This window comes from Streptomyces azureus, from assembly GCF_001270025.1.
Classification (GTDB): domain Bacteria; phylum Actinomycetota; class Actinomycetes; order Streptomycetales; family Streptomycetaceae; genus Streptomyces; species Streptomyces azureus.
Map to the genome: position 1 here is coordinate 1 of NZ_DF968202.1, position 57,406 is coordinate 57,406.

The following is a 57,406-nucleotide window of genomic DNA, read 5'->3' on the forward strand; positions in this document are numbered from 1 at the left end:
GCGCAGCGACGATCTGGATCAGCGGCCTCTTACGAAGCCCATTGATCACAACTAAAGACAGCCCCTAGATGAGCCCGTGCTCCTCCAGGTAGTCCAACTGCGCCCGCACCGACAGTTCCGCCGCCGGCCACAGGGAGCGGTCGACGTCGGCGTAGACGTGGGCGACGACTTGCCCAGGGGTTCGGTAGCCGTCCTCGACGGCCGTTTCCACCTGGGCGAGGCGATGGGCGCGGTGGGCGAGGTAGTACTCGACGGCGCCCTGGGCGTCCTCCAGGACCGGGCCGTGGCCCGGGAGCACCGTGTGGACGCCGTCGTCGACCGTGAGGGACCTGAGGCGCCGCAGGGAGTCCAGGTAGTCGCCGAGACGGCCGTCGGGGTGGGCCACGACCGTCGTACCGCGGCCCAGGATCGTGTCGCCGGTCAGGACCGCCCGGTCGGCGGGGAGATGGAAGCAGAGGGAGTCGGCGGTGTGGCCGGGGGTCGGGACGATCCTCAGTTCGAGGCCGCCGGTGGTGATCACGTCCCCGGCGGCCAGGCCCTCGTCGCCCAACCGCAGTGCCGGATCGAGCGCACGCACGCGCGTGCCGGTCAGTTCGGCGAACCGGGCGGCGCCCGCCGCGTGGTCGGGGTGACCGTGGGTCAGCAGGGTCAGGGCGACGCGCTTGCCGGCCCGCTCGGCCGTGGCGACGACATGGCGCAGGTGTCCCTCGTCGAGCGGGCCCGGGTCGACCACCACCGCCAGGTCCGAGTCGGGCTCGGAGAGGATCCAGGTGTTCGTGCCGTCCAGGGTCATCACCGACGGGTTCGGGGCCAGGACGTTGACGGCCCGCGCGGTGGCGGGACCCGAGAGGTCCCCGCCGCGAGGCCGGCCGGGAAGGGCTGCTGCGTCCGTCATGCGGTGGCTCCACCGGTCGGGGCGGTCGGGATGTGCTTGGTGAACTCGTCGTGGCCCGGCCAGGAGAGCACGATCTCGCCGTCCACCAGGCGGGCGGTGGCCAGGACGGGCGTGAGGTCCCGCCCCGGGGCGGCCGCGAGTGCCTGGGCGGCGCTCTCGTACGCTGTCAGCTGGCGCAGGGTCGCGATGGTCGGCGGCATCATCAGCAGCTCGCCCTTGTCGTACCCGGCCGCCGCCTCGCCCGCGGCGATCCACACCGTACGGTCGGCCTCCGAGGAGGCGTTGCGGGTGCGCTGCCCCTCGGGGAGGGCGGCCACGAAGAACCAGGTGTCGTAACGGCGGGCCTCGAACTCCGGGGTGATCCAGCGGGTCCAGGCGCCGAGCAGGTCGGAGCGCAGGACCAGGCCGCGGCGGTCCAGGAACTCCGCGAAGGACAGGTCCCGGGCGACCAGGGCGGCACGGTCGGCCTCCCAGTCGGCGCCGGTGGTGTCGCCGACGACCGAGTCGGGCGTCGGGCCGGCGAGCAGCACACCGGCCTCCTCGTACGTCTCCCGTACGGCCGCGCAGACGATCGCCTGGGCCGCCGTCTCGTCGACGCCGAGCCGGTCCGCCCACCACGCGCGTGTGGGGCCCGCCCAGCGGACCTGGTGGTCGTCGTCCCGGGGGTCGACGCCGCCGCCCGGATACGCGTACGCGCCTCCGGCGAAGGCCATGGAGGCGCGTCTGCGCAGCATGTGGACGGCGGGGCCGGTGCCGGTGTCCTTCAGGAGCATGACGGTGGCCGCGCGCTTCGGGGTGACCGGAGTGAGGGTGCCGGCCGCGAGTGCGCGGATGCGGTCCGGCCACTCCGGGGGGTACCACTGACCGTTCGCCATGGGCGCGAGGCTATCCCGTGACAGGCGGATGTTCGAGTGGCCCCGGGGACGGATTCCGCAGCTAGTGCCCCGGCAGGCAACGTTTGCCCGTCAAGGAGCGGCGTCCGGTGCGTGCTCTGGGGGTACCGCCTGCTCGAAGAGCTTGGGGGAGTGCCGGCCGGAAGCCCTCGTACTGGATGTACTCGGGCTTTCGGCCGGTGCGGCGAGAGGGCGTACCGGGCGTCGCGACGGGGCGAACGTTGCCTGCCGGGGCACTAGGACCACCGAAAGGGTGTTATGCGAGCTCCACCTGGATCTCGACCTCCACGGGTGCGTCCAGCGGCAGCACCGCCACGCCCACCGCGCTGCGCGCGTGCACGCCCTTGTCGCCGAGGACCTGGCCGAGCAGCTCGCTCGCGCCGTTCAGCACCGCGGGCTGGCCCGTGAAGTCCGAGGCCGAGGCCACGAAGCCCACGACCTTCACCACGCGCGCGATGCGGTCCAGGTCACCGGCGACGGACTTGACGGCGGCCAGGGCGTTCAGCGCACACGTGCGTGCCAGCTCCTTGGCCTCCTCCGGGGTGACCTCCGCACCGACCTTGCCGGTGACCGGAAGCTTGCCGTCCACCATCGGGAGCTGCCCGGCGGTGTAGACATACGGCCCGGACTGCACGGCGGGCTGGTAGGCGGCGAGCGGCGGGACGACGTCGGGCAGGGTCAGGCCGAGCTCGGCCAGCTTCGCCTCGACGGCGCTCATTACTGCTTCTCCCGCTTCAGGTAGGCCACGAGCTGCTCGGGGTTGTTCGGCCCGGGCACGACCTGGACGAGCTCCCAGCCGTCCTCGCCCCAGGTGTCCAGAATCTGCTTCGTGGCGTGGACGAGCAGCGGCACGGTTGCGTATTCCCACTTGGTCATGCGGCCGACTCTAGCCGCTGCCGAAGAGGGGTCACACGGCCGACCACGCCCCGGGCGTCCGCCCTCCTCGGCGATGGTTATCCACAGTCTCCCGCGTAGCTCGGGCACAGACTGGTTAGGCTCGAATACGTGAGCAGGCTCCAGGTCGTCAGCGGCAAGGGCGGTACCGGCAAGACCACGGTGGCCGCGGCCCTAGCGCTGGCCCTGGCCACGGAGGGGAAGCGGACGCTTCTCGTCGAGGTCGAGGGCCGTCAGGGCATCGCGCAGCTCTTCGAAACGGAAGCGCTGCCTTATGAGGAGCGGAAGATCGCCGTCGCTCCCGGGGGCGGGGAGGTGTACGCGCTGGCCATCGACCCCGAACTGGCCCTTCTGGACTACCTCCAGATGTTCTACAAACTGGGGAGCGCCGGACGGGCCCTGAAGAAGCTCGGGGCGATCGACTTCGCCACCACCATCGCGCCCGGCCTGAGGGACGTACTCCTCACCGGCAAGGCGTGCGAGGCGGTGCGGCGCAAGGACCGCAGCGGGCGGTTCGCCTACGACTACGTCGTCATGGACGCACCGCCCACCGGGCGCATCACGCGCTTCCTGAACGTCAACGACGAGGTGGCCGGTCTCGCCAAGATCGGCCCGATACACAATCAGGCCCAGGCCGTGATGCGGGTGCTGAAGTCGCCGGAGACGGCCGTGCACCTGGTGACGCTGCTGGAGGAGATGCCCGTCCAGGAGACCGTGGACGGCATCGCCGAGCTGCGGTCGGCCCGGCTGCCGGTGGGGCGGATCATCGTGAACATGGTGCGGCCGGAGGTGTTGGACGCGGCCGACCTGGAACTCGTACGGACGGCCCCGCGTTCCACGGTTGCGCGGTCGCTGTCGTCCGCCGGGCTCGGCGGGGCGAGGCGCGGCGGGCGCGCGGAGCGGCTGGTGGATCCGCTGCTCACCCAGGCCGAGGAGTACGCCGAGCGGTACACGCTGGAGCACGAGCAGCGTGCGGTGCTCACCGAGCTGGGCCTGCCGCTGCACGAACTGCCGCTGTTCGCCGAGGGCATGGACCTGGCGGGGCTGTACGAGCTGGCCCGCGAGCTGCGCGAGCAGGGCGTGTCATGAGCCGGGCAGGCCGCGGCCCCCGGAACAGCTCACAGGCAAGGCCCGTCTTGAGTCGGAAGCAGGGGATGTCATGAGTCGTCCGGACCCGGCCCACACCCACGACCCGGCCCGCCACCACCTGCCCCCCGCTCGCGTGCTCGACATCGACCCGCTGCTGGAGGACCCGAAGACCCGCATCGTGGTGTGCTGCGGCTCGGGCGGGGTCGGGAAGACCACGACCGCGGCGGCCCTGGGGCTGCGCGCGGCCGAGCGGGGCCGCAAGGTGGTCGTCCTCACCATCGACCCGGCCCGCCGGCTCGCCCAGTCCATGGGCATCGACTCCCTCGACAACACCCCGCGCCGGGTGAAGGGCATCGACGACTCCGCGGGCGGCGAGCTCCACGCGATGATGCTCGACATGAAGCGCACCTTCGACGAGATCGTCGAAGCGCACGCGGACCCCGAGCGGGCCGCCGCGATCCTGGGCAATCCCTTCTACCAGTCGCTCTCGGCGGGCTTCGCGGGCACGCAGGAGTACATGGCGATGGAGAAGCTCGGGCAGCTGCGGGCCAGGGACGAGTGGGACCTGATCATCGTCGACACGCCGCCGTCCCGCTCGGCGCTGGACTTCCTGGACGCGCCCAAGCGGCTCGGGTCGTTCCTGGACGGGCGGCTGATCCGACTGCTGACGGCGCCGGCGAAGCTGGGCGGCCGGGCCGGGATGAAGTTCCTGAACGTCGGGATGTCGATGATGACCGGCACTCTCGGCAAGCTGCTCGGCGGCCAGCTCCTCAAGGACGTCCAGACGTTCGTGTCCGCGATGGACACGACCTTCGGCGGGTTCCGCACCCGCGCCGACGCGACGTACAAGCTGCTCCAGGCGCCCGGAACGGCGTTCCTCGTGGTCGCGGCCCCGGAGCGGGACGCGCTGCGCGAGGCCGCGTACTTCGTGGAGCGGCTGGCCGCGGAGGACATGCCGCTCGCCGGGCTGGTGCTCAACCGGGTCCACGGCAGCGGCGCCGACCGGCTGTCGGCCGAGCGGGCGCTCGCCGCTGCGGAAAATCTTGAAGAGCCCCGCATTGTGGATCAGGAGGGCGGGAAAGCAGTACTTCGTAACTCCCCCGACACGTACGACAGTTCAGGCTCTCCCACATCCGAAACGCCAGCTCCGGCTGCTGCTCCGGCTTCTGACGGTGGCTCCCCCGCCGAGGACGCCGAGAACACCGAGCGCTCCGTCGACCAGCTCACGGCAGGCCTGCTGAGGCTGCACGCCGAACGTATGCAGTTGCTCTCCCGTGAGCAGCGCACGCGTGACCGCTTCACCGCGCTCCACCCGGAGGTGGCCGTGACAGAAGTGGGCGCGCTGCCCGGCGACGTGCACGACCTCACGGGACTGCGCGACATCGGCGACCGGCTCGCGGCGAACGAGCGCGAACTGCCCGAGACCGAGCTGCCCGAGGCGGGCACCCGGCCCGAGGCGAGTGCGTGAGCGTCCAGGCGGATGCGTGAGCGTCCAGGCGGATGCGTGAGCGTCCAGGCGGATGCGTCTGGGCACAACGCAAGTGCGCCTGAGCACAACGCGAGTGCCTGAGGGCGACCCTGCGCTGCCCACGAACCTGTCTCCGTGCGGGGCCTGAGCCCCGACCTGGGCCCGAGAAGCCCCCGAAGGGAACCCCTCAGCTCACCGCCGCGTAGTTCTCGTAGATCTCGTCGTCATCGAGCGGTACGACACCGCACCCACGCTCGTACTCCGAGCGCGCGGTCTCCAGCAGCCGACGCCAGGAGGTCACTGTGGGCCGCCTGCGCAGCAGTGCGCGGCGTTCCCGCTCCGTCATGCCTCCCCACACGCCGAACTCGACGCGGTTGTCCAGCGCGTCGGCCAGGCACTCCGTGCGCACCGGGCATCCGGTGCACACCGCCTTGGCCCTGTTCTGCGCTGCTCCTTGAACGAACAGTTCATCCGGATCGGTAGTGCGGCAGGCCGCCTGCGCACTCCAGTCGGTTACCCAGCCCATACCGGCGCCGTCCTCTCCCGAATCGAGGCTCCCCCACGGCGGCAGCGGCATATTCACCGCCGCCAGTTGAGGACGTTACGGAAGGTGGGCACAGCGCAACACCCCCAGCGGGCCCAATCTTGAATGGTCCGAACGGACTATGGGTAAGCGGCAGATCACCCGGGGGAGTGAGCTGGCGACATATGTAACCTTCCCGGCAAACCAGGACAGTTCAGTTGCGTCACAACGGACGCCGTATGACACACAAGGCGGATTCGGACACGACCCCATCAAAAAAGTCGGGGAACACCCGGAACGATTCGGGGTCGCCGGACGTATTGATACGTGGCCTCACTGCTGTGACAGTTGAGAGCAGCTTAGGCCAAGGCCTATACGCCTGTCCGGCGAATGAGAACGTAGGCTGCCCTCATGCCAAAGAAGCGCTCGGGCGGTGGTCTGTCACCCACGCAACAGGCCGCCAAGTTCCTCGGAGTCAGTGTTCTCGCGGGAGCCGTGCTGGCCGGTATCGCGCTGCCCGCGGTGGGCGCGCTGGGGCTGGCGGCGAAGGGATCGGTCGAGAGCTTCGACGAGCTCCCGGCCAACATGAAGACCCCGCCCCTGAGCCAGCGCACCACGATCCTCGACGCCGGCGGCGGCAAGATCGCCACGGTCTACTCGCGCGACCGCACGGTGGTCCCCCTCAAGGACGTCTCGCCGTACATGCAGAAGGCGATCGTCGCGATCGAGGACTCGCGCTTCTACCAGCACGGCGCGGTCGACCTGAAGGGCGTCCTGCGCGCCCTCAACAAGAACGCGCGCAGCGGTGAGGTCGCCCAGGGCGCCTCCACCCTGACGCAGCAGTATGTGAAGAACGTCTTCGTCGAGGAGGCCGGCGACGACCCGACGAAGGTCGCGCAGGCCACCCAGCAGACCATCGGCCGCAAGATCCGCGAACTGAAGTACGCGATCCAGGTCGAGGAGGAGCTCGGGAAGAAGAAGATCCTCGAGAACTACCTGAACATCACGTTCTTCGGCCAGCAGGCCTACGGCATCGAGGCCGCGGCCCAGCGCTACTTCTCCAAGTCCGCCAAGGACCTGAACGTCCAGGAGGCCGCCCTCCTCGCCGGCATCGTCCAGTCGCCCAGCCGGTACGACCCGGTCAACGACGAGGCGGAGGCCACCAAGCGCCGCAACATCGTGCTCCAGCGCATGGCCGACGTCGGCGACATCTCGCGGGCGCAGGCCACCGAGGCGATGAAGGCGCCGCTGGGCCTGAAGGTCAGCAAGCCCAAGAACGGCTGCATCACGGCGACCAAGGGCGCGGGCTTCTTCTGCGACTACGTGCGCGAGGTCTTCCTGAACGACCCGGTCTTCGGCAAGACCAAGGAGAAGCGGGCGACGGTCTGGAACCAGGGCGGCCTGACGATCCGCACCACCCTCGACCCGCAGGCCCAGGAGTCGGTGCAGCAGTCGATCAAGGACCACGTCTACACGAGCGACGACGTGGCGACCGCGGCCACCATCGTCGAACCCGGCACCGGGAAGATCGTCGCGATGGGCCAGTCACGTCCGTACGGCGTCGACATCAAGAAGGGCGAGACGACCCTCAACCTGTCCGTCAACGGCGACATGGGCGGCGGCATGGGCTACCAGCCCGGTTCGACGTTCAAGCCGATCGTGGCCGCCGCGGCCCTCGAGGACGGCATGCCGGCGAACAAGGTGTACTCCTCGCCCTACCAGATGGCGTACCCAAGCCCGGTCTCGGCGTGCGACGGCAAGAGGTGGGTGAACGACCGCGACGACCCGGCCAAGCTCGAGAACGAGAACGAGTCCGAGGTCGGCCCGTACGACATGAAGGAAGCGACCGCCAAGTCGGTCAACACCTACTACGTGCAGATGATCAGCGACATCGGCATCTGCCCGGTCACGACGATGGCGAAGAAGATGGGCGTCGAGCGGGCCGACGGTGACAAGATGCCCCAGGTGCCCTCCATCGCCCTCGGCACCCAGGAGATGTCGCCGCTGACCATGGCGAATGCGTACGCGACCTTCGCCTCGCGCGGGATGCACTGCACGCCGGTCGCCATCGAGTCGGTCACCCAGCGCGTCGGAGACCAGAAGAAGTCGCTCCAGGTCCCGAAGTCGACGTGCTCGCGTGCGATGTCGGAGAAGACCGCCGACACCATCAACGAGCTGCTGAAGGGCGTCGTCGAGGACGGTACGGGCAAGAAGGCCGGCCTCGGCAGCCGCCCCAGCGCCGGCAAGACCGGTACGACCGACGAGCGTTACGCGGCCTGGTTCGTGGGCTACACGCCGAACTTGGCCGGTGCCGTGTGGGTCGGCGACCCGGCACACAAGCGGAAGATGATCAACATCACCATCGGCGGCCGGCCGCACGACAAGGTCTTCGGCGGTGAGGTCCCCGGCCCGATCTGGGGCGACATGATGAACGGCGCGCTGGAGGGCAAGCCCGTCGAGCAGTTCAACACCGTCCACATCCCCGACGGCATCGACCGGGACCGCGGCGACGGGAACGGCGACGACGAGGGCCGCGGCGACGGGAACGACGGCAACGGCTTCATCGGCGGCCTGGTCGGCGGCAACAACGGAGGCGGAGGCGATCCCCTCCCGACACCCTCCTTCTCCATTCCCGAGGGCTTCTTCCGGGGCCAGGACAACGGGGGCGGGAACGGGAACGGGAACGGCGGACGGCGCGACTGAGCCGGCAGGACACCGCACGGAGCGGGCGCAGCTCGACTCCGGTGCCTACAGCCATTACGCGGGACCAGTCACCGTGACGCAGACCAACGGGCACCGCATCGACCTCGGCGGTGGCGAGGACATCGGGGGCCTGTGGGCCGGCAGGAGTGTCAAGGGCGTCCAACTGCGGGTGAACGTGCGTCGCTGAAGCCTGCGAACCGCTTTCCTCTCGACCCTCCCGAGGAGACTCGAGAGGAAAGCGGCATACCCCGACGGCGCATCCGGCCCGTGATGCCCCTTACCCGGTACGGCCGACCTCCCTGCAACCATGTGCAGGCAGGTCGACGGCGTTCGCCGCGGTTCAGCCGGCCAGCAGCTTCTTCACCGCGGCGGCGACCCGGCCGCCCTCCGCCTGCCCGGCCACCTTCGGGTTCACGATCTTCATGACGGCACCCATGGCCCGGGGCCCCTCGGCACCCGCAGCCTTCGCCTCCTCGACGGCCTGCGCGACGATCGCGTTCAGCTCGTCGTCGGAGAGCTGCTTGGGCAGGTAGGCGGCGAGCACCTCGCCCTCCGCCTTCTCCCGCTCGGCGCTCTCGACACGACCGCCCTGGGCGAAAGCCTCGGCGGCCTCGCGACGCTTCTTCGCCTCGCGGGTGATCACCTTCTGCACCTCGTCGTCGGAGAGCTCGCGCTTCTCCTTGCCCGCGACCTCCTCCTTGGTGATCGCGGCGAGCGTCAGCCGGAGCGTCGAGGAGCGGAGCTCGTCGCGCTCCTTGATCGCGGCGTTGAGGTCATCCTGAAGCTTCGACTTGAGCGTGGTCATGGGGTTGATTGTCGCAGGTGCGGCGTGAAAGGCGCCCCTTGATTTAGGGGGGCGGTGAGGCAAGGGCAGGCACCGCCGGGGCATTTCGCGCGCCGCCGGACGCAGGCGACCGGCGCGGTCTGACACGATGGTCGTATGCACGCGCGATACGGAGTCCCCCTGGGAATCACGGCGGCTGGTGCCGCCGGTCTGTTGTACGCGGCGGGCTTCGAGGCCCGCTCCTTCCGCCTCCGCCGGGTCACGGTCCCGGTCCTGCCCCCGGGAATGCGCCCCCTGCGTGTGCTCCAGGTCTCCGACATCCACATGGTCAGCGGTCAGCGCAAGAAGCAACGCTGGCTGCGGTCCCTGGCGGGTCTGCGCCCCGACTTCGTGATCAACACGGGCGACAACCTCTCCGACCCGGAGGGTGTCCCGGAGGTCCTCGACTCGCTCGGCCCCCTGATGGAGTTCCCGGGCGCATACGTCTTCGGCTCCAACGACTACTACGGCCCCGTGCTCCGCAACCCCGCCCGCTACCTGCTCGAAAAGGTGCAGGGCCGCCACGGCCTGAACGGCAACCCGCCGGCCGTCGGCGTGGTGCACAACCCGTGGGAGGACATGCGGGACGCCTTCGACGCGGCGGGCTGGCTGAACCTGACGAACACGCGCGGCACGCTCAAGATCGAGGGTGTCTCGCTGGAGCTGACGGGCCTGGACGACCCGCACATCAAGCGGGACCGCTACGAGCAGGTGGCCGGCGGCCCGTCGGACTCGGCCGACTTCTCCATGGGCGTGGTCCACGCGCCGTACCTGCGCACCCTGGACGCCTTCACGGCCGACGCCTACCCCTTGATCCTGGCCGGCCACACCCACGGCGGCCAGCTGTGCATCCCCTTCTACGGCGCCCTGGTCACCAACTGCGATCTGGACACGGACCGCGTGAAGGGCCTGTCCACGCACACGGCGGAGGGCCGTACGTCGTACCTGCACGTCTCGGCGGGCTGCGGCACGAACCGCTACACACCGGTACGGTTCGCGTGCCCGCCGGAGGCGACGTTGCTGACGTTGGTGGGGCGGGAGTAGCGGGAGTCACTGCCCACGGTAGGGCTCGAGGAGCCCGAGAGGGCGGAGAGGGCCGAGAGGGCGGAGGGAGACGATGAGAGACGGTGGTGAGGCCCGTTAACCCACATAGCCCGCCTAAATCGCCCCCTATGTCCGCTTCTGTCAGCGTGGGGGCATGCCCGCCCCGATACCCAGGGACATACCGGATCTCCCCGCGATTCCGGGCAAGCCCGCGCTGAAGCCCTCGCCCGTCCCCGCCACGGCCGTCGTCACCCCGGTCCGCCGCCCGGCGGCTGCGGCCTTCCGGCTGCTGGTCGCCCTGGCGGCAGCAGCCGGCGTGACGCTCGAAGTACTCCTGGGCGACACTTCCCGAACCCTGGGTTACTTCGCGATCCAGAGCAACATCCTGCTCGCCCTGGTCATGGCCTTCTCGGCCCGCCGCGCGTGGACGGCCAGCCGCCCGCTACCAGGAGCCGTGCTGGGCGCGACCCTGCTCTACGTCGTCATCGCGGCCCTGGTGCACCACCTGCTCCTGGCGAACGAGGCGAGCCCCTTCTCCCTCACGGGCGAGGCCGCGGCCGCCCCGACGGGCTGGCAGGCCGTCGCCCACCACACCCTCCACACGCTGACCCCGATCGCGGCCGCACTGGACTGGCTCCTGCTCACGCCCCCGGGCCGCCTGCACCTGCGCCAGGCCAGCGCCTGGCTCCTCTACCCCCTGGCCTACCTGGTCTTCTCCCTCACCCGAGGCGAACTGCTCCTCCCGGGCACCCCCGACCGCTACCTCTACCCTTTCCTGGACGTCGACCAGGACGGCTACAAGAAGGCCCTAGGCAACGCCCTCCTCCTCGGCCTCTCCTTCTACGCCCTCGCGACCCTCCTCGTGGCCCTCGACCACGCCCGCCCGAACCCCCTCCGCCACCCGTGGAAAACCGGATTTCGTCTCTAGCCACCAGTGGGCTAAAGTAAACGTCGTCGCCGCGACAGCAGCGACATCGGGGTGTAGCGCAGCTTGGCAGCGCGCTTCGTTCGGGACGAAGAGGTCGTGGGTTCAAATCCCGCCACCCCGACGCTGGTCAGAGGCCCATTCGCTTGATCGCGAATGGGCCTCTTTCATGCCCGGGGGGCCAAACAGGGGGCCAAACGAATCCGGTCAGGCCACCGCGTCGTCCTCTCCTTCCTCCTCCGCGTCCTCCCCTTCCTGATCTTCGGCGAAGATGTCGTCCATCGCTTCGGCGCCCTCAGTGATGACCGGCCGGAGCTGCTTGCGGTAGACCGCCTCTGTGGTCGCCTGGCTTGTGTCGAGTACGACACGGGCGCACGGCACGCGGCTGAGTCGACACGGCAGGCGGCGCTCTCGCTCGCGACCGAGGCTGACCATGCGGAGGTCGCCGGGTGGGCGCACGAGAGGCGGGCATGGTTCGCTCTCACGACCGGCGACTACCGCGGTGTCATCGCAGCGGCGCGGGCCGGAGCTGAGACGGCGCAGCACCACGGCGTGGCCGTGCAGCTCGCAGCCCAGGAAGCCAAGGCGTGGGCCCGGATCGGGGACCGCCGGCAAGTCGAGGTGGCCTTGGACAAGGGGCGGCGGTTGCTCGAAGGGATGCCGTACCCCGAGAACCTGGACAACCACTTCGTGGTGGACCCTGCCAAGTTCGACTTCTACGCGATGGACTGCTACCGCCTGGTCGGCGAAGACAAGCTGGCGCGCACACTCGCCGACGAGGTGCTGAGGGCAGGAACAGACTTCGACGGCACCGAGCGCTCACCGATGCGCAACGCGGAAGCGCGGGTCACGCTGGGAGTCACGGCAGCGCGTGAGGGCGACTTGGAGCAGGCACTCATCATGGGTGAGCGGGCTCTCGAAGGGGACCGCCAGTCGGTGCCGTCGCTCATCATGACGAGCCGGGAACTCGCTGCCGAGATGCGACGCCGGTACAGCTCCGAACCAGCGGCTCAGGACTACCTTGCGCGGCTTCACTCGCTTGCCGAGCAGAAGCCGGGCTTCATGCCCCGCTAGGAGGTCACGAGCGCCTGACTGGAGTTTCTTGGGCGTTGGACTCCCGAAACGCACCAAGGGGGCCCGCTCATGGAGCGGCCCCCTTCTTCGGAGCGGCCTGAACTCACTAGGCCACGGGCTTGGGCAGCTCGTAGGCCGAATCGTTCTTGAACTCTGCAAGGCTCTCGCGGAGGCGGTCCTTGTCTTCATCGGTGTAGTTCGCGCTACTCCCCGCGAGCAGGTAGGCGATGAGTTCCGCCGTACGGTTGTAGTTCTCGTTTCGGGCGACGATTCGATCTCCTGCAGAGACGAGCACGTCGCGCCACAGCGGGCTGTGCATGTCCCAGTTGATCTTGTTGAGCCGCTTGATCGCCTGGACGTTCTTAAGACCGTAGCGTCGAGTGGCAATGAGGAGCCCGCGCATTACCGCAATTTGCGCTGCGGGCTTCAGCAGCAGGTTGTCAGTTTCGTTCTTGCGAAGCGTGGAGATGAGGTCCGGTGCATCGACGGCTTCCTTGAAGACGCTGAGGTGCTCAAGGAGGCTGGTCCACCACTGCGCCACATGGTCGTAAGCAGCGTCCAATTCATGGTCGCTCGGGCGGACGACGCGCTCTTTTTCCTCGAAGTGGAAGCCGTTCTCCTTGCAGATCGCCTTGACGGTCTCGTATACGGCGCTGACTGTGGTGATTTGGGAACTCCGGTCCGACAGGGTGTTGCTCCTCCAATTGACGATGAGCTCGCCCTTGGAGTCTGCAACACTGAGGGGTTCCCCGGCCGCGACGAGCTTGCGGGTAAGGATGGCGTACCCGTCATCCTCGCTGGTGATGATGTTGTCGCTGCGCCCAGTGGGCTTGGCCGACCGGTTGATTTTGTTGAAGATGCGCCGAGTGGTCTCCGATCCATAGAACGGGATGAAGATCACGGCCAGCTCGTCCTCCCTCACCGCACCGACGAACGGACCGGTAATCTCCTGTCCCTTGTCGTTCACGCGGTTGATGAGGGCACGCAACGCTGACCATCGGTGCTGCCCATCCAGGACGATAAGGTCGCCTCCATCGATGGTCAGGACGCCCAGTTGCTGGATGACCTCGTTGTACGCCGCTGGGGTCTCGCCGTTGAGCCACTTACCGAACGACTCATAGGCGAAGACCTTAGGCTCGTAAATCAGGACGATGATGGAGCCGAAGAAGCGGTCCTCCGCGTTCGCGAGGTAAGGCACGATCTCCTCGCGGACTCGCTTGTCATTGAGCGCCCGCTGAAGCCGCTCTTCGATGCTCAGGTTGGCCCAGTCGTCACCCTTGCTCGCCGCGCGGGCGATAGCGGCAAGGTCTGCGGCGCGCAGCTTGGCGTTGTAGTACTCGATGGAACCCATCTTGCTCTTGATCGCCGGAACAGTGGTCGTCATGATGACCCCTCCTTGGTGGTGGTGTATCGGATGTGGTTGCACAGAGGGTGCAGGTCGCGAATGAGGCGCTGTTCAAGAGCCTTCTGGTGCTCGCCGTGAGCGAGCACCCATGAGAAGTGAATGCACCCGGCTGGGCGTCGGAGTGCACGGCGAAGCCGTTGGTTGTGGCTGTACTCGTAGTGAGCGTGAAAGCGGTCGTACAAGCAGTCGCTTCGGCCGATGTACAGGGAGCCTCGCATGTCATGGATGACGTACACGCCACCCAGCCTCGGCACCGCCAGACACTGACTCGGCCAATAGGGGACCGAACCATCTACTGCCAGAGCGGGAGCTTCAAGGAGCGCGTTCTCCTCACGCGCCTCGGCGCCCGTACCGCCCGCTGCCATCGTCACCTCGCGACTGTTTGTACAAACTCCTGACACGTCTTCACCGTGACACTGTTTCTGCAAACTGACAAGCTCTGGCCACAAACAGACGGTCAGTCACATGCTCACCACCGCCCCACACTGGGGGGCCAAAGAGGGGGCCAAACGACGCACTCGTCCACGGATCGTCCTGGACGACGACGGACAGTCCCGAGGAATACACGTGCAGGTCAGTGACGTCGTAGCAAGGTCACGGAGGGCCCGATCGCGTTCGGGACGAAGAGGTCGTGGGTTCAAATCCCTCCACCCCGACAGCTGAACCACCAGGTCAGGCCCGGTGCTGAGAGATCAGAACCGGGCCTGATTTGCTTTGCGGCCCAGTTTTGGGAGCCGTTTGGGAGCCGACTTCGAGGACCGGCTCCCGAGCAGGTGGATCCTTCGCTCACCAGGGACTGTCAGTGCACGCGATTAGTCTCCTGCTATGCCCATCCAGACCGTCACCTTGAGCGTCCTGATCGCGTCGCCAGGCGACACTGCCGCTGATCGCGATGTGGTGGAGGACGCCGTCCGCAGCTGGAACAGCGATCACACCATGCGACGCAAGGTTCACCTGCTCCCTCTGCGCTGGGAGCTGGGTGCGGTGCCCCTGGTAGGCCAGGGAGACGCACAGCAGGTGATCAATGAGCAATTCGCTGACGAGGCGGACATCGTCATCGCGGTGTTCAACAGTCGCCTCGGGCAGGCGACGAAGCGCGCCGTCTCCGGTACGGCCGAAGAGATCCTCCGAGCCCGTGATCGCGGCGCAGCCGTGCACGTGTTCTTCTCCGATGCGCCCATCCCGCGCGACCATGATCCGGACCAGCTTGCCGCGCTGAACGCGTTTCGCATGGAACTCCAAGAGCATGGCCTGACCGGCAGCTACATGTCTGCGGACGGCCTAAAGGCGAAGGTAAGAACGTGCTTGGAACACGACGCCTATAAGGCCGGCGACCTGAGCAGCGACGAAGCAGATCGCTCACGCCCCGGCGCTGTCCTCCGCTCCAGCTTCCAATGGGAGACCGAGCCCAGGCAAGACAGCCGGGGCCGCATCAAGATGCGGCGTGCGAGGGAACGACTCCGCGTGGAGAACCTGGGAGACGTCGCCGCTGAAGATGTCGCCTTGGAGATGAAACCCGTGGGCGAGGGACACAACCCTGAAGCGGTCGGTGAACTGACTGCTGGACGCATTCCGCCCAGATCCTTCGTCAACTTTCCCCTTGCCCTGGACATGGGCACGGCTCGGCAGGGAACGATCATTCACCGCTGGACAGAGGCAGGCCAGCAGTACTCGGAGGAACAGACGATCTCGTGGTCGTAGGCGGCCGAGATACCACCCGCAGCACTGTCGAACGCCGTGCTGCCTCTCCCATGGCGGGAGCTTCCTCAGCCTCAATCGCGGCACGCCGCTTCTGCGGCGGCGGCTGCGGATTGGGGCCAAGTACGAGAGTGGTCAGGCTCGTTGCGGTCACGATCTGCAGCATTCCTGCCAGAAACGCGATAGTCAGGTTCGGCCGCAGGCTGGCAAGGGCAGTTCACACCAGGGCGCATCCCAGACCAGTACATGCTGATGCCATCAGCCCGGTACGGGATACTGCTGTCTCGAATTAACGATCATGTACTGAGCTGGGGGCAAGCGGTGGCGGGCGGGAACGATCCATACGCACGGGAACTCGCGCGGCAGGCCAGGGAACGGGAGAAGGCCCGCAAGGCCGCCGAGGCCGCTGCTAAGCGGAAGGCTCGCGAGGAGAAGCTGGCGTATGAAGCGGCTCGCGCCCAAGAGGCGGTCGACCGCACCAGCGTGGCTGAGCACGATGCCGAGCAACTTGCAAAGCTGCTGCGCTCATCTGTACTGGACGGACAGCCGCTGACGTTCGATCGGCTGAGGCAGGAGTTCGTTCCCTCACCGTTCATCCCGCCCAAAGGCCGCATCAAAGCTGCACCGTTGCCTCGTTGGGAGGAGTACGAACCGGAGCCACCACGAGGGCTTCTCGGTGCTCTTGGGTTCGGGCGCCGCGGACACGACGCGGAGGTCGAATCCGCCCGCAAGCGGTTCGACAGAGCACTGCGGGATCACGCACGCGACGAGAAGAAGCGTGCGGAGAAGCTGGAGGAGGCCCGCGCCCAGCACAAGGAACGCAATGAGGAAGAAGCTGCTCGGGTCGAGCAGTGGAACACCGCGCTCGAGGAGCGTCGTAACGCTTACCGGGACCGAGACGTCGAGACTGTCGAGTGGTTCGTCAACCAGGTCTTGGCCGCCTCCGTGTATCCGCACGGCTTCCCGAAGGCCAATCAGGTTTCGTTTCAGGCGGACACGGGTGACCTACTGGTCGAAATCGACCTGCCTCTGGAGGACGTGGTTCCTGCGGCACGGGCATACCGGCATGTGAAGACGCGTGACGAGATCACGCCCATCCCCCGCCCGGAGAAGGAACGCAAGGAACTTTACGCGTCAGTTCTGGCACAAACCGCTTTGCGTACCGTCCATGAGCTTTTCAACTCCGACACTGAAGGCGTAGTCCAATCCATCGCCTTGAACGGGCATGTAGCCACCATCGACCGCGCCACCGGGCGGGACGTCCATCCGTGCTTGATCACGCTCCAGGCAGACCGAGCTGAGTTCAGCCAACTGGTCCTGACACAGGTCGACCCACGGGCTTGCCTGAAACGGCTGCGCTCGCTGATCTCGCCGAATCCGTACGAGCTGGAGCCAGTACGCCCGCTGGTCACGTTCGACCTGTCCAAGTTCCGCCTCATGGACAGCCTGGACGTCGTGGCGGGGCTGGACAGCCGACCTGTACTGATGGATCTGAAACCCACGGAGTTCGAGCACCTCATCAGGCAATTGTTCGAGGCTATCGGCTTGGACAGCGTGAATACCCAGCCGTCGAAGGACGAGGGCGTGGACGCGGTCGCGATGAACACCGATCCGGTCATGAAAGGTCTGTGCATCATCCAGGCCAAGCGCACCAAGAACGTGGTGCCGTTCGAGACCGTCTCTGCGCTCGCCGGCGTCGTAGAACACAAGCGAGCAGCCAAAGGCATCCTGGTGACAACCTCGTGGTTCGGTCGAGCCAGCGAGGCATTCGCCAACGAGCATGGTCGCCTCGAACTCCTCGACGGCGCCAACCTGGTGCATCTGTTCAAGGAACACATGAACCTCGACGTCATCCCCGGGCCAGTCCCTCCAAAGAAGCGCCCTCGGTAGGCGCCGCGCCCTGCCCCAGGACGCGACGCCTTTGCGGCTACTTCCGGCTTGCGGCTCCCCGCGCTTGCAGAATTTCGTCGAGCACCCGCACCGGTGAATGGGGGGACAGCGCCAGCCTGGCGTCGAGCGCGGTCTCCCACTGCTCGGTCAGCCCGACCATGAGGCGCTTGCGCATGCCGGGGGTGACGTGGGCGTAGCGGGCCGAGACTGAGCCGTCGATGTGGCTCATGCGTTCGTCCATGAGGACCTTCTCGGCGCCGAGGTCCTCCATCACGGTCCGGTGGGTGTGGCGAAGGCCGTGGGGTGTGAGGCCCTTGGCGATCGGGAGCCAGCAGGCGTCGGCTCGGTCACTTGCGCCGCGTCCTCGGGCTGGGACGCCGGGCCACGGTTCGCCGAGCAGCGGTACGGGGCGGGCCTCCTGAGGTGCCTTTTTCGGGTACCAGCCGGAGACCGCCGGAGTGAACAGCCATGTCGCAAAGCCGTTTCGGCGCCAGTGGGCTGCGTGCTGCGACACCACGCCGCCCCGCACGAACCCCAGGTCCACGATGGCCTGCTCCACCCTCACCCGCTTGGCCTCGGTGACGCGGTCGGGGTGGTTGAGGACGTTGGACACCGTGCCCGTGGAGACTTCGGCGCGGCGTGCGACGTCGACGAGCTTCGCGCCCTGGTGGCCGCCGGTGCGGGCCGCGCCCTGTCCCCGGAAGACGTAGGTCTTGCCGTGACACGGGCAGGGTTTCGGCTTCGTTCGGGCGACGTGGTTGGCGACCAGGGCCGACAACCAATCCATCGCATCGATCTTGCGGTAGCTGTCGTCCTTGGGCGGACAGCGCACCAGCTCGCCGGTGTCGAGTTCGTACAGCTGCCACTCGACTCGGATGGAGCCTGGGCGGGCGAAGTCCCGCTCCAAGCCGACGATTTCGCCCCAGCGCATGCCGGTGTACCCCTTGAGGACGACGGCGACGAACTCGTCGTCGCGGCCGGAGAGCAGGGCGGCCCGTTCGGCAGTCAGCAGGATGCCGAGCGGGTCAGTGATGACCTCTCCGGGCCGCGGTCACGGGAGCGGCCGGCGCGCTTGCCACGTCCGCGCCTCCTGGCCGCCGGGTTGGACGTAATCAACCCCTCGTCGATCGCGTCCTCGAAGATCAGGTGGAGCGTCGAGCGCCAGGTCTTGACGCTGGAGGCCGCGTACACGGCCTTCTCCTTCTTCTCCCACAGGTCGACATCCGTGCACAGGACGCCGGCGAGCGCTTTGTCCTCGAAGTCGGGGAGCAGGTGCTCCTCGATGTGGCACTTGTAGTTCTGCATGGTCGAGGCGGCCAGATCCTGGGCCGCGTACCAGCGGTTCGCGTACTCGCCGAAGGTCTCCTGGCCAAGCGACGGGTCGCGCCAGTCACCGCGCCGGTACTTGTTCTCGGCCTCGCTCGCGGCGCGCTGGGCCTCGCCCTTGGTGGCGAACCGGATCGCCTTGCCGTTCTCGTCGGCGACCGTGAGGTGCCTGCCGGGCGCGGTCTTGTATCGGCCGCGCCAGTAGTTTCCGCGCTTCTCCGCGAAACCCAACTTCCGTTTTCCTCCTTGCTCTTGCCTCGTGGCTGGGTGCGGGCGCGCTACACGACGGTCTCGTACTGGGTACGGCGCGGCGGCCGGGCCCGCAGATGCCCCGTCGTCGCGGCCGTAGTCGGCCGAGAAGACTGGGCGGCACGAGTTCGTGCAGCGGGAGGACTTGTAGATGCAGGACCCGTCGGCGTACTGCTGAAGGATCGCTTCGGGCGCTCTTCGTGGAGGCGGACGATCTCGGCGAGGTGTGCGCCAGTGAAGCGGTAGGCGTGGCCGACGCGAGTGTGCGGGATGAGGCCGCGCCGAGCACGGTCCTTGACCCACCAGGCGGAACAGCCGAGGGCTTCGGCGATTTCTTCGGGACGGTAGAGACGGGGCAAGGGGGCTCCGCCCTCGGTGACGGGAAAGCGGCGCACGAGGGCAGGGGGTATCTCGGAGTGGTGCAAGAAAAGTGGGTCCTAACTCGGTTGGGGGCCTGCTCACTCAGCAGCGCTGGGCGGCCTTCGTCACATGGCGCTCGGTCCCTGCAGCAGCACGAGGGGCGAGACGCGGAGGGCCTGGGCGAGGGCGACGAGGTCGTCGATGTCGCAGCGGCGTTGGGCACGTTCGATGCGGGACAGCATCGTGTCGGACATCGGGCGGCCGATGGCGGTGACTCGGGCGGCCAACTCTCGTTGGGCGAGACCGCGTTCGGTACGGAGGATTTCGATGGTGCGGGCGGTCCGTATTCCGGCCGGACCGATTTCCAGGGATCGTGCTGCCATAGCTCCAATTGGAACTCGTATTCGCCGGTTTGGTAAACCGGCGATCGTCGGCTATGTTGCGCCCGGCCGGGCAAGGGGAGTTGCCGCGGGTTGGGTTCCGGGCAGCCGGCGGGTGGGGGGCTACATCCGGCGGACGGGTGCTCTGACATGGGATGTTGTGTTGTAGCTTGCGCTCAGACGGAGGTCAACGGCTTCCCGATGTGATCCTTCTAGCTCGGCCCCGTGGGCAACCAATTTCGGCAACCGGCAGTCTGGGATTATCATTTAGGGAATGCCCCGGAGCATGCGTTCGCCGTCAGCTATCTGAATTCTTGGCGGAATGCTGGACTTCTGCGGCGTTGATGTGGCTGTCTTGGCTAGGCGAAGCCACCAGCCCCACGCCCCTCGGGCCGGGGCTGTACCGCCACTCCCCCCGCGCGCCGCCCGAAAAGGGCGCGCAACTCCACCTGCCCGTCCGGACCCAGGAGCCGCCGACCCATGAGCCTCGACGCCCGAGAGTGGGTGTGGGACCACAGCCGAAGCAAGGGCACCGCCCGCATGGTGCTCGCGTTGATCGCCGACCGCTGCCGCGACCGGAACTGCGTCGCGTACGCCTCCGTGCCCACCCTGATGAAGCGAGCGAACGCCTCCCGTACCGCCGTACGCGACGCCCTGGCCAAGCTGATCGCCGACGGCGAGCTCGTGGCGCTCGGTGACCGCAAGGGGCCACGGGGAGAGACGTACTACCACCTCCCGGAAGCCGCCCGGTTCCTCGCCGAACACGCCGTTGAAGGGGACCGGGAACCGGCCCTTCCGGGGGATCGGATTCCGACCCTCGGGGTGCTGGAATCCGGCCCTTCCGATCCTTTCGAAGAGGGGCCGGAATACGGCCTGGGGGAACGGAATCCGACCCCGGGAGGGTACGGATTCCGACCCGCCGGGGGCACGGATTCCGACCCCCAGAACGGTAGAGAACCAAAGGTGAACGGTAAGAGCAGCAGCTCTGCCCCACTCATCTCCGCCGACCAGTGGCAGATCGACGACGGCACCCGGGCCTGGTTGCAGCAGCACGGCCATCTCGACCGCCTCGGCGAGCAAGCCGTCCGATCGGCCGACGAGAAGTGGCGCGTCTACCGGGCCGCGTGGCCTCCCCGTACTGCAGCCGCTTGGGCTGCCGACTGGCGCGCTTGGATCGCCCGGGAGCACACCCCCACCCCAGGCCGCCCGAACCTCTACGCCCTGCCCGGCGGCACGCCCACCCGGGCCCCTGCCATGACGCGCTCCGAGCAGCACATGGCCGCCCTGCTCGCCGCCCTCGACGAACCGACCGGAACGGAGTAACCCGCCCTTGGACTCACACGAAGTCGCCGCTGTCCTCGCCTACACCGGCCGCCTCGCCCCCCGCACCATCCGCACCGGCACGGGCGAAGCCCAAGACCAGATCGCCCAGTGGCAGGAGCTGCTCGACGACGTGCCCTTCGCCACGAACCACGGCTGGGACGTCCGCGAGGCAATACGGGCCCACGTCCTCGACTCCCCGTACCCGATCCTGCCCGTGGACGTCGCCCGCAGATGGCGGGCCCATCGGCGCGACCGCCTCGACCGGCACACCGACCCCACAACGGCTGCCGACCCGGACGATCCTGCCGCTTGGCGAGCCGAGTTGCTCCGCGCCCGCCACGCCGTCGCGGCCGGCGCGGCCCCGCCTTCCACACACCGGCAGATCACCGGCGGTGACCCGCAACGCGACATCGATGAGCACCTGCGCGCGATCGGGTCATACATCCCGCCGGCCGTCCGCACCGAGCTGACCCGCTACCGTCCAACCCGCGCCGCACGCGATCAGTAGGACCCGATGGACGAGGACGTCTCGATGAGCACCTTGGGGACCGCGTCCCGGGGACCGAGCCTGCGAAGTTCGGGGACCGGATCTCGGTCCCCGACGGTCCCCGCGATCACGGTCACCTCTTGGCGGGGACCGTCACGTGCGGGAACACCGCGCGTCGGAATCGGGGACCGTGACGCCACCGAACTGGGGACCGACTCGGGACCGGTCCCCCGAAAACTGCAGCTCAGATGGGCTATCTGGTTGGTCTCCAGAGCGTCCCCGACGACGGGGACCGACCCCGCATCGGCGCACGCGGTTGGGGACCGGTCCCCGCAGTGCAGCAGAACGGGACGGTCCCCCTGACGACGTGTCACGGCGACCGTCCTCGATGAACATCTCGTCACGGTCCCGAACCGTCTGGGGACCGTGCACCGCCGCACGCACGCCGGGGAGCCGGTCACCGGCGCACTTCCTTCGACCACGACTCTCGGCCCGACGGCCCTACCTCAACAGCCCGTCCCAGATCTCGTCCCGCGACAGCCCAAGAGCTGCCCCATCTCTGGTCGATCGGCGCCTTGGCAGTTCAGCTCCCCCACCCGAACACACCCCGGAGAACCGCACGTGCACGAACGACACCATGAACGCCTCGGCACCTCTGGTATGCCTGCTTGGAGTGGCGGACAAGCACCGCGGGGAGCGGTTCCGCGCCGCCGCGTGCACCCATGCCTGGCACCAGCCAGTCCGGAATCAACCCGGCGGATTCGGGCTGAACCGCAGGCGTTGAGCCGTAGACTTCAGCAGTCAACGCCGACGAAGTCCGGCCGTTGCGCGCGCCCGCGGGGGAGGAGATCGCATGCAGGACCCTTCGGACTCGAAGGAGATCGCCGAGCCTGAGGAGAACGGCCGGAGCAATACCGCCGATTCACCTGTTGTGGACGATCCGACGTCCAACTCGGACATCGACTCGACGACGGTGTCGACGGTCCTGGTGGAGGTGCTCCCAGGGGTGGCTGTCGTCGCCGGTGAGGTCCCGCCGGAGCTGAAGCCCGATCTGATCGACTTCGGGATCGTGCCGGCTGCCGACCGCAAGCAGATCTCAGCGATCCTCGCCTCGATCGGGAACGCGGCGACCGTGGTCGGCAATCTCGGAAACGCGTTCGCCGGCGTGCAGGGGCTCTACAGGATCGACGCCACGTCACAGGCCCTGCTGAACAGCGGCGCGACGCTCGCCGTCAAGGACGGCGGGAACCTCGGAGCGGTGATGGTTCCTGGCCGCGTCCTGCGTCAGGCCCGCCTCTACTCCGTGAATGCGGTGAGCAAGGCGCAGACCGCGGCCTCGATCGGGCCGGCGCTGGCCATGGTCGCCCTTCAGATGATGCTGAGTGAGGTCTCGGGCCTCGTCAGGACCAACCTCGCGGTGACGAGTCAGGTCCTCACCGCCATCCGCAAGGATCAGTGGGCCGAACTGACGGGGCTCGTCGCCGTCATCGATCGCGCGGTCGACCAGGCGCGAGAGATCGAATCGGTCCCGACGTCCTTGTGGGAGGACGTCGCGGGCAGTGGAGCGCTGCTGCAGAAGCAGCTTGAGCTCTACCAGGGGAACGCTCGCGACCACGTCAGGCAGATCGGTCGCGTCGACGCACGCAGCCACCGTGAGTATCTACAGACGAACGCCGAGGCGATCGCCTTCGACGCCTACGCCCTCCTGTCCTCCCTCAAGGCATGGACCGGGTATCACGCGCTGCGCGCCGCGAGGGCGAGAGCCGCTGGACGCGAAGACGCCGCCGAGGCGCAGTACGCCGAGGTCATCGCGCGCGACACCCGCGCGGAGTTCGACTCCGCTCTCGCCGAGTCGACGAGCCTCGTCGACGCGCTGACGCGGGAGCTGCGGATCACCGCCGAACTCCCCGGCCCCGACACATGGCCGCTACCGGGGAAGCGGAAGGACGTGAAGGCAGCCCGCGAAACCTCCGCCCGTCTTCTGGAGGCGATCGAGCCTCTTGCCGACGCTCTCCATCCACCGGCCCCTCCGCTTGAGGCTCCGGGCGTCGTCTGCGCACCCGAATCGCTGGATCGCGAGCCGTACCTTCGCATCCTGCGGTGGCTCCTCGAGGACGGTGAGACCCTACGTGTCCTCGGCTTCCCCGACCAGGTCGATGCCCTCGGCCCCATTTCTGCGATCGTCGGCGGAGCGAAGGAGAAGTTGGCGGCAGCGAGGGACAAGGCTGCGGCAAAGACACTGGTCGCCGTCACGGATCGCCGCATCATCACGGCCAAGACGAACGCGTTCCTTGAGCAAGCCGAGATCCGGCAAGACATCCCTACTGACCAAGTGCGATACGTCCGAGCAACGACCACACAGGACAAAAGCGCGCGCTTGGCGATCGACCTCATCACGCGCGACGAGAACATCCGGTGGCTCTTCCACGCTGACATGGACAACACTCAAGTGGGCGCGCTCGCCGCCGTGCTTGCCGAGTCGATGACGATCCCGGACGTTGAACGCGATGAGCTGCAACGGCGACGCTACGCCCCCATCGAGGCGGGCAAGAAGAGCGAGAGTGCTGGCACGAGGTCTACCGAACCGGCTGGACCCGAGGCCACGACCTGCGATGCCGAGTAGGCCCCGAGCCGATTGACCAGTTCGTGGCTGGGGCCGATAGGGAAGCGGCCACCGCGCCTTGCGGAAGCTGGTGCACGCCGTGGCTCAGACGCGCCCTTGACCAAGGTCTACGAGGACTGTTCCGTTAGGGAAGTTGGGGCGTTCTACTCGGGGGTGCCTTCGTGACCAGGTCGGTTGGCAGTGCGTGGTGTCTCACCAGCGGCACCAGGCGGGAATCGGCCGCTCCCCTGGCTGCTGGGGCCTACGTATGAGACTCCGGCGCGGGATCGCGATCGCCGTCGTCGCCGGAGGCGGCGCTGTGACCACCATGCTGGTCGGGCTCGTCACGAACGCCGTGTCCGATGAGTCGCGGTGGCCCGGCTGGCTTGGGTGGTTACAGGAGCACGCCTGGTTCTCGTTCGTCGTGTTGGGTGTGACGATGGCTGGGCTGACGGCCCTGCTCGCCGGGCTTTCCGAGACGCGGCCTCCCACCCTGCCAGGACGACCGGAGGATGGAGCGGGGCCACCGGGGGCCGCCCAGGTGCTGCGTTCGTTGCCGCGCGACACCTCCGCGTTCACCGACCGTGCTGCGGAACTGGAGCGGCTGGTGGGTTCGGTGCGGGCCTCACAGGAGCGTGGTCAGGGGCTGCCCGTTCATGTGATCGACGGCATGCCAGGCGTCGGGAAGACCGCCTTCGCCGTGCACGCCGGCCACCTCCTTTCTGAGCGCTTCCCCGACGGACAACTCTTCGTGAATCTCAACGGGCACACGCCGGGGCGTACTCCGGTGCAGGCCGGCGAGGCGCTCGCCTCGCTTCTCGCGGCCGCCGGGGTGCCGACGCAGCAGATTCCCGTCGGTGATGACGTCGGAGCGATCACGGAGGCTCGGGCCGCCATGTGGCGGAGCAGGCTCGCGGACAAGAAGGCGCTGCTGATTCTCGACAACGCGGCCAGCTACCGACAGTTGGAGCCACTGCTCCCCGGCGGGAGCGGGTGCCTGGTGTTGGTGACCAGTCGCAAGCGGCTGGTGGCGAACGAGGAGGTGGTCATGTCGGTGGACGCACTGCCGCCGGATCACGCGGTCGAACTCTTCGTACGGCTCAGTGGGCGGCCGGCCGACGCTCTCGGCCGGGATGTGGTGGACGAGTTGGTGCGGCTGTGCGGGTGTCTGCCGCTGGGGGTTTCGCTTCTCGCGGCACGGCTGCGACACCATCCGTCCTGGAGTGCCGAGGACCTGCGCGGGCGGCTGGTGGCGGCACGGGACCGTCTGGGAGAGCTGCACGCCGGGGAACGAGCCGTCGCCGCGACGTTCGATCTCTCCTATCGGGATCTCGCGCCGGAGCGGCAGCGCTTCTTCCGACAGCTCGGATTCTTCCCCGGCACCGATCTCGACCCGCACGTCGGTGCGGCACTTGGTCAGGTATCCGTCGTGGTGGCCCGTCGGCACCTTGAGGCGCTCTACGACGACCACCTGATCGACGAGCAACCGGGGAGTCGATACCGGCTGCACGACCTCTTGCGCGACTACGCTCGCGGTCTCGCCGCCGAGGGAGACAGCATGGACCATGTACAGGCCGTCCAGCGCGTGTGCACCTACTACCTGGCCGCTCTCGCCGTCGCGAACGGGCACACCGTGCGCAGCGGAGCCCCGGTGCCACCGGCGCCGGACGACACCTCGCGGGTGGAGACCCCGGCCCTGGAGTCGCGGGCGGATGCCCTGAGCTGGCTGGAGACCGAGCGGGCCAACATCCTGGCCTGCGTCCGTCGGGCGAACGGCCTCGCCCTGTACGACCTCGTGGTCCGACTCGCCGCAGCCATGGCGCCCTTCCTGCGCCAGGCCGGCCCCTGGGACCAGGCCGTCGCACTCCATCGGACCGCCGCCGAGGCCGCCCGCCATACCGGTGACCAGCGGGCGCGGGGTGATGCCCTCGCCGAGCTGGGTGTCGTACGCCGTTTCATGGCCGCCTACCCACAGGCGATCGAGGCCCTCAACGACGCCGTGACGGCGTACGAAGCGGTCGACGACCGGCGCGGCAAGGCCGAGGCACTGAATCAGCTCGGCATCGTCTGGTACCTGACCGCGGACAACGAGGACGCGGCCCGCGCCCAGACCGAGGCCCTCGCCCTCTACCGAGAGCTGGGGTACCGGCTCGGGCAGGCGAACGCGCTCGCGGACCTCGGCATGACACACCGGCAGATGAGCCGGTTTGACGCCGCGGTGGAGGCCCAGAGCGAGGCCCTGGCGATCTACCGAGAACTCGGTGACCGGTACGGTGAGGCGAACTCCCTGCGGGACCTGGGCGTCGTGCACTGCCTCATGGGCGCGTACGACATCGCCGCGCGGCATCACCAGGAAGCGTTCGACATCTACCTGGAGCTGGACGACCGTGTGCATCAGGCTTACGCGCTGAACGAGTTGGGCGTCGTCCGACGGCTGACCGGAGACATCGAGGCAGCGCGGACGGCACACAGCCAGGCCCTGACGCACTTCACTGAGCTCGGTGAACGGTTCGGCCGCGCGAACAGCGTCCGTCACCTTGGCGTCGCGGAGCGTGTGACTGGGGATGCGGCAGAGGCGATCCGGCTTCTGGAGGAGGCCCTGGACGCCTACCGCGAGCTCGGCAGCCGCGGGGGTGAGGCCGCCTCGCTGAGCGAGCTGGGCGTGGCGCGCGGCATCGTCGGTGAGCGCGACGGGGCGATCGAGGCGTTTCAGCGCGGTTTGGGGATCCTGAGGGGCCTGGGCGACAGGTGCGGCGAGGCGGAGGTGCTGAACCACTGGGGGATGCTGCTGCTCACCTCCGATGAACCGACAGCCGCCCGTCGGCACTTTGGGCAGGCGCTCACGCTCGCGCGGGACATCCGCTGCCCGCTGGAGGAGGCGCGGGCGCTGGAGGGCATCGGCCGCTGCGACTGGACGGTTGACGGGCCTGGTCACGGCGTGGACTCGCTGCGAGCCGCCGTGACCGTGTACCGGCGGTTGGGAGTGAGCGCGTCCGTGGACGACATCGAACGGTTGCTGGTGTAGCGGTCCGGCTGACGCCGACCACGTGGCCGAATATCCCGTGCCAGATGGGTGGTTGAGGATGCTACGTTTCCGGCTGATCTGTCGCTTCAGCCCCGTCGCACCGTGCCACCTCCGGCACGTACCTCACGAGGAGCGTTGAATGCCGTCACCCACGTCCGTCACCGAGCCACGCACCCTCACGCCCGCCGGCCCGGCGTCCACGGAGCCGACGGCAGCCGGCACCGCCGTTCTGGACCGCGTGGCCGCCCGCGTCCGGCAACGGCTGGAGGCCGAGGAGGGCGCGACGGCCCGGGTCGGCGACGGTGCCCACGCGGCCTCGCTCATCTGGCCCTGGCCGCTGTAAGCACATCCGCTCGATGACAGAACCCGAAGACCCCGTTCCTTTCCGGACGTTCATCCTCAAGGTCGCCAACCGCTGCAACATCGACTGTGACTACTGCTTCGTCTTCAACTCCAAGGACCAGGCGGCGCGGCGCCTGCCCGCCCGAATGGACCTCGCTGTGGCCCAGGCTGCGGCCCGGCGGATCGGTGAACACGCCTCCGCACACCGCCTTCGGGCCATCCACGTCGTCCTGCATGGCGGGGAGCCGCTTCTCGTCGGCGTCGGGCACATGGCCGGTCTGTTGCAGGCCGTCCGGGACAGCGTGCCGGCCGGGACCCGGGTCCTTTTCGAGCTCCAGACCAACGGGACTCTTCTGTCCGATGCGTGGCTGGACCTCTTCGAACGGTACGAGGTTGCGGTCGGCGTCAGCCTCGACGGGCCGCCGCATGCCAATGACCGGCACCGGCTGACGCACGCCGGGCGGTCGAGCGCCGCCTCCGCCGTGCGCGGCATCGAACTCCTGCGGTCGCGGCCACACCTGTTCGCGGGGCTGCTCGCCGTCGTGGACCTGGCCAACGACCCCGTGGAGGTCCACGACTACCTGGCGGCGTTCGAACCGCCGGTGATCGACTTCGGCCTGCCGCACGCGACCCACGACGACCCGCCGCACCGCGCCGACCCGAGCGTGCCCGAGTACGGGCTGTGGATGAGCAGGGTGTACGACGCCTGGCTCGCCCGGCCCGAGTACCGGCACAGCGTCCGGATGCTGGAGGACATCGTGGCACTCAGCTCTGGCGTGCGCGGCTCGGTGGAGACTCTCGGCCTGGCCCCGCCGACGAGCGTCGTGATCGAGTCCAACGGATCCATCGAGGCCGTGGACACCCTGCGGTCGGTCGAGGAGGGTGCCACCTGGCTCGGGCTCGACGTCCTCTGCCACTCCTTCGACGAAGCGCTGTCGCACCCGAAGCTGCTGCACCGGCAGCACGGCAAGGATGCGCTCGCCGAGCAGTGCCGCGCCTGCCCACTCGTGGACGTGTGCGGCGGTGGCTACCTCCCACACCGCTTCAGCGAAGCCCAGGGCTACCGGAACCCGTCTGTCTACTGCGCGGACCTGGAGTACCTCATCCGACACGTCCAGGGCTCCCTGCGGCAGCACGGCTGGGACCCCTACGCGCAGGCCGCCTCGTCGCCGTAGACGCGTGTGCCGTACCACCACGGGGGATCACGCGTTGGAACGAACGAGTGCAGCAGCGACCGAAGCTACCGATGAACGACAGGAGGCGCCGATGAGCGTGACGATCCGCCCTGCGGAGAAGCGGGACGTCCCGGCCGTGGCCGAGCTGATCGAGGAGATCGAGCGGTTTTACGGCGCGATCGACACCGGCATCCAGCCACTGGAGGAACGCCGCACGCAGGTCGAGGAGGCGCTGTTCGGCTCGCCGCCGCTGGCCTCCGCGCTGCTCGTCGAGGATGAGACCGGTGACATCATCGGACTCGCCGCCTACTCGTTCCTCTGGCCGGCCGCCGGCTCCTCGCACTCCCTGTTCCTCAAGGAGCTGTACGTCCGTGGCACGCTCCGACGGCAGGGCATTGGTGCCCGCCTGATGGACGAACTCCGTGCCATCGCCGCGGCGCGCCCCGGGTGCAGCCGCGTGGAATGGATGACCGACAGTGACAACCCGGGCGCACGGGCCTTCTACAAGTCACTCGGGTTCGCCGAGTTCGACGGGAAGATCGTCTACCGGGTCGACTCCAGCACGGCGTGAGGGTGGTACGAGGCCAGTGGAAGTAGAGCGCTGCGACGAGTGCGGCGGCAAGATCGTCATCGGGCTCGGATGCGAGTGTCCGCCGGGTTCGTCCGCGTCGGCGTCGGCGACCCCGCGTTCGGTGAGTACGTTCGTGAGGACGGAGTGGCGTACTCACCCGGAGGAGACGATCCTGATCTCCCCGAAGCAGGTCGCGCACAGGCCCGGATGGTGCGACCACATGACCGAGGACGACGTACAGCCGCCGCGCTGGGGGTGGATCCCGAATCCTCCGCCCGGGCTCTGGGAGCGGTTGAGCAGTGCTTCTCCGGCGACCGCCACCGCGGGCAATCCGAGGCGGCGGGCCGTGCGACGGTGCACCACCTGTGAGGCGAACCTCGCGCAGGGCTGACCACTGTGCTGCGACATCGCTCTGTTCTCGCTTCGGTGGGCGCGGCCTCATACGTCAACGGCCGCGCCCGCCTGCGTCAGTAGCTGATGACGAGTCGTACGGAGGGCCGGTCGATCACGGATCCGTCGGCGAGGTCGCTGTCCGGTGTGTCCGCGGGGTAGGCCGTGACGACGGGTTCGGCGGTCCGGGTCGGGCTCCAGGCGCGGATCTGCGCGCAGATCCGCTCGGCGAGATCGGCGCCAGCCGGGCCATAGCCGACGGCTCCCAGCCGGAACCGGGGTTCTGTTTCGGGGTCTTCGGCGGTCCGCTCCAGAGTGAGGTACGCGATGGAGTCCCCCTCGACGAGGGCGGGGCTCAGGGCGGGTGAGGCGGGGCGGTGGAGACCGGCCTCCATTGCTGCGAGCTTCGCGGTGATGCGGCAGGTCGCTCGCTCCGTGGCGCTCAGCCGTAGCCAGACGCCGTCGAACGACTCGACGGGTCCGACCGTCACATCGGTCCAAGCGACCGACTTCGGTTGGGTGAGCGCGTCGCGAAGGAGTTCCGGGGCGATGGACTGGTCCTAGTCCCAGTAGAGCCTGACGAGCCGGTCGTCGTCGATGTAGTCGTTCCGCTCCCCGTCCTGGCCGATCACCGGGAGGAAGCCGCACATCTTGATGGATTCGGACCGCATCCGCCCTTCCTCGCGTTCGAAGGCCACGGCCCTGGAGAGCCCGCGCCATCGCAGTGGGACCACGAGGCGTCCGCCGACGGAGAGCTGGTCCCACCAGGCGCCGGGGAGGTCCCACATGCCAACCGTGGCGATCATTCGGTCGTACGGGCTGAACTCCGGGGCGCCGAGGGCGCCGTCCCTCGTGACGACGCGAACGTCTTCGTATCCGTTGGCGTCCAGTGTCCGGCGGGCGTAGGCGGTCACATCGGCGTCGATGTCGCACGTGGTGACCTGGCCGGACTTCCCGGTGAGGTGCTTGAGCAAGGCGGCGTTGTAGCCGGTGCCGGCCCCGATCTCGAAGACGTTGTCGCCTTCGCGGACGGCGAGCTGGACCAGCATGAAGTGCACGACATCGGGCTGGGAGGCGCAGCTCAGCGGGAGTGCGTCCTCGTCGGGGTTCTCCTTGATCGTCACGCTCTTGTTGGCGTACCCCTCCTCGATGGGTGCGTCCGGGAGGAAGGCGTGGCGGGGGACGGTCCGCATGGCGGTTTCGACGCGTGCGTCGCGGAGGCCGGAGAGGTCCTCTTTCAGGATGGCGTCGACCAGGCGGTTGCGCAGGTCCTCGGGGGAGGCGCCAGTGGTGGTGTTCATCGCGTTCCTTTCGGAAGGTGCCCGGCTGTGCGTACGGCAGGGGTAGATCGTTCTCATTTGTTCTGGTGTGCGGATGCGGTTCGCGGCGTCACCCTGTCAGGAGCAGGCAGCGGTCCCAGGGGGCGGTGATCGCCGTGTTGACGGGGTCGGTGAGACGGACCAGGTGGATGCCTGCCGTGCCGTCCATCAGGCCGGCGCCGTCCGGTAGTCCGTGGTGGTCCAGGTGCTTGTTGAGCCGGACGTTCAGGCCGCGTAGATGCGACGCGAGTTCGTCGTTGAGGGCGTCGGCGGCGGCACGGGAGACGGTCTGTATGAGCCCCGCCCAACCGTGGCAGAGGGAGGCATCGGTGAGCTGGGCGAGCTGCTGGTCGTCGGCCAGACATCCGGCCAGGGCCTGCTCGGCTTGCCGTTGCCGGTCACTGTCGCCGAGGGCGAGGCCGGCGAGTTGCTGAGCGCGGGCGATGCCGGGGGTGCCGTAGCACCAGGACGGGCGTCTCGGTCCTGGGCGCTGGAGTTCGCCGCGTCGGTGTTCGGCTCGGGTGATCAGGTCCGGCCACCAGGCGCGCGAGTCGGTGCCGTTGCGCCATCGGTCGAGCCAGTCGCAGATTCGGGTGATGGCTTGCGTCTGTCCGGGCACCGTGTGGCCGTGTCGCAGGGCCGTGGCCAGCAGCGCCAGCGGTCCGGTGATGCCGTGGGCGAGGCCGAAGTTGCCGTGTCCGCCGGGCCATCGCGGCGTCGGTCTCAGATCGGGGCTGTCTCCCGTCCACCAGCCGGGCAGACGTTGCGCTTCGATGGTGATCGGTTCCGTCAACCGCGCCAAGTAGACGAGGACGTCCCGAAGTTCCGTCTTGTGGCCGCGGTGCAGGTGGTACACGCCCAGCCCAGTCAGTCCGCTGATGAGATCGTACTCGCCCAGGGTGGGCAACGCGCCGTGATCGATGCGGGCGTGTGCCCGCTGGAGTCGTTGGCGTGTGACGTCGGCGAGGTGTGTGTCCAGGGTCGCCAGGGCGCGAGTGGAGGTGTTCGTGTGCGTGAAGCTGAGGACGTACGCGACGGCCGGGGCGCCCTCGTACAGACCGCATGCTTCGGCGGCGGCCTGGATCGGGCCCTTGAGCATGGCGGCGGCCCATGGCCGGAGCGCGTCCTTGTCGTCTTCGCCGGTGTGGGCCCTGACGGCGTGCAGCAGGGCGACTCCCGCCGCGCCGGAGTACAGCGACTGGCCCCAGCCGGGCCCGGTGGGTGTGGGCGGCGCGTCGTAGTTCATCAGCGGCTCTCCCCCGGACAGGCGGCCCATGCGACGGCGGACTGACGGGCAAGGCGGCGGCAGATCCTCTCGTCCTCCCGGTCCAGGCCACGCAGGCGGTTGTGGTGCATGTGCAGCAAGGATTCCAGGACGGAGTCGAGGTCCATGCTCTCGGCGAGGCCCTCGCGATACAGCGCCAGGGCCACGGCGCGACGGTGCCACGCTTGGGCGAGCTCTTCGCCCCAGCCCCGGGCATGAGGCGTAGTGCGGCGAACGAGTTCGATGGCCTGGTCGCTGACGCCTCGCTCGACGCGAGCCGGAGGCGCGGGCCGGTTCGCCAGCCACCGCATGCCCTCGTCGGGGCCGAGCAAGCCGCAGGCGATGTCCACCATGCCAACTGTGGCCAGCGCGCGTCCGTCGACGCCGTCGACTCCGGGGCCCTGCAAGGCGACGAGGGCGTAGGCCGAGTCGGCCGTGAACACCGCCTCGGCAGAGCGCAGGGCGACGCCTGGGCCGTAACGGCCGATCTCGGGGGTGTACGTGTCGAACACGAGCTTGCTGCTGAGCCCCTCGCGGCGCAGCCCGGTGGCCCATCCGGCGACGAGCTCAGTGCAGGCGGCGTACTGTCCGGGGCTGCGGGTGCGGATGCGCAAGCGGAGGTGGTCGAGGTCGTGCGGGGTGCGGTAGCGGACGAACCACCACTCGGGCATACCTGGGAGTTGGGTCACGAGCCTCGCGAGGTGGGTGCCGATCAGCTCATCGAGCTGTTCGGGGTGGCTGTAGATCTTGGCGTTCAGCCAGGGTGCCTGTACCGCCCCCGGTACGGGCCCGAGGGTGCTGTTGGTGAGCACGGGGAGGAAGCCGGAGAGCGGGCTGGGTATCGGCCGGCGGGTGCTGGTCATCGGCAGGGCGATCTCGTGGACGTGGCCGCCGATCCAGCCGTAGGTCTCCTCGGCCGGCGCCTCCGTCAGCACGGCATGGCCTTCCCGGTCCAGGTGGGCGCGTAGGACGGTGGCCAGTGCGGGCACGTCGAGTTGGAGCCGACGTGTCCGGTCGTCCTCCCGCAGCTCGACGGCACCGTGGCAGTGCCACCGCTTCCGCCATCGGCCGAGGGCGTCGGTCCACTCCCGCATGTCCGCGCCGCGGCTTGGAAGGTCGTCGGCGGTCAGGTTCCAGCGACTGGGAGAGAGGATTACGCGCCCGTAGCGGACGCGCGGCAGGAACGGCAGCCGTGCGCCGTGCGGCCCCCAGTCGAAGCTGGTCCAGGCAGGGCCGAAGGAGCGGGTCAGGTGCGCCAAGAACCTGGCCAGGGGCGGGGGTTGCTTGTCCAGGGCCATGGCGTGGAAGACCTGCGGGTCCACCAGACGACGGCGGGAGACGCTGACCAGGTACAGCCGGGTGTGCGTGGCTGTGACCGCGAGGTCGTCGACGTCGATGACCGTCGGCGCGGTGTTGTCGTCGGGGCTGCGGTGCTCGCCCAACGAGATCACGTGTGGAAGATAAGCAGGGATGCGGGCGACGTTCTCTGTGTGCGGGTAAAGGGGCGGGAAGGAGAGCTGCGCGGTCAGCGCGTTCTCGACGCCCGTGGGAACTTGGCGGTAGACCTCGTCGAGTCCCGTGCCGGTGGCGACCGGAGTGAACCGGGAGGTGAGCGTTCCCGCGGCGCGTGCCGGTGTCACCGTGAGCGTGAAGTCCCCGTCCTCCAGGGCAGACAGGCTGTCGGCGTGCAGGCGCGCGCACATCTCCACGTGGGGCGGTGCCTCCTGCCTGGTCGGCGCATCGCCGGCCAGGCGGTCGATCAGGTCGTCGGTGAGGACGATCTCTCTGCTGCCGTCGGCCAGTGCCTGCCAGGCCACGGCCAGCAGCCGCTCGTCACGCTCGGAGACTGCCGAGGGCGGTGCGGTCATGCGGCTGCCGGGGTACTCGGCTGGATAGCCGAGCCCGGACGCCGGGTCGACGACCTCCTTCACCGGCACGAGCGTGCCGGTGCCATACCGCTCCCAGAACGCGACCTGGTACTCCTTCCACACGCCCTGGCCCGCCGGTCGGCGCGTGAGCCGCAGTAGAGCATCGGCAGCCCTCTCCATCTCCTGCGCGACGCTCTCGGGGATCCGTACCTCGGCGTCCAGCCGCAGGTCGACGGCCAAGGGGCTTTGGCCCGCGTGGGAGAGTCCACGCAGTCGACCCGTGAGTTCCTCCCGAGCCAGCCCTTGCGCGCTCGCAGGGCGCCGGTTGTGCTCGTGTACGGCGCGTTGAACCGCTTCCAGCTCGAGCAGAACCTGCGCGACCTGCGGCACCGTGCCCGCGTCCGCGCCGTGCAGCCGCTCGATCAGGTGGGACAGCGGATCGGTCTCGGTCATCGGCGCGCGCAAACTGGTGATCAGCAATTTCTCGCGCACCAGCGCGCCGAGCAGTGTGCGGATGTTATGCGGCTCGGTTCGCGGGAAGGAGGCGGCCAACTGCTCGGCGAGGGCGGCGAAGTGGACCGGCCGGCGTGCCAGGTCCTCAATCACGCGGACCGCGCTGGTGCGCCGGATGGTGGCGCCCATCGGTCCGCCGTGCGGGACATGCAGCCGGCCGCCGCGGCGCGCCGCCAGGTTGTTCAGGACGACATCCAGGCGCTCCAGCAGGATCGGGCACGCCTCCAGGCGAACGATGACGTCGTCCAGCCACTCGGTATCCACCCGCGCCACGGCCTGGTGTGCTTCTCCCCACCTCACGTGTGGCGTCGAACCCACGCTGGCCGCGGTGACTCCCGCGAAGAGGCCGAACGGGGTCGGTCGCCCGGTGGCGCGCAACAGGTAGCGGACAGTGGCCATGGCGGCGCGCCGGACCTGCTTGGAGCGTGTCGGCTGCCCGGCGCAGATCGCGTCGACCCGCGTGGCGAGATCACCGCTCGCCTGCCGTACGGCGTCGGCGAACCGCGCATCGGCCCATACCTGCCTCAGCCACCTGCCGCATGCCTCTGTGTCGGACGGGTCAGGCCACCATGTCGGCAGACCCGTCAGCGGCATCGCGGCGGCCCGGAGCAGCGCCGCGCCTGTGTGCTGGTAGAGCTTTCCGTCGCTTCCCATCCCCATGCCTCCGCCGTCAGTGCTGTGAACGAGCGGGGTCGGGGGCGGCAGCGCCCCCGACCTCGTGCACGGGCCGTCGTCAGACGGCGCTGGCGCAGGACGAGGCGCAGGAGGCAGCGCACCCGTCACCGGTGCCGCACGCCTTGGGGAGCAGGTCGGCGCCGATCTCCGTGACGATGGTCAGGTCGACGTCGAACGGGTCGGCGGGCACCTCGGGGACGGCCGTCGCAGCGGACGCCCCGGTGGTGGCCGTCATGATCGGGCTGAGCATGGTTGCGGTCATCGCACTTCCTCTTCTGTCGGAAGGTTCCGAACGGTTCGTCGTGCCGCCCGGCCTGCGTATGGATTGCCGCAGGGCCGGGTTTCTGCGTTCGCACCTTGGGTGCGGCCCCTCTCCGGTTGATCGGATTCCGTGGGGGACATGGATTCGGACATCTGATCGGTCCAGTGCCAAGCGGAAACGAGAAGTGGCGATGGACGCGGTGGACGAAGAGCGCCTCTGCAGGCGGACGCCAGTACGGCGTCATTGGGTGAAGCTGGCCGATCGCACCGAGCCTTCGGGTCTCGCGCGCAGACACGTACGAGAGTTCCTCGATGGACGTGCCGCGCCGGAGCGGGTCGACGACGCCGTTCTGATCGCCTCGGAGCTCGTGGGCAACGCGCTCAGGCACACAGCCGGCGGACCGGACTGCATGTGTGTGGAGGTCTACCGGAACGTGGCGGTACTACGAGTCCATGACGCGGGACGGGATGTCTCCAGGGTCCGGGCACGCTCTGCGGAGGAGTCGGTGGAGGAGTTGACGGGCAGTGGTCTCGGACTGCTGCTCGTCGGGAAGTTGGCCTCCGCGTGGTCCGTTCGGCCGACCGCGATCGGCAAGGAAGTGGTCGTAGTTCTCGCCTTGGGCGCCAGCGGGCTACCCGAGCGTGACGTTCCTCCGCACATCCCAGCGGTACGTCCGCCCCTCACGGCGGAGCTCCACCAACTGGACGGCGGACACGGAGAGTTCGACAGCCGGTAGAGCGCGAAGCCCTGAGACCGTCTCCACAACGGGCGCGGCGGGGCGCCGGCGGTTGTTGTACGCGAGGCTCAAGTGCGGCCGGAATGCGGACGTCGGCTTCTTCGGGGCCAGACCGACGCTGCCACCTGCCTTGGCCAGCGCGTGGTGCAGCCGGAGCAGGGGCTCCCAGGGGCCGAGGGACAGCCGGACGGCGCCTCGGGAGCCGGCCAGCGGCATGGCGCGTACGGAGAACGCGGAGGGCAACAGCGACTCGGCGTCCCGCGCCAGGCTGTCCAGCTGGCCGGGGGTGACGGCGTCGGGCGTTCCGACTCGGGCGAGGGTGATGTGCAAGCCGTCCGTCGGCACCGGGTCGAGGCCGAGGGGCGCCAGCTTCTCCTGGCAGAGCCTGGCGAGAGTCGCGAGCCGCTGATCGTCCGGGAAGGTCAGCATCCAGTAGTACGCCCGGCTGCCGTCCGACCAGCCGGGGCGTGCCCAGTGGTCGGTCATCTCGTCGAGTGCGCTGAACGCCGCCCAGTCGTGGGCCGCGGTGACCGCCGGATCATGCGTGTCGGCGGGGGGCTCGGCGGGGAACGCGGCGGGATCGGCGCTGAGCAGGGGCACCCGACGTACTCCTTCGGCTTCACACTGCCCCGGAGTACGACGACACCCTCGGCGCCTACGACGCGGATGACGCCATGGCCAGGGCCGCTGGCTGCGAGCTCCAGGTCCGGAACTCGTCGCCATAATCGCGTACCGCCGGGTGATCACGCCACGGCTCGGCCTGCTCGTGCAGGTCGCGGGAGCGTTGGTAGATGGAGCTGATCGGGGTGTCTCCGCACAGCCGCAGGGCCTCACGGCCCAATGCCATCGCGTGGTCGACGTCGGGCGTGCGCCGCTGCAGCAGCGCGGTGGCCACATCGAGGCGTACCAGCGAACGGCTCCAGGAGGAGGACGAGTGCTCCACCAGATCGTCGATGTGCTCGGCGTCGCGCAGTACCTGGGCCGTGTTGCGCAGCGCGACGTGTGACGTGACGGCGTTGGCCAGCGTCCTGGCCCGTCCGTACGGCTCGAAGGAGATGCAGGAGGTCAGCCCGACGGGTACCTCGTGGAGGTCGGAGAGGCGGAGTGCCTGTCCGATGGCTTGCTCGACGGCACGCCGGTCGCCGGTCTTGCCGAGGGCCCGGGCCCGGCCGTTGGCGAGCAGGCGGATGCACTGGGCGTGGCGCGGGGCTCGCTCGACGGCCGCGGCCGCGCAAGCGTCCGCCTCGTCGTACCGGCCGGCGTAGTAAAGGCTGAAGGAGAGCGTGCCGCACGCCCAGAGGTCGGTGTCTAGGTCGCCGATCTCACGGCTGAGTTCCCGGGCTTCGGTGCAGTACGCCTCCGAGAGCGCGAAGTCGCCCGTGTTCACCGCCATGTAGCCGAGCAGGCCGGAGGCGCGGGCGGCGAGGCGGAAGAGTTCCCGGCGCGTGCGTGGGGGCTGGCGGCCGTCGAGGAGGGTGTGGGCAAGCTGCCGTACCTGGCGGGCCTGGGGGCGGAGGACGTACGGCCCGTCCTGTTCGTACCGGCTGGCGATGCCCTCCAGCGAGGAGTCAAGGAAGGCGAGCGTCGCGTCGTCGGCGTTGCTGGCCGTGAGCTGCCGGGTCCGAGTGACGATGTCCAGTGGGTTCTCGTCGTCCTCGCGAGGCGGAGGCGCACTCGTCGCCTGCTGGCCCGTGCTCGACTCCTCGTCGCGGTCGTGCGCGGAGTCGCCGTCGTACGTCGTGGAGAACAGCTCGGACACGGGTCTGCCCAGCATGTGCTCCAGAACTCGGCAGGCGTCAGGACGAGGCAGAGTCAGCAACTCCCCGCCGTACCAGCGGTCGAACTGACGTGGAGATACCTGGAGGGACGCCAGTCGGGGGTCTCGGTCGAGCTCTGCCAGCCGGGCGGCGGCCCGCTCGTACTGGGCGGCGAAAGCCTCGTGCGTCGTCAGGTGCCGTTGCTGGAGCAGCTGCCGAAGCAGCGTTGTCCGTGGCATGGCCCACCCTCCTGGTGCGGCGTGCAGGACCGACGCGAAGGCGCGTGCCGGTGGCGAGGTCGTGGCCTGCTCGCCCATCGGTCGGCTGCGGCGCATGCCCGTACGAACGCGCGCCGTGACTCCTGACAGCATGCCGACGCAACCACCAACTAGGCAATATGTCTGGTGAAGTTGACCCGTATGGGTTGTAGAGGTGTCGCCGGTACGGAGAGACTTCCGGCATGGCCTTGAAGAGAAGCCTGGTCCCGCAGTCGGTGTACCGGCGACAGCTCGCGGCACGGCTGAAGGAACTGCGTGACGCGACCGGGCTCACCCTCACCGAGGTCGCCGACCAACTGGAGGTCAACCAGGGGTCGCTGAGCCGGATCGAGAACGGCGAACGCGGCACGACGCCGGTCCTCGTCCGGGCACTGCTGGACCTGTACGGCGTCAAGGACGAGGACCGGCGCGCCGACGTGCTCGACCTGGTGCGAGCGGACAAGGAGCAGCAGAAGCCCTGGTGGCGGAAGTACTCGACAGTGCTCACCCCGACCCGCTACGACGGCTACCTCGCGCTGGAGGCCGGCGCGACGCACCTCGCCAGCTACCAGCCGATGCTCGTGCCGGGGCTGCTCCAGACCGAGGACTACGCGCGTGCCGTGATCTCCCAGATGAGGAAGGACCTGTCCCCGCCGCAGGTCGAGTCCCTGGTCAGGGTCCGCATGGAGCGGCAGAACAGCCGCCTGGGCGGTGAGGCCCCCGCCAGACTCTGGGCGATCCTCGACGAAGCCGTGCTGCGCAGGACGGTCGGCTCCGTTGAGGTGATGCGCGACCAAATGCGAAAGCTGGTGGAGGCGAGCGAGCGGCCGAACGTCACCGTGCAGTTGCTGCCCTTCTCGCTCGGCGCGCATCCCGGGCTGTACGGCCCGTTCGTCATCCTGACGTTCCCGCACCCCACGCCGGACCTGGTGTGGCTGGAGAATGCCAAGAACTCCGTGTATCTCGAGTCCCCAGAGGATGTAGAGAACTACACAGACATCTTTGACCAGTTGAGGAGTACCGCCCTCGACCCGTCGGAGACCCGCGCCCGCATCGCACGCATCAGCAAGGAGCTCGAAGAGTGAGCACGCCCCGAATGAACGCCCCGCACGATGTCACGACAGCTTCGTACGACGACGATGTCGCGCACGCGCGGTGGCACAAGAGCTCGTACAGCGGGGGTGCGAACGACTGCGTGGAAGTCGCGGAACTGGGCGAACACGCCGCAGTGCGCGACTCCAAGAACATCAGCCGTGGGCCGTTGCTCTTCTCGAAGGCGGCGATGCGCACGCTGGTCAGCGGTATCGCCAGCGGGGCAATCGGTGAGCATCGGGGCTGAGCAGAGAGCTAAGGCTTGGGGAGAAACTCATGACGGTTGTCCTCGTGGGCGCAGGCGTCTTGGGTCTCACGACCGGCATGGCGCTGCTAGAAGCCGGAGTCTCCGCGCGGCTGGTGGCCCAGGAGATTCCCGGCGCACGTCGCTCGCGGCCGGCGCGATGGGGCCCGTACCTTGTCTAGCCTTGGGCGAAGTCCGGGCGTGGAGCCTGACGCCACCCGATGTCTTCCGGAGGCTCGCCGAGGACGACACGACCGGTGTTCGTCTGATGAGCGGGGTAGAGGCCGCTCGGCACCCTGTTGAAACACCGCCGTGGAGCGAGCTGTTCCCCGTTTCCGGCATGCCGACTCCTCCGAGCTTCCCGACGGTTTCGGGGCCACCTCCTCCGCGCCGCACTTGTCGCCCATCTCCCGCTGCTCGGGAATATTCTCTGAAAGAAGCCAGGAGCCGTGTGTGGCGGGGTGAGATGCGCGAGGTATGGAACAGCGATCGTCGCCTGACAGCGATCACTCGCTCGGCTCTCTCGATGCCTGCCCGGCAGGCCGTCATCGACCAGCAGATCAGGCCCGGGGAGAGCGTCCTGGACTATGGCTGCGGCCGTGGAGACGACGTGCGCAGCCTGCATCACATGCAGCTCGACGCTACTGGCTGGGATCCACACTTCTTCCCGGACGGCGAGCAGAAGCCTTCGGACGTGGTGCTGCTCACCTATGTGTTGAACGTGATCGAAAACCCTGCCGAACGGCGCGAAACCCTGCTGCGCGCCTGGACCCTGGCTCGCGGGGTCCTGGTGGTCTCCGCCCGCCTGGTGTGGGAACGGAACAAGGTGAACGGTGATCAGCTCGCCGATGGGCTCCTAACCGGACGTGGAACCTTCCAGCACCTGTTTGGCGCGAGCGAGTTGCGCGACTTCGTACAGGAGACCACTGGCGTCCGCTGCGTGTCCGCAGCGCCCGGAGTCGTCTATGCGTTTCGGGACGATTCTGCCCGCATCGCCTTCCTTGCCCGCCGGATCGTGCCCGATGCCGAGTGGCTGGCCTCCGAGGACACCGCTTCCGCTATCGCCGCGGTTGTCGACTTCACGGAGCGGCGGGGGCGACTGCCGCGGCTGGAAGAAATGTCGGTTCCGCTATCAGAACTGTTGAGTCATCTCCAGGGCACCGAACTCCAGCGCCTGGTCCGACGCTCCGCCGACCCGGAGAAGATGGCTGCGGGCGGCAAGCGCACCACGCTGAACACGTTGCTGTTCCTTGCCGTGGAGCTGTTCAATGGACGCGGCCCGTTCGGCAGCCTGCCGCTGCCCATCCAGCTCGATATCCGGTCCTGCTTCTCCTCCTACCTGGAGGCGTGCAAACGCGCCGACCGGCTCCTGCTCAAGCTGCGCGACGACACCTACGTACGCGGCGCGATGCGAGCTTCGGAAGTCGGCAAGCTCACGCCGACCGCGCTCTATGTGCACCGCCGTGCCGTCGACCGGCTGCCCACCGTGCTGCGACTGTACGAGCACTGCGCCGCCATCGCCGCTGGCCGCCCCTCGCAGTGGTCCGTGGCGAAGCTCAAGCACCAGGGACGAGCCGTCAGTTGGCTCGATTACCCCGACTTCGACACTGACCCGCACCCCAGACTGCACTCCTCCTACTCGATCGAGATGCGCAGTCTGGACACGACCCATCTGTCCTATGCCCACTCGGCTAACCGGCCGCTGCTGCACCGCAAGCACGAGTTCTTGGCGCCGGACGACCCCAACGTGCCCAAGTACCGGCGGCTGACCGAGGCCGAAGTGCGGGCCGGACTGTACGACCAGCCGCACTTGATCGGAACCGAGCAGGGCTGGGAAGCCGAGCTGGAGCGCTGCTCGCGCGCTCTACGCGGGCACAGGCTGGTGCGCCGATCCCCGAGCCCAGCAGCGGTCCCGCAGGCTCAGGCCCCGGGAGAGGAAGGAGAGCCGGAGTCCCCTACGGCTGGAGCTGGTTGACGGCAGCGACCAGGTCGCCGACCTCGAACCCATCGACTTGTGAAGGGAGCCAGGACAGGCGCAGCCCGTTGGACACGATCTCATCGGGCAGTCCCATGGCTGTCAGCACGTGACTCGGAGTGTAGGAGGTGCTGGTGCATGCCGAGCCAGTGGCCACGGCCGCGACGCCCTTGAGGCTGATGATCAGGGCTTCGGCGTCCACGCCCTCGAAAGAGAGGTTGAGGATGTGCGGCACGGATTGCTCAGGGTCGCCGTTCACGTGGTAGCGAGTGCTGGCGAGCCCGGCGAGGAGCTGCTCGCGGAATTTCTGCGCCCCAGCCAGCCACTGCTTGTGCTCCTTGCGGAAGATCTCCTCCGCCTTAGCCAGTCCCATGATCAGCGGGACGGGCAGGGTACCCGGGCGAAGCTTGCGCTCCTGGCCACCGCCGAACATCAGAGGCTGCAGCGGGAGCCGGTCCCAGCCGCGACGACGGACCAGTAGTGCGCCGATGCCCTTCGGAGCACCGATCTTGTGGCCGCTGATGCTGATCAGATCGATCGGCGCGGTGAGGTCTTGCGGGAGCTTGGCGAAACCTTGGGCGGCGTCGACGTGGAAGTACGTGGACGTCTCGCGGAGGATTCGTCCGAGTTCGCTGACAGGCTGGATGACACCCGTCTCGTTGTTGACGTGCATGAGCGACACGAGCAAGGTGTCCGGACGGAGGCGCTCCCGGACGGCTTCGACACTGATCCTGCCGTGTTGGTCGGGCTTGAGGAAGTCGACCTCGAAACCACGGCTTTGCAGGTGTTCGAGCGGCTCTAGAACCGCTTTGTGCTCGATTGCCGAGGTGATGATGTGTCGGCGCCCGGTCTGCTCGCCGTGCGGCGCCATCCCGAGCAACGCGATGTTGTTGCTCTCGGTCGCTCCGCTTGTGAAGATCAACTCTTCGGCAGATGCCCCGAGTTGCGCGGCGAGCTGGGTACGCGCCTGCTGTACCGCCTTCTTGGCGCGCGCACCATACTCGTGAGTGCGGCTGCCGGCGTTGCCGAAGTCTTCGGTCATCCAGTGGAGCACGACGTCAGCGACACGTGGGTCGACGCGCGTGGTAGCGGCAGCATCAAGATACGTTACCGACATCATTACTCTCTTCCGCAGGAATCCCGTACAGCACGTCACTGAGATCACGTACCGAGGTACGATACCGCCGTGATCGATCAACGAGGGGCCCATGCGGCAGGAGAGGCGACGTCCGTCGGCTTCCAGTACGTTTTTCCTGCCATCAGAGGAGTCCAGGCGGGGCGGGAGTTCTTCGTCTCGATGTGTCCACTCCGACTGATCCCCAAGATTTTCGTCTTCGACGACGATGAGATCGCCCCGGAAGTCCGGGCGCAGCGTGTCCTCAATAAGGGCAGGCTGCCAGCGCTAACTCGGTACATTCTGGACAATCCGGATGATTACGTATTCAGTGCGCTCACCGCCTCGATCGATGGCGAGATCACCTTCGAGGGCATCGCAAGCGAGGGCACGGGGATGCGTGCCGGGCAGATTCGCGTACCCATGGCGGCGCGCTTCTTGATCAACGATGGGCAGCACCGCCGTGCTGCCATCGAGCTCGCGCTCAAGGAGAACCCTGACCTGGGCGACGAGACAATCGCCGTCGTTTTCTTTCATGACGCGGGCCTGGGGCGTGCCCAGCAGATGTTCGCAGACCTGAACCGTCACGCGGTGCGCCCGTCGCGCTCGATTGGCGTGCTCTACGACCAGCGCGACGACCTTGCCAGCCTGACCCGGCTGCTGGCCCTGAAATCCTCCGTGTTCAAGCAACACGTCGAAATGGAGAGCAGCACGCTATCGGCACGTTCGCGCAAGCTGTTCACACTCAGCGCCCTGCACTCGGGCAATCAGTCCCTGCTCCAGGGGCTGGAGCTCAAACGCGACGAGGCGGCCGTGCTGGCCCAGGCGTTCTGGGAATACGTTGACACGCTCATCCCCGAGTGGGGGATGGTCCGCGATCGCCGCATGACCGCCCCCGACGTACGTCAGAACTACATCCACAGCCACGGCATCGCCCTGCATGCCCTGGGGCGTGTAGGAAACAGCTTGTTGCGTGAATCCGTCGACGACACCGTGTGGCAACCGCGCCTGAAGAAGCTTGCCGCAGTCGACTGGGCCCGCACCAATCCCGATTGGGAGGGCCGCGCGATCATCGGCGGCCGGGTCTCCAAGAGCCACGCCCAGGTCGCTTTGACCGTGAGCTACCTTCGCCGCATCCTGAAGCTCAGGCTCAGCCCTGAAGAGCAGCGCGCCGAAGACGCTTATCAGCGAGGAGAGTCATGAGTACCCCGACCCGACGAGCTGCGCCTTTCGAAGGCAGCAGCCTCGCGCAGGTGACCGCTGAACTCAAGGAAGAGGTCCGCGAGCTCTATACCGCGGACGAGGTGCCCTGGGTGATCGGCTACAGCGGGGGCAAAGACTCCACTGCCACCCTGCAACTGGTGTGGCTGGCTCTTCAGGAACTGCCAGTCGAGCAGCGCACGAAGACCGTCTACGTCATCAGCACCGACACCTTGGTGGAGAACCCGGTCGTCGCCTCGTGGGTGAGCCAGTCCCTGGAGACCATGCGACAGGCGGCAGTCGAGCAGCAGCTGCCGATTGAGCCGAACCGCCTCACCCCCAAGGTCCAGGACACTTTCTGGGTGAACCTGATCGGACGCGGCTACCCGGCGCCGCGCCCGAAATTCCGCTGGTGCACCGAGCGCATGAAGATCCGGCCCTCGAACACCTTCATCCGCAAGGTGGTCCGTCGGCACGGCGAGGCCATCCTGGTGCTCGGTATCCGAAAGCAGGAGAGCCAGGCCAGGGCACGGGCCATGGCCAAGCACGAGAAGCGCCGGGTACAGGAGCGCCTGTCCCCAAACGGCAACCTGCCCAACTCGCTCGTCTACAGTCCGATCGAGGACTGGTCCAACGACGAGGTATGGACCTTCCTCATGCAGCAGTCCAACCCCTGGGGGCACCCAAACAAGGATCTGCTGACCATGTACCAGAGCGCCACCGAAGACCAGGAGTGCCCGCTGGTCGTGGACGACTCGACGCCTTCCTGCGGCGACAGCCGCTTCGGCTGTTGGACCTGCACCCTCGTGGATCAGGACAAGTCCATGGCCGCCATGGTCAACAGTGGCGACGAGATGGTGTGGATGGAGCCGCTCCTCACACTGCGCAACAAGCTGGATGTCAGTGGCCCGGAGGAGCACGAGCTCCGGGACTTCCGCAAGATGAACGGCAGTATCCAGTTGTTCGGCGAGCGTATCGTCCATGGCCCCTACACCCAGGAGGCCCGCGAGACCTGGCTGCGGGAGCTTCTCGAAGCCCAGTCCCGTGTGCGAGCCGAAGCCCCGGAGTACGTCCGCGGCATAGAGCTGATCACGATGGAAGAGCTACACGAGATCCGCCGCCTGTGGGTCTTCGAGAAGCACGAAGTTGAGGATTCCCTGCCACGCATCTACAAGGAGCAGACCGGTGAGGACTTCCCCGGACGCCCGCTGGATGAGCACCTCGCTCTCGGCGCAGGCGAGATGGACCTGCTCCGCGAGGTCTGCGACGGCGACGACCTGCTGTTCACCACTGCCCGTGAACTGCTTGAGGTGGAGCGCAAGTTCCGCACTATGACCCGCCGTTCGGGGCTGTTCGAAGCCCTGGAGAAGACGGTCAAGCGAGGTTTCTTCGAAGGCAAGGATGATGCGCACGCCTACGCGCTCAAGAAGAAGTACCTGCTCGAAGAGATTGCCGACCGCCTGCCCCTGATCGAGGACGAAGACACTACCGATGCTCCTGCGTAAGATCACGCTGCACGACTTCGGGGCCTACCGGGGTGAGCAGTCCCTCGACCTCACCACCACGCCCGGCCGACCGATCGTCCTGATCGGCGGCATGAACGGTTGCGGCAAGACCACTCTGCTTGATGCCCTGCAGCTGGCCTTGTATGGGCCGCGCGCCCGCTGCAGCGGGCGGGGTAACCGCTCCTACGAGACATACTTGCGGGAGTGCATCAACCGCCAGGCCGACCCTGCCACCGGCGCCGAGATCGAACTCGAATTCTCCATCACCGTGGAAGGCAGTGAACGCATCTACAAGGTCTGCCGCAAGTGGGCCGTTAGCGGCAAGACCCTGCACGAGTACGTCAACGTGGTCATCGACGGCAGCTGGAGCAAGGCCATCAGCGAAAGCTGGGCCGACCATGTGGAGGATCTGCTCCCACTGGAGATCGGGTCCCTGTTCTTCTTCGACGGGGAAAAGATCGAATCTCTCGCTGACCCGGACCGGGCCTCCGCCGTCATCGAGTCCGCCGTGCACTCGCTCCTCGGGGTGAACACCGTCCAACAGCTGCGCACCGACCTGCTCGCGCTGCAGCGCCGCCAGAAGCTCAGTGGCGAGGAACAGGAGACGGTCGCTCAGATCCGTGAGTTGGAGAGCCGGCACGACGCCGTGCAGGAGGAGGTCGAAGCTGCTCACGCCAAGGTCGCCGAACTGCGCTCCCGCCTCGACGCCGCCAAGGTGACTTTGGAGAACGCCGAGTACTCCTTCCAGAAGGACGGTGGAGAGCTTTACGAGCGCCGTCGTGAGCTGGAGACCCGCCGAAAGGACGTCGCTAAGGCCCTCACGGCCACCGAGGAGTCCCTCGTCGACCTCGCCGCTGGCCCGCTACCGCTGCTTCTTCTGAGCGAGCAGCTCACCGCCGCGCACAAGCAGGCGAGCGTAGAGCAGCAGGCCGATGAGTCGGCCCAGATCCTCGACGTCCTCGCCGATCGTGACCGCGACATCCTCGACCGGCTGGATGAGCTCCTGTCCGTCGGTGATCTGGAGGTCTTCCGCGCTCATCTGGAAAAGGACCGCCGCGAACGTGAGCTCGCGGGCGGCTCCGAACGCATCCTCGCGCTCTCCGCGGATGGGTACGCTCAGCTCGCAGGAATTGGCCAAGTCCTTACCCATGAGCTGCGACGAGCCCAAGAGCTGCTCGCCCAGGTAGCCGACCAGGCCGCTGCCGTCGAGGCACTGGACCGTCAGCTGGCCGGGGTCCCGGACGAGAAACAAATTGCTACCCGGATCGCCGAGCGCGAACAGGCACTGCGCCGCGTCCACCAGCTGGAGGCCGACCTGGAGAGCGCGCTTGCCGCGCATGCCACCAGCAAGGGTCGACGCGAGGCGCTCACCGCCGAGCTGGAGCGGGCTCATGAGGCGCGGGTCAAGACCCTGGTGCGCGCCGAGGAGGTGGCACGCGTTATCGCCTACTGCGACAGGCAGCGTGCCGTTCTCGACAAGTTCCGCACCGCTCTGCTGAACCGGCACATCAACCGGCTCGAAGTCGCGGTTCTGGACAGCTTCTCCAAGCTCATGCGTAAGCGTGGGCTCGTCAGTGATCTGCGCATTGACACTGACCGCTACCAGTTGACCCTGATCGGCACTGACGGCGAGTCTCTTGACTCCGGACGTCTCAGTGCTGGGGAACGTCAACTACTCGCGGTCTCTCTGGTATGGGGACTCGCACGCGTTGCCGGCAACTGGCTGCCGAGCGTCATTGACACACCCCTCGGGCGGCTCGACAGCCGGCACCGCGAACACCTGGTGGATCGCTACTTCCCCCACGCCAGCCACCAGGTCCTGCTGCTGTCGACAGACGAGGAGATTGACGAGCGGCTGCTAGGGCGCCTTAAGCCTTCCCTCGCTCACACCTACACCCTCGTTCACGACGACACAACGTTCACCACCTCCGTGCAGCCGGGCTACTGGTGGACCTCCGGAGCAGCGCATGTCGCTTGACACCATCCGACTGTCCCAGCCGGCACGCGACCAGTTGGTCTGGCTCAAGCGCACCACCGGGATCAAGAACTGGAACGTCCTCTGCCGGTGGGCACTGGCCATGTCCCTGCGTGAGCCCTCCACTCCGCTGATCAAGGAAATCGTCACCGACTCGAACGTCGAGATGTCCTGGAAGACCTTCGCAGGTTCGTACGGGGACATCTACCTCGCGCTGCTGCGACAGCGTTGCGCGGCCGACGGCGAACCGCTGACAGATGAGTCCCTCAGTCGAGCACTGACGATCCACCTGCACCGCGGTATCGGCTATCTCGCCGGCAACGAGGACATCCGCACAATCCGTGAACTTGTCGGCTCGGCCTGCGAGTAATCCCACTGGCAGGCACATGATCGGCCCAGGCCAGGAGGCGCCACGCCTCCTCGCCTGGGCCGATCGCGTATGAGTAGGCGAAGTTCAGCCAGCACTGATGGACACCGGCTTGGCACTGCACCCGCCCACCGTGCTGTAGACCCCGCGAGCGCCGTACTGAGCGGGGAACCAACCAATGGACCCCCGCGTGTCAGTGGTGTCGCTTACGATAATTTTTCACAAAAGGCCGTAGGCGCAAGCCGCGGGGACGCCGTGGCGTCCGGGGGAGGACTGATCACAAGTGCGCACAGACTGCAAGATCTTTCGTTGCGCTTCGCCTGGTGTCCGAGCGGCTACTGAGCGGCGTGCCGTGAGTCTGTCCCGGGCTCATGCGCAGCACTCCTCAATAGTCGTTTACCTCACCCACTCGCCCCGCACATACGACCACCGGCTCGTAGCCTGCACTCCAGCCCGGTGGCGCTCAGCGCGGGTGAGCGGGTTCAGAAGCGCGGCATGAGTAAGGGAACCCCTGCTTTGACCAATGCTCTTTCGCATAGCCGCTACTCCATGCTGGACGTCGACCAGGCGCCTGAGACACCTGGGCTCTACGCCTGGTACGTGAGTTTTCGAGCGGGTCCGCACGACTGGAAGATGAAGCCCAGCCCGGAGGGTGATCAGGCGATTCAGGGCTTCCTGCGGTTGCTCAGGAAGTACGCCGGCTACTACGAGCCGTTGCCCATTGCTCTGCGCGGGCGCGGTTCATACGGCACCGCGTGGGAGGGCGAGCTCGAACTCGACACGCCCCTGCGCGAGCAGGACGAGGCAAGTCATGCTGCCTCTGCGCAGGAGGACGAACGTCTTGCGATACTCATGGACTCCTTGGACAGCGAGGAAAGGCGGCGGGTAATGGCCACCATCATGGAGATGGCGTCCCCCGTGTTCTCCTCACCGCTGTACATCGGTGTCGCTGAGAATCTGCGCGAGCGCCTACGCACCCACCGCCGAGACTTCACCAAGGCGTACGACTGGCTGCGTGAACACCCTGAGGACGCTGAGGCTGTCCGGGCGAAGGGAAAGACCTTCGGTGCGCGGGCAGCCGCTCGCAACATGGCCATGGGCCACCTCGAAGCCTGGGTCATCGACCTAGGTGATCAAGCAGACGACGCTGTGACCATCAAGCATCTGCGAAACACCGCAGAGTCAGCCGAATGGCTGCTCCACCGGCTGTACGCGCCGATTCTCGGAAGGCAGTAGGACACGATGTTCGGCTCAGGAACCAAACTTACGTTCCACAACTACGTTCAGGGGACGTGGGGCACCTTCGCTACGCCCGCCGGCCGCGTGGACTACATCATGACCAAGGCGCGGCTCGGCGAGGAGACCAACGATCCCGAACGTCGGCTCACCAAGAGCCTCGCGCCGGTCCGTGAGGTCATGGAAGCCGGTGACCTGGACTTCAACCAGCTCCTGCAACGCGATCTGGACGACCACCGCGTCGCGGTCAACCTCATTCCCTACCTGCTGGATCTCAAGCCCACTGGGCCAGCGTTCTTCCCACCGATCGTCGCGGTCCTGCTGCCCTTCCGCGGCAAGCGCCCCTCGTTCTTCGAGTCGTTGGGCCAGCAGACCGTGATCGAGGATGACGGTGCCCGCTGGCAGCAGGAGCAGGCGGGCACATCCTTCCAGGTTCAGCGCCTGGTCGGTGCCGACGACCGCCTCCACTCGGCGAACCTCGGCAAGCTGTGGTGGGACGACACCAAGGCGCAGCTCGTGGTCCTCGACGGGCAGCACCGTGCTATGGCGCTGCTGGCGGTGGAGCGCACCATGACCAAGAGCTGGCAAAACTCCGGGGTAGGCGGACGCTTCCGCTCCTTCTACGAGAATCAGGTCACACAGGCCCTCCGCGACTTTGGCGATGTGGACCTGAGCCGCATCGAAGTTCCAGTGACGGTGTGCTGGTTCCCTGAAGAGACGGGGGAACAGGCAAAACCGCATGAGGCCGCACGCAAGCTCTTTGTCGACGTCAACAAGGAAGCGCGTCCGCCGTCCGATTCGCGGATCATCTTGCTGTCGGATGCTGAACTGAGCAACGTCCTAACCCGCCGGATGCTCAGCGAGCTGCGCAACGACACCGATGATTCTCTGCTACCTATCTACGCCGTTGAGTACGACAACCCGGAGGTGAACTCCACTCGGCCGGCCCGCTGGTCGGTGCTGACCAATATTCACCTCCTCAAATTTGCCGTCGACCGCTGCGTCTTCGGCCCCCCGAAGTATCTGAATAATGTCGCGCAGAAGATCGGAGGTCGTCTCAGCCAAACCGATCTGGACACGTTCATGCAGAAGCAGCTAGACATCATCAGCCTTTTTCCTGATCAGTTCGAGGACGGCGGCTTCACCTACCAACGGGACAGGATCGGTAACACTGAATTCCCCCTGGGCCAGCTGGAGGTCATCAGCGACCGGTTCGCAGCCACTTGGGGGCGGGCCATCCTCACCCTCCTCTCGAAGACCGCCCCCTACGCTGCTCACGCCAAGGCGCTGACGCAGTCGAAGGACGAGTGGCACGTCGATGACACCGGTCTGTCTCTCGCCCATGACGCTCTGTTCGGCGGAGTGGGCGTGTTCTGGACGCTGCGCGACAGTTACGAGCACTACCTGGAGAAGAAGGCCGCAGGTCTGAAGGCGACCAAGTCCGACGTGATCCGCGCCTGGGAGGCGTTGAAGGGGCGCGAAGAGGCGTTCGAGACCTACCGTGCTCAGGCTTTTCTGGACTCAGGACGCGGCAGCGCGCTCAAGAAGTCGAAGGCCGCGTACGCAGTGTTCAACACACATGCCTGCCAGCTGGGCATGATGATGACCCTCGGGTCGCTGTGGGAACTGCGCAAGAAACAGTCAGGCGGTGCCGATCTCAACGAGCTCCCTCAGTTTGCTGATGCGCTCGCGGGAGCATGGAACGCCTACTTCGCCCTAGAATCCGGCAAGGCGAAGGACCGCAGGCTCGCGTTCAATAAGACCGAGGTCAGCCATCCCTTAAACCAGATCGCGAATATGGACACGCCGCAGGCGGTCTACTTCCGGTACTTCTGGCTCCAGGTGCTGGACACGCCCGAGGCATGGGCTCACATTGCTCCATGGTTTGTGAACCGGGCAGCGTTCGAGGACACGCTCAGCAGAGCACGTGGCCTCTACCTAGAGCTGTGCCAGGAGCAGCAGTTCAGGGCGCTCAAGACCAGCAGCCCCGAGGTCATCGACACGAAACTGCGGCCAGAGGCGGAGAAGACAGCTCGTGCTGCGCTCGGGCGCGCGCTCAAGGAGTGGTTCTACGGCACCGACGAGCCGTACAGGAGCTGGTTGGCTCAGTTCATCCAAGAAGGAGTGAACACGCAGCAGCCGGACAACCCTGCCGACGATGCCGAGGACCTCGCGGCAAGCGCAGAGGGAGCCGAGGATGAGCCGGTGACCAGTGTGGATGACCTGCTTGGTGAGTGAGCCGCGTTTCGGCAGCGGGGGGGGCAATGTTTCAGTCTTCGCCGCCGAGTCCGGTAGTTCTTCCACTGGTCGGAAAAGGTAGGAAAGATGTCGCCCTGGTTCTCGTCGCCCGCGCCGACGTGGCAGGTCGTGCTGCCGTGGCTGGATCAGCTGGCGCCTGAGGAGCTGCTCGCACTCCAGCGGCTGGGAGGGCCAGCGCAGTGGTGGCTGCGTGAGACGCCGGAAGAGACAAGCTCGCGCCGTTCATACATGGACGACGTCTTCGATTTGTTCGCATCTTTCCTCTGCTGGGGCAGTGGGTCAGCGCTGCTGGACGAGAAGCAGTTGTTCCTCCTGCTTCCCTTTCTGCCTATGGACTTGCCGACGGCGGAGTTGGAGTTGGACGAGAAGGCGCTAGAAGTGATGGAAGCGGCGGGCGGCAGGACACTGGGCGAAGTGGGGCAGCTGGCCCCGATGGACATCCTCAACTTGCCGAAGGTTCGCATCGAGATAAAGCGCGAAGTCCTCGCCGCTCTCGTGCGCGCGGGTGTCACGTTCCCGCAGAGGGACCGAACCGAGGAGTCCCTGGTGGCCGCAGCAGCAGGATCAAGTTCGAGTACAGCTCCGGACACCGCGATCTCCGAGTGGTTCGTCGGACTGGATACTCGACAGCAAGATCTCATTACTGAGCATCTGTGTGCAGTGTCTCCCTTGCCTGTCGACAGGCTTGCCGCACGCTACCGCACCATGCGGTCGTGGATGACACGGTTGCTTGACGAACTGCCCCAACACCTGGAGACCGCGGCTTTGGACTCCACGGGGGTCCGTTCCGCCTTGACGCTGTTCAGCGCTGCGACAGTGACCCCCATCACCCGCAGCGACCTGCTTGAGCAGCATCCTTGGCTCGCGGTCAATCTGCCGGGCAGCAATGTGACGATGCTTGAACTGTTGGTCGCTCTTCATTGGTCCGGGAGCACAGATGAAGAGTGGCTGTTCAGCGGCTCACTTGAGGAAATGCGCAAGCTCACTCGAGACGCACTTGATCTAGAAGCGGGAGAGTGCTTGTCCTGGGCCGCAACAAGGCGGCTACTCGAAGGCACTAGCGAATCCCTCGAGGTCACAGAGGAGTGGCTTCGCTACTGCGGGTTGCGGTTGGTGGGCGACCGCCAGGTCGAACTCGACGGAACTTCCCAACCCGTCGCTGATCAGACGGGCGCCCCAGCGGTGGAGGGCAACTACGTACTTGCTCCGCCACGGACTGCCACCGAAGCAGCGCCCCTGGAAAAAGCTCTGAGTGGGTTGCCTGCTCAGACGCACGGGGACCCTCCCCCGACTCCCGCGCAGTCTGGCGATGCGACGACGCTGGCGTTGATTGACGTACTCGAGCAGCTCCGCGAGTTCGCCTGCGAGCATCGGCCTGGCGAGCAGCTGGCCGATCTGCTGCGCGACAGCGACGAATTCCCCGAGCCATTGCGGACGCTGATGGCACGCATCCTCGCTGCAGTCGCGCGAGCCGACGGCTGGGAGCTGCCTGACGATGCCCTTTCCGGTGATGCTTCTGCGCCACCCGCCCGTCCACGTATTGGTGATTCCGCCGCCGGGAGCGGTTCCCGGCGCGAGACACTCAACGACCGAGCTTGGAACGTGCTCAACCAGCTCGGTCATCCTCTGGACTCGAAACTGTTGGTCGAGCGTATGGGCTCCGACGTGAACATCCGGTCGCTAAAGGCGCAGCTGCCCAAGGATTCACGGTTCGTGCGGAGTGACGTGGACTCGTGGGCGCTGACTGAGTGGGGGTTGCGTCCGTACACCACGATCAAGGAGCTCGTCACAGAGGAGGTGGACATGGCCGACGGCTCGATTCCGACAGATGAGCTGGTCGCCATCCTGACCCGTGCGTTCACCATCAACGAATCCAGCGTGCGCCAGGTCGCGTCTTCCCCTCCCTTCACCGCGCGTGGTGGCGTGGTACGCCGGCTCAGCGATGTCCGGCGTGAGGAGAAAGATGAGCGGGTTTCGGCCGACAGGGGTGCTGAGAGCCCTGACGATGATGGGCCGTCGCCCGAGGACCTGATCAACCTCATGGGGTTGTGATGACCAGACAGGATTCTGCACTCCGTGCGGCGGACCTGCTCGCTGACTACCGCAGTGACCGTTGCGACATCGTCCGCGACTTCTACGCCCCCGCTCTGGCTGCGGCCACCTCCTACGACCGCGCGGTCGGATACTTCAGTGCCTCGGTGCTGGCAGTGCTCGGCCATGGGCTGGACGCCTTTGCGGCTCGCGGCGGGACCATGCGCATCGTCGCTTCTCCACAGCTCAACGCAGAGGACGTGGAGCAGATTCAAGCCGGATACGAGCTCCGTGCCGTGTTGGAGAAGGCTGCGCTGCGCGATATCGAGCAGGCAACCGAGGATCCGCGGGCAGCTCGGGGGCTTGGCAAACTCGGCCTGCTCGTCGCCGATGGGCGGCTCGACATCAAGCTTGCATATATCAGCTCAAACGACCGGATTGGTATCTACCACGAGAAGATCGGGATCTTCCGCGACGGGCACGACCTGGTCGCCTTCAAGGGCAGCGCCAACGAGACCATGCCAGGGCTAATCGGCAACTTCGAGTCCATTGAGGTGTTTCGCACCTGGGAGCCGGGGGACAGCCCGCGAGCCGTGCGGATCAGCCAAGACTTTGAGGACCTGTGGGACAACCGGACTCCGCTGCTACGAGTGGTTGACTTCACCGCTGCCGCTAGAGGGGTCATCCAGGAGTGCGCGAAGCGCACCGCCTATCTGACGGAGGCCGAGCTGCCGATGATGGACGGTGCCGTCATCACCCTGCCCCGACCGGAGGCATCTGGACGGCTGGTCATCCCCAGTGAGCTGACCGTGCGGGACTACCAAAAGCAGGCCGTCGAGCGGTGGTTTGCGAACGGTGGCCGCGGCATCCTGCGTATGGCCACCGGCACGGGCAAGACCCTGACCGCGCTGTCCGCTGCGGCTCAATTGACCCGAATGCTGCATAACCGGGGCGAACCGCTGCTGACTCTCGTCATAGCTCCGTATCAGCACTTGGTCGATCAGTGGTCAAAAGACGTCGCATGGTTCGGCATGCAGCCAGTCCGCGCCTACGAGTCCACCGCCAGCTGGTACGGGAGAGCCTCGTCCCTTCTCGACGCATTGGCGCTGGGAACGGCAAAGGGCGGCGTCATCGTCACCACCAACACCACCTTCGCCGCTGACCCGTTGCAGGGAATCCTGGCCCGCTATCGCGGTCGCCTTCTCGTCATCGCGGACGAGTGCCACAATCTGGGCGCCAAGCGCTTGCGGGATAAACTTCCCACCTCGGCCGGCTATCGGCTCGGGCTGTCTGCCACTCCGGAGCGCTGGTTCGACGACCAGGGCACTTCCGCGCTGACCGACTACTTTGGCGATGTCGTTTTCGAGATGGGTATCGGCGATGCCATCCGAGCGGGCGCGCTTTGCCGCTACACCTACACTCCGGTTCTGGTCGAGCTGGACGACGAGGAGGCATTTCTCTACGCGGAGGTGACCGAGAGGATTGCCAGGATCATCGCCGCCCAGGGCTTCTCCGAAGATACGGACGACGACAGCCCCCTCGGCAAGCTCCTGCGCAAACGCTCGAACATCCTGGGGCACGCACGCGCCAAGCTGCCTGCCCTGCGCAGGGAGATCACCGCGCGGCGTGAGGACTGGTACCAACTGCTCTACTGCGCCGAGGGTCGACATCCCCTTGCCTACGATGCTGGCGACGTCCATGAGCCAACCCAACTTCAGCAGGCACTGTCCTTGGTCGGCATGGACTTGCGTATGCCCGCGGCCCCATACACCGCCGAAACCAGGCGCGACCAGCGACAACACCTGCTTCGCAGATTCGCGGCAGGCAGAGAGCTTCAGATCTTGCTGTCGATGAAGTGCCTCGACGAAGGCGTGGACGTGCCCGCCGCGCGCACTGCGTACTTGCTCGCCAGCTCCTCCAACCCAAGGCAGTTCATCCAGCGTCGAGGCCGTGTCCTGCGTAAAGCTCCGGGGAAGGAACACGCGGACATCGTCGACTTCATCGTCGTCCCACCGAACGGGGCGAGCGAACTGCAGCACGAGACCGAACGCCGAATGGTCGCCCGTGAGTTGACACGGGTCACTGAGTTCGCCCGGCTCGCCGACAACGAGGCACGCACCCTGGACATCCTGCGCCCGCTGCGCCTGCGCTACGGGCTCTTGGACACCTGAAGCATGTGAGCGACGTGAGAACAGCCCGAAGTGTGGAGAGGTCATGGGAACGACGGACAGCTTGAAAGACATCATGGACGGCCTGTCGCCAGAGGCCAGGAAGCTTGTAGCGAAGGTGTGGCAGCTCGAGCGTGAGCACCTGCACGTGAAGAACCCGACCCTGCTCACCGATGAAATCGTCCGTGCTGCCAAGGAGCTGGCCAAATGAAACTGCTCAAGCTCACATTGGACAACTTCCGTGTCTTCTACGGCACTCAGAAACTTGACCTCGAGGTCTCGCAGGACAAGCCCGCTGTCCTCATCTTCGGTATGAACGGCGCGGGCAAGACAACCTTGCTCAATGCTTTCACGTGGGCCTTGTACGGCACATTTTCTGACGATGTGGAGCGTCAAGAGCGCGTGATCAACGACCACGCCTGGGCAGAGACCCCCTTCGGCGGAGCGGTCAGCGCTTCGGTGAAGCTCGAGTTCGAGCATGAGGGCCTGCACTTCACAGTGCATCGCGCGGTCACCACAACCAAGAACGCCGATGAGCAGAGCGCTGTGACTCCGAAGCTCACTGTTACCGAGTCCGAGCATGGAGCCAGCACAACGGTCCGGAACGGTCAGGATCGTATCCAGAAGATTCTCCCCGAGGGGCTGCGCCAGTTCTTCTTCTTCAACGGTGAGCGCATGGAGCGAATGTTCACCGGCGACCGAACGGACGAGGTCCAGCAGGCGATCAAGACGCTGATGGGCCTGGAGGAGATCGAGAGGGCGATTGACACGCACTTGCCGGCCGCCTCTCGCAAGCTGAGCCGCCAGGTGGGTAGCAACGGCGACGGTCGGCTGCAGGCGCTGACCGCCGAGCAGGATCGGCTGGAGCAGCAGAAGATCGAAGTACACAAGGAGCTGCTCCGGCTCTCCGAGAACGCTGCCGGCTATGAGCGCGAAGTCGAGGCAGCGAACAAGGCACTTTTGGCCAACGGCAAAGCTGCTCCGCTGCAACGCCAGCGTGCCAAGCTGAAGTTCCGGCTCGATGAACTGGTGGCCAAGCGCATCGAGCGCCAGGAGCGAAAGCGGGACCTGCTGGCCAAGAACAGCTTCCTGGCGTTCACAGGGGGCATCGACAGCACAGTGCTCGACTTGGCCGAAGGTATGCGTAAACGCCGAGAACTGCCTGCGGGAATCCAGCGTGACTACATCGACGGTCTGCTTGAGGACGGGCTGTGCATGTGCGGGCGTGACCTGCCCGAGGGCTCTGAGGCGCGTACGGCGTTGGAAGAACGCCGCTACAACGCGGGGCTCGCTGATGTTGAGGGCCGTTGGATGTACCTGCGTGGCAAGACCGCCGATCTCACTCTGGCGCGCGCTGATCTGCTGGCGAAACTGCGTGAGTGTGTTTCCGACATCGAGGACATCGAAGCGTCGATCAAGCAGATCGATGCCGAGAGAAGCGACATAGCCCGCGAGCTCGAGGGCGTCGACGAGATGGACGTGCAGCGCCTGGAGGAGCGACGCAAGGAGTTCGACCGGAAGCGCCTGGATGCACTGCAACAGCATCGTGAGGCCCAGACACAGCTGACCGAGCTGGACGAGCAGATTGAAAAGGTGCGGCGGCAATTCCACTCGGCACGGGTGCAGGACGAGGAGTCCAAGCGAATTCAGCGCCAGGTCCTACTGGTCGACGAAGTCCTCGATGCATTCCAGAGGATCTTGGCCGTGAAAACTGAGGAGGTTCGCCAACAGCTCGATGCCAAGGTCAAGAGCGTCTTCGGACGAATCTGCATCAGGCCCTTCACCCCCAGCCTGACCGCGTCCTTCGCCCTTGAACTCGTCAATCACTCGGCGGGCGTCGCGGCGGCCCGCAGTACCGGTGAGAACCAGATCCTGGGCTTGTCGTTCGTTGGGGCTGTCTCCGAATTGACGAAGGAGACGTACGACCGCAAGCAGAAGGCCACAGATGCTGTCCTGGGGGGTGGCGGAGTTTATCCCGTCGTCATGGACGCCCCGTTCGGGAACCTCGACGTGGCGTACCAGAACGACATTGCCG

Annotated in this window: 47 protein-coding genes, 1 tRNA gene and 2 pseudogenes (1 of these 50 cut by a window edge); 30 read left to right on the forward strand and 20 right to left on the reverse strand. The window is 67.1% G+C overall.

From position 1 onward, the window contains the following. Window positions 1–64: 64 nt before the first annotated feature. The 4 genes from AOQ53_RS03650 to AOQ53_RS42635 form a co-directional block, all read right to left on the reverse strand. Complete coding sequence (locus AOQ53_RS03650; protein WP_059414925.1) at window positions 65–895, reverse strand: MBL fold metallo-hydrolase; 831 nt, start codon at window positions 893–895, stop codon at window positions 65–67. Further along, the gene (locus tag AOQ53_RS03655; RefSeq protein ID WP_059414927.1) at window positions 892–1,770 is read right to left on the reverse strand and encodes an NUDIX hydrolase; all 879 of its coding nucleotides are present in this window, start codon (window positions 1,768–1,770) and stop codon (window positions 892–894) included. The genes AOQ53_RS03650 and AOQ53_RS03655 overlap by 4 nt, the downstream gene beginning before the upstream one ends. A gap of 274 nt (window positions 1,771–2,044) precedes the next feature. Further along, entirely contained in the window at window positions 2,045–2,506 is a 462-nt protein-coding gene (locus AOQ53_RS03660; protein ID WP_059414928.1) for a RidA family protein, read from the reverse strand. Continuing rightward, window positions 2,506–2,664 carry a DUF4177 domain-containing protein gene (locus tag AOQ53_RS42635; RefSeq protein ID WP_003991873.1) on the reverse strand — a complete coding sequence of 53 codons (159 nt, stop codon included), beginning with the start codon at window positions 2,662–2,664 and terminating at the stop codon, window positions 2,506–2,508. Before AOQ53_RS42635 ends, AOQ53_RS03660 begins: the two co-directional genes overlap by 1 nt. Before the next feature lie 129 nt (window positions 2,665–2,793). Here AOQ53_RS42635 and AOQ53_RS03665 point away from each other — a divergent pair, with 129 nt between their 5' ends. After that, a complete protein-coding gene (locus AOQ53_RS03665) occupies window positions 2,794–3,771 on the forward strand; it encodes an ArsA family ATPase (RefSeq protein ID WP_059414929.1) in 978 nt (325 codons plus the stop codon). A gap of 70 nt (window positions 3,772–3,841) precedes the next feature. After that, window positions 3,842–5,239: an ArsA family ATPase gene (locus tag AOQ53_RS03670; protein WP_059414930.1), complete on the forward strand. Its 1,398-nt coding sequence runs from the start codon at window positions 3,842–3,844 to the stop codon at window positions 5,237–5,239. A 187-nt stretch (window positions 5,240–5,426) separates the two neighbouring features. On the opposite strand, the gene wblA is transcribed toward AOQ53_RS03670, so the two are convergent. Further along, complete coding sequence (gene wblA, locus AOQ53_RS03675; RefSeq protein WP_059414931.1) at window positions 5,427–5,765, reverse strand: transcriptional regulator WblA; 339 nt, start codon at window positions 5,763–5,765, stop codon at window positions 5,427–5,429. A gap of 408 nt (window positions 5,766–6,173) precedes the next feature. Here wblA and AOQ53_RS03680 point away from each other — a divergent pair, with 408 nt between their 5' ends. Next, entirely contained in the window at window positions 6,174–8,465 is a 2,292-nt protein-coding gene (locus tag AOQ53_RS03680) for a transglycosylase domain-containing protein (protein ID WP_059414933.1), read from the forward strand. A 340-nt stretch (window positions 8,466–8,805) separates the two neighbouring features. On the opposite strand, the gene AOQ53_RS03685 is transcribed toward AOQ53_RS03680, so the two are convergent. Beyond that, complete coding sequence (locus AOQ53_RS03685; protein WP_059414934.1) at window positions 8,806–9,270, reverse strand: GatB/YqeY domain-containing protein; 465 nt, start codon at window positions 9,268–9,270, stop codon at window positions 8,806–8,808. Window positions 9,271–9,405: 135 nt separating this feature from the next. Between AOQ53_RS03685 and AOQ53_RS03690 the strand changes: the two genes are divergently transcribed. From AOQ53_RS03690 to AOQ53_RS47955, 4 genes are all read left to right on the forward strand, one after another. Continuing rightward, a complete protein-coding gene (locus AOQ53_RS03690; RefSeq protein ID WP_059414935.1) occupies window positions 9,406–10,332 on the forward strand; it encodes a metallophosphoesterase in 927 nt (308 codons plus the stop codon). A gap of 154 nt (window positions 10,333–10,486) precedes the next feature. After that, a complete protein-coding gene (locus tag AOQ53_RS03695) occupies window positions 10,487–11,260 on the forward strand; it encodes a Pr6Pr family membrane protein (protein WP_059414936.1) in 774 nt (257 codons plus the stop codon). A 47-nt stretch (window positions 11,261–11,307) separates the two neighbouring features. Further along, a tRNA-Pro gene (locus AOQ53_RS03700) sits at window positions 11,308–11,381 on the forward strand. Between the two features lie 32 nt (window positions 11,382–11,413). Then, entirely contained in the window at window positions 11,414–12,331 is a 918-nt protein-coding gene (locus AOQ53_RS47955; protein WP_408055131.1) for a hypothetical protein, read from the forward strand. Between the two features lie 106 nt (window positions 12,332–12,437). On the opposite strand, the gene AOQ53_RS03710 is transcribed toward AOQ53_RS47955, so the two are convergent. Both AOQ53_RS03710 and AOQ53_RS47960 read right to left on the reverse strand, forming a co-directional pair. Beyond that, complete coding sequence (locus tag AOQ53_RS03710; protein ID WP_059414937.1) at window positions 12,438–13,715, reverse strand: DNA sulfur modification protein DndB; 1,278 nt, start codon at window positions 13,713–13,715, stop codon at window positions 12,438–12,440. Continuing rightward, window positions 13,712–14,101: a GIY-YIG nuclease family protein gene (locus AOQ53_RS47960; protein ID WP_107083997.1), complete on the reverse strand. Its 390-nt coding sequence runs from the start codon at window positions 14,099–14,101 to the stop codon at window positions 13,712–13,714. Before AOQ53_RS47960 ends, AOQ53_RS03710 begins: the two co-directional genes overlap by 4 nt. A gap of 460 nt (window positions 14,102–14,561) precedes the next feature. Here AOQ53_RS47960 and AOQ53_RS03715 point away from each other — a divergent pair, with 460 nt between their 5' ends. After that, complete coding sequence (locus tag AOQ53_RS03715; protein ID WP_059414938.1) at window positions 14,562–15,437, forward strand: hypothetical protein; 876 nt, start codon at window positions 14,562–14,564, stop codon at window positions 15,435–15,437. A gap of 318 nt (window positions 15,438–15,755) precedes the next feature. After that, window positions 15,756–17,324 carry a restriction endonuclease gene (locus AOQ53_RS03720; protein WP_236711548.1) on the forward strand — a complete coding sequence of 523 codons (1,569 nt, stop codon included), beginning with the start codon at window positions 15,756–15,758 and terminating at the stop codon, window positions 17,322–17,324. 37 nt (window positions 17,325–17,361) lie between these two features. On the opposite strand, the pseudogene AOQ53_RS03725 reads toward AOQ53_RS03720, so the two are convergent. The 3 genes and pseudogenes from AOQ53_RS03725 to AOQ53_RS03730 all read right to left on the reverse strand — a co-directional run bounded on the left by AOQ53_RS03725 (window position 17,362) and on the right by AOQ53_RS03730 (window position 19,642). After that, window positions 17,362–18,881, reverse strand: a pseudogene (locus tag AOQ53_RS03725) (LacI family DNA-binding transcriptional regulator). A 47-nt stretch (window positions 18,882–18,928) separates the two neighbouring features. Beyond that, the gene (locus AOQ53_RS45740) at window positions 18,929–19,309 is read right to left on the reverse strand and encodes a helix-turn-helix domain-containing protein (protein WP_408055134.1); all 381 of its coding nucleotides are present in this window, start codon (window positions 19,307–19,309) and stop codon (window positions 18,929–18,931) included. Between the two features lie 75 nt (window positions 19,310–19,384). Further along, on the reverse strand, window positions 19,385–19,642 hold the full coding sequence (locus AOQ53_RS03730) for a helix-turn-helix domain-containing protein (protein WP_059414940.1): 258 nt from the start codon (window positions 19,640–19,642) through the stop codon (window positions 19,385–19,387). Window positions 19,643–20,119: 477 nt separating this feature from the next. Here AOQ53_RS03730 and AOQ53_RS03735 point away from each other — a divergent pair, with 477 nt between their 5' ends. From AOQ53_RS03735 to haaN, 7 genes and pseudogenes are all read left to right on the forward strand, one after another. Then, on the forward strand, window positions 20,120–20,962 hold the full coding sequence (locus AOQ53_RS03735; RefSeq protein ID WP_059414941.1) for a DNA-binding protein: 843 nt from the start codon (window positions 20,120–20,122) through the stop codon (window positions 20,960–20,962). Window positions 20,963–20,969: 7 nt separating this feature from the next. Further along, window positions 20,970–21,464: pseudogene (locus AOQ53_RS03740) on the forward strand (zinc finger domain-containing protein); the annotation flags it as partial. 838 nt (window positions 21,465–22,302) lie between these two features. After that, window positions 22,303–24,072: a hypothetical protein gene (locus AOQ53_RS03745; RefSeq protein ID WP_059414943.1), complete on the forward strand. Its 1,770-nt coding sequence runs from the start codon at window positions 22,303–22,305 to the stop codon at window positions 24,070–24,072. Window positions 24,073–24,319: 247 nt separating this feature from the next. Beyond that, window positions 24,320–27,076, forward strand: coding sequence for a cyclophane-containing RiPP biosynthesis TPR protein HaaT (gene haaT / locus AOQ53_RS03750; RefSeq protein ID WP_174523225.1), 2,757 nt, complete (start codon window positions 24,320–24,322; stop codon window positions 27,074–27,076). 139 nt (window positions 27,077–27,215) lie between these two features. Beyond that, window positions 27,216–27,419 carry a HaaA family cyclophane-containing RiPP peptide gene (gene haaA, locus AOQ53_RS03755; protein ID WP_059414944.1) on the forward strand — a complete coding sequence of 68 codons (204 nt, stop codon included), beginning with the start codon at window positions 27,216–27,218 and terminating at the stop codon, window positions 27,417–27,419. 13 nt (window positions 27,420–27,432) lie between these two features. Then, window positions 27,433–28,593 (forward strand): FxsB family cyclophane-forming radical SAM/SPASM peptide maturase, encoded by a 1,161-nt coding sequence (locus tag AOQ53_RS03760; protein ID WP_059414945.1) that lies wholly within the window; start codon window positions 27,433–27,435, stop codon window positions 28,591–28,593. Window positions 28,594–28,684: 91 nt separating this feature from the next. Then, a complete protein-coding gene (gene haaN, locus AOQ53_RS03765) occupies window positions 28,685–29,164 on the forward strand; it encodes a cyclophane-containing RiPP N-acetyltransferase HaaN (protein ID WP_059414947.1) in 480 nt (159 codons plus the stop codon). Between the two features lie 153 nt (window positions 29,165–29,317). Here the strand turns inward: haaN and AOQ53_RS44425 are convergent, their stop codons facing one another. The 6 genes from AOQ53_RS44425 to fxlA all read right to left on the reverse strand — a co-directional run bounded on the left by AOQ53_RS44425 (window position 29,318) and on the right by fxlA (window position 35,455). Next, window positions 29,318–29,572: a hypothetical protein gene (locus AOQ53_RS44425; protein WP_167745676.1), complete on the reverse strand. Its 255-nt coding sequence runs from the start codon at window positions 29,570–29,572 to the stop codon at window positions 29,318–29,320. Between the two features lie 59 nt (window positions 29,573–29,631). Next, complete coding sequence (locus AOQ53_RS45745) at window positions 29,632–30,045, reverse strand: class I SAM-dependent methyltransferase (protein ID WP_236711549.1); 414 nt, start codon at window positions 30,043–30,045, stop codon at window positions 29,632–29,634. Window positions 30,046–30,114: 69 nt separating this feature from the next. Then, window positions 30,115–30,855 (reverse strand): methyltransferase, encoded by a 741-nt coding sequence (locus tag AOQ53_RS45750; RefSeq protein ID WP_236711550.1) that lies wholly within the window; start codon window positions 30,853–30,855, stop codon window positions 30,115–30,117. A gap of 88 nt (window positions 30,856–30,943) precedes the next feature. Next, window positions 30,944–32,119: a lanthionine synthetase C family protein gene (locus tag AOQ53_RS03775; protein WP_063888860.1), complete on the reverse strand. Its 1,176-nt coding sequence runs from the start codon at window positions 32,117–32,119 to the stop codon at window positions 30,944–30,946. Further along, a complete protein-coding gene (locus AOQ53_RS03780) occupies window positions 32,119–35,172 on the reverse strand; it encodes a lantibiotic dehydratase (RefSeq protein ID WP_059414950.1) in 3,054 nt (1,017 codons plus the stop codon). Before AOQ53_RS03780 ends, AOQ53_RS03775 begins: the two co-directional genes overlap by 1 nt. A 79-nt stretch (window positions 35,173–35,251) precedes the next feature. Then, entirely contained in the window at window positions 35,252–35,455 is a 204-nt protein-coding gene (fxlA, locus tag AOQ53_RS03785) for an FxLD family lanthipeptide (protein ID WP_059414952.1), read from the reverse strand. 190 nt (window positions 35,456–35,645) lie between these two features. Here fxlA and AOQ53_RS47620 point away from each other — a divergent pair, with 190 nt between their 5' ends. After that, entirely contained in the window at window positions 35,646–36,191 is a 546-nt protein-coding gene (locus tag AOQ53_RS47620) for an ATP-binding protein (RefSeq protein ID WP_078945129.1), read from the forward strand. Here the strand turns inward: AOQ53_RS47620 and AOQ53_RS03790 are convergent. Continuing rightward, window positions 36,087–36,791 carry a 2'-5' RNA ligase family protein gene (locus AOQ53_RS03790; RefSeq protein WP_059414954.1) on the reverse strand — a complete coding sequence of 235 codons (705 nt, stop codon included), beginning with the start codon at window positions 36,789–36,791 and terminating at the stop codon, window positions 36,087–36,089. The two genes, AOQ53_RS47620 and AOQ53_RS03790, sit on opposite strands and share 105 nt — an antisense overlap. 55 nt (window positions 36,792–36,846) lie before the next feature. Continuing rightward, entirely contained in the window at window positions 36,847–38,187 is a 1,341-nt protein-coding gene (locus AOQ53_RS03795; RefSeq protein WP_059414956.1) for a hypothetical protein, read from the reverse strand. A gap of 221 nt (window positions 38,188–38,408) precedes the next feature. Here AOQ53_RS03795 and AOQ53_RS03800 point away from each other — a divergent pair, with 221 nt between their 5' ends. From AOQ53_RS03800 to AOQ53_RS03810, 3 genes are all read left to right on the forward strand, one after another. Then, window positions 38,409–39,290: a helix-turn-helix domain-containing protein gene (locus AOQ53_RS03800; RefSeq protein ID WP_059414958.1), complete on the forward strand. Its 882-nt coding sequence runs from the start codon at window positions 38,409–38,411 to the stop codon at window positions 39,288–39,290. Beyond that, entirely contained in the window at window positions 39,287–39,544 is a 258-nt protein-coding gene (locus tag AOQ53_RS03805) for a DUF397 domain-containing protein (RefSeq protein ID WP_330219280.1), read from the forward strand. Before AOQ53_RS03800 ends, AOQ53_RS03805 begins: the two co-directional genes overlap by 4 nt. A 463-nt stretch (window positions 39,545–40,007) precedes the next feature. Beyond that, entirely contained in the window at window positions 40,008–41,516 is a 1,509-nt protein-coding gene (locus AOQ53_RS03810) for a DNA phosphorothioation-associated putative methyltransferase (protein WP_078945137.1), read from the forward strand. On the opposite strand, the gene dndA is transcribed toward AOQ53_RS03810, so the two are convergent. Beyond that, entirely contained in the window at window positions 41,497–42,726 is a 1,230-nt protein-coding gene (gene dndA / locus AOQ53_RS03815; RefSeq protein ID WP_408055132.1) for a cysteine desulfurase DndA, read from the reverse strand. The genes AOQ53_RS03810 and dndA overlap by 20 nt on opposite strands. On the opposite strand from dndA, the gene dndB reads away from it, so the two are divergent. From dndB to AOQ53_RS03860, 10 genes are all read left to right on the forward strand, one after another. After that, the gene (dndB, locus tag AOQ53_RS03820) at window positions 42,703–43,833 is read left to right on the forward strand and encodes a DNA sulfur modification protein DndB (protein ID WP_099054519.1); all 1,131 of its coding nucleotides are present in this window, start codon (window positions 42,703–42,705) and stop codon (window positions 43,831–43,833) included. The two genes, dndA and dndB, sit on opposite strands and share 24 nt — an antisense overlap. Next, window positions 43,830–45,335, forward strand: coding sequence for a DNA phosphorothioation system sulfurtransferase DndC (gene dndC, locus AOQ53_RS03825; protein WP_059414962.1), 1,506 nt, complete (start codon window positions 43,830–43,832; stop codon window positions 45,333–45,335). The genes dndB and dndC overlap by 4 nt, the downstream gene beginning before the upstream one ends. Next, the gene (gene dndD / locus AOQ53_RS03830; protein WP_059414963.1) at window positions 45,322–47,313 is read left to right on the forward strand and encodes a DNA sulfur modification protein DndD; all 1,992 of its coding nucleotides are present in this window, start codon (window positions 45,322–45,324) and stop codon (window positions 47,311–47,313) included. Before dndC ends, dndD begins: the two co-directional genes overlap by 14 nt. Then, complete coding sequence (gene dndE, locus AOQ53_RS03835; protein ID WP_059414965.1) at window positions 47,303–47,680, forward strand: DNA sulfur modification protein DndE; 378 nt, start codon at window positions 47,303–47,305, stop codon at window positions 47,678–47,680. The genes dndD and dndE overlap by 11 nt, the downstream gene beginning before the upstream one ends. A gap of 546 nt (window positions 47,681–48,226) precedes the next feature. Beyond that, window positions 48,227–48,913, forward strand: coding sequence for a GIY-YIG nuclease family protein (locus tag AOQ53_RS03840; protein ID WP_148640283.1), 687 nt, complete (start codon window positions 48,227–48,229; stop codon window positions 48,911–48,913). 87 nt (window positions 48,914–49,000) lie between these two features. Continuing rightward, window positions 49,001–51,151, forward strand: coding sequence for a ParB N-terminal domain-containing protein (locus AOQ53_RS03845; RefSeq protein ID WP_236711551.1), 2,151 nt, complete (start codon window positions 49,001–49,003; stop codon window positions 51,149–51,151). An 87-nt stretch (window positions 51,152–51,238) separates the two neighbouring features. After that, window positions 51,239–53,224 (forward strand): hypothetical protein, encoded by a 1,986-nt coding sequence (locus AOQ53_RS03850; RefSeq protein WP_059414968.1) that lies wholly within the window; start codon window positions 51,239–51,241, stop codon window positions 53,222–53,224. Then, window positions 53,224–55,374, forward strand: a complete 2,151-nt coding sequence (locus AOQ53_RS03855; RefSeq protein WP_059414970.1) for a DEAD/DEAH box helicase family protein — start codon at window positions 53,224–53,226, stop codon at window positions 55,372–55,374. The genes AOQ53_RS03850 and AOQ53_RS03855 overlap by 1 nt, the downstream gene beginning before the upstream one ends. Before the next feature lie 43 nt (window positions 55,375–55,417). Then, window positions 55,418–55,582 (forward strand): hypothetical protein, encoded by a 165-nt coding sequence (locus AOQ53_RS44430; protein ID WP_167745677.1) that lies wholly within the window; start codon window positions 55,418–55,420, stop codon window positions 55,580–55,582. Beyond that, on the forward strand, window positions 55,579–57,406 hold the 5' portion of the coding sequence (locus AOQ53_RS03860) for an AAA family ATPase (protein ID WP_059414971.1). It continues 230 nt past the right edge of the window; 1,828 of the gene's 2,058 nt are visible here — the first part of the coding sequence; its start codon is at window positions 55,579–55,581; its stop codon lies off the right edge, out of view. Before AOQ53_RS44430 ends, AOQ53_RS03860 begins: the two co-directional genes overlap by 4 nt.

Excerpts from the sequence above, each read along its gene's own strand:
- AOQ53_RS03650 (WP_059414925.1), bottom strand. The coding sequence starts at position 895 with ATGACGGACGCAGCAGCCCTTCCCGGCCGGCCTCGCGGCGGGGACCTC.
- AOQ53_RS03655 (WP_059414927.1), bottom strand. The coding sequence starts at position 1,770 with ATGGCGAACGGTCAGTGGTACCCCCCGGAGTGGCCGGACCGCATCCGC.
- AOQ53_RS03660 (WP_059414928.1), bottom strand. The coding sequence starts at position 2,506 with ATGAGCGCCGTCGAGGCGAAGCTGGCCGAGCTCGGCCTGACCCTGCCC.
- AOQ53_RS42635 (WP_003991873.1), bottom strand. The coding sequence starts at position 2,664 with ATGACCAAGTGGGAATACGCAACCGTGCCGCTGCTCGTCCACGCCACG.
- AOQ53_RS03670 (WP_059414930.1), top strand. The coding sequence starts at position 3,842 with ATGAGTCGTCCGGACCCGGCCCACACCCACGACCCGGCCCGCCACCAC.
- wblA (WP_059414931.1), bottom strand. The coding sequence starts at position 5,765 with ATGGGCTGGGTAACCGACTGGAGTGCGCAGGCGGCCTGCCGCACTACC.
- AOQ53_RS03680 (WP_059414933.1), top strand. The coding sequence starts at position 6,174 with ATGCCAAAGAAGCGCTCGGGCGGTGGTCTGTCACCCACGCAACAGGCC.
- AOQ53_RS03685 (WP_059414934.1), bottom strand. The coding sequence starts at position 9,270 with ATGACCACGCTCAAGTCGAAGCTTCAGGATGACCTCAACGCCGCGATC.
- AOQ53_RS03690 (WP_059414935.1), top strand. The coding sequence starts at position 9,406 with ATGCACGCGCGATACGGAGTCCCCCTGGGAATCACGGCGGCTGGTGCC.
- AOQ53_RS03695 (WP_059414936.1), top strand. The coding sequence starts at position 10,487 with ATGCCCGCCCCGATACCCAGGGACATACCGGATCTCCCCGCGATTCCG.
- AOQ53_RS47955 (WP_408055131.1), top strand. The coding sequence starts at position 11,414 with ATGGGCCTCTTTCATGCCCGGGGGGCCAAACAGGGGGCCAAACGAATC.
- AOQ53_RS03710 (WP_059414937.1), bottom strand. The coding sequence starts at position 13,715 with ATGACGACCACTGTTCCGGCGATCAAGAGCAAGATGGGTTCCATCGAG.
- AOQ53_RS47960 (WP_107083997.1), bottom strand. The coding sequence starts at position 14,101 with ATGGCAGCGGGCGGTACGGGCGCCGAGGCGCGTGAGGAGAACGCGCTC.
- AOQ53_RS03715 (WP_059414938.1), top strand. The coding sequence starts at position 14,562 with ATGCCCATCCAGACCGTCACCTTGAGCGTCCTGATCGCGTCGCCAGGC.
- AOQ53_RS03730 (WP_059414940.1), bottom strand. The coding sequence starts at position 19,642 with ATGGCAGCACGATCCCTGGAAATCGGTCCGGCCGGAATACGGACCGCC.
- AOQ53_RS03735 (WP_059414941.1), top strand. The coding sequence starts at position 20,120 with ATGAGCCTCGACGCCCGAGAGTGGGTGTGGGACCACAGCCGAAGCAAG.
- AOQ53_RS03745 (WP_059414943.1), top strand. The coding sequence starts at position 22,303 with ATGCAGGACCCTTCGGACTCGAAGGAGATCGCCGAGCCTGAGGAGAAC.
- haaT (WP_174523225.1), top strand. The coding sequence starts at position 24,320 with ATGAGACTCCGGCGCGGGATCGCGATCGCCGTCGTCGCCGGAGGCGGC.
- haaA (WP_059414944.1), top strand. The coding sequence starts at position 27,216 with ATGCCGTCACCCACGTCCGTCACCGAGCCACGCACCCTCACGCCCGCC.
- AOQ53_RS03760 (WP_059414945.1), top strand. The coding sequence starts at position 27,433 with ATGACAGAACCCGAAGACCCCGTTCCTTTCCGGACGTTCATCCTCAAG.
- haaN (WP_059414947.1), top strand. The coding sequence starts at position 28,685 with ATGAGCGTGACGATCCGCCCTGCGGAGAAGCGGGACGTCCCGGCCGTG.
- AOQ53_RS44425 (WP_167745676.1), bottom strand. The coding sequence starts at position 29,572 with ATGTCGCAGCACAGTGGTCAGCCCTGCGCGAGGTTCGCCTCACAGGTG.
- AOQ53_RS45750 (WP_236711550.1), bottom strand. The coding sequence starts at position 30,855 with ATGAACACCACCACTGGCGCCTCCCCCGAGGACCTGCGCAACCGCCTG.
- AOQ53_RS03775 (WP_063888860.1), bottom strand. The coding sequence starts at position 32,119 with ATGAACTACGACGCGCCGCCCACACCCACCGGGCCCGGCTGGGGCCAG.
- AOQ53_RS03780 (WP_059414950.1), bottom strand. The coding sequence starts at position 35,172 with ATGGGAAGCGACGGAAAGCTCTACCAGCACACAGGCGCGGCGCTGCTC.
- fxlA (WP_059414952.1), bottom strand. The coding sequence starts at position 35,455 with ATGACCGCAACCATGCTCAGCCCGATCATGACGGCCACCACCGGGGCG.
- AOQ53_RS47620 (WP_078945129.1), top strand. The coding sequence starts at position 35,646 with ATGGACGCGGTGGACGAAGAGCGCCTCTGCAGGCGGACGCCAGTACGG.
- AOQ53_RS03795 (WP_059414956.1), bottom strand. The coding sequence starts at position 38,187 with ATGCCACGGACAACGCTGCTTCGGCAGCTGCTCCAGCAACGGCACCTG.
- AOQ53_RS03800 (WP_059414958.1), top strand. The coding sequence starts at position 38,409 with ATGGCCTTGAAGAGAAGCCTGGTCCCGCAGTCGGTGTACCGGCGACAG.
- AOQ53_RS03810 (WP_078945137.1), top strand. The coding sequence starts at position 40,008 with ATGCGCGAGGTATGGAACAGCGATCGTCGCCTGACAGCGATCACTCGC.
- dndA (WP_408055132.1), bottom strand. The coding sequence starts at position 42,726 with ATGGGCCCCTCGTTGATCGATCACGGCGGTATCGTACCTCGGTACGTG.
- dndC (WP_059414962.1), top strand. The coding sequence starts at position 43,830 with ATGAGTACCCCGACCCGACGAGCTGCGCCTTTCGAAGGCAGCAGCCTC.
- dndD (WP_059414963.1), top strand. The coding sequence starts at position 45,322 with ATGCTCCTGCGTAAGATCACGCTGCACGACTTCGGGGCCTACCGGGGT.
- dndE (WP_059414965.1), top strand. The coding sequence starts at position 47,303 with ATGTCGCTTGACACCATCCGACTGTCCCAGCCGGCACGCGACCAGTTG.
- AOQ53_RS03840 (WP_148640283.1), top strand. The coding sequence starts at position 48,227 with ATGCTGGACGTCGACCAGGCGCCTGAGACACCTGGGCTCTACGCCTGG.
- AOQ53_RS03850 (WP_059414968.1), top strand. The coding sequence starts at position 51,239 with ATGTCGCCCTGGTTCTCGTCGCCCGCGCCGACGTGGCAGGTCGTGCTG.
- AOQ53_RS03855 (WP_059414970.1), top strand. The coding sequence starts at position 53,224 with ATGACCAGACAGGATTCTGCACTCCGTGCGGCGGACCTGCTCGCTGAC.
- AOQ53_RS44430 (WP_167745677.1), top strand. The coding sequence starts at position 55,418 with ATGGGAACGACGGACAGCTTGAAAGACATCATGGACGGCCTGTCGCCA.